This window comes from Weissella cibaria KACC 11862 (genome assembly GCF_000193635.1).
Lineage (GTDB): Bacteria > Bacillota > Bacilli > Lactobacillales > Lactobacillaceae > Weissella > Weissella cibaria.
The window spans coordinates 1-57,671 of the sequence record NZ_AEKT01000033.1 but is presented as its reverse complement, the minus strand read 5'-3'; the positions used below and the strand labels follow the sequence as shown (position 1 = coordinate 57,671).

The following is a 57,671-nucleotide window of genomic DNA, read 5'->3' as shown; positions in this document are numbered from 1 at the left end:
TGTCGCCGCTGACAAAGCCGCTGCAACGGATGAATTAAAACCATTCACAATGTCATCTTGATACATCGCTTGGCTGTCGATGTTGCCACTGGCAGCACTGGCAAAGTTACTTGCTTGTGTCGCCATTGAATTCATTGCTGAGAAATTCTGCTTAACAATGTCACCTTGCGTATCACCCATCTTATCAATACGACTCGATGTAGCTGCCAATGCTGACGATGCTACGTTATATGCTGATCCAGCTGCCTTGGCATAGCTAGCGATACTATCCACGTGCGTCACTGGCTCAGCTGATGCCTTGGCGTTCATATCTGACGCCACACTTAGTGCACTCGATACCGCCATATAGCTGTTCACAATGACCAAGGCGTTACTTGTTGCTGCTGCCAACGAGGTCGTTTGTGTGGTCTGTGAAGCAATGTTCTTCAAAGCCGTTTCCACAGCCGCTCCCTTATCACCTTCAATTAGCGATGCAACCGAATCAGCACCCTGACTCGCTGACTTTGCAGCTGACAAGGCAGCTTGTGCAATTGCATCATATGAGGTCAGGTCTGTTTGGTTTGATCCAAAGGCCTTAACCGCATTCGATTCTGCATCAGCAGCCGACTTATAAGCCGTCGCTACGGCGTCAGAATAAGTTGTCTTGATAATACCCGTCTTGGCTGAATCAGAATTAGAAGACGGATTCGTGCTAGGCGCTGTTGCGTTAGACGAACTCGAAGCACTGCCATTTGATGGTGTGCTACTACTTGATGACCCATTAGATGGTGCACCAGAATCAGTTGAACTATTTTCAGCCCCAATGGTGATATTATCCTTTGCCTTCTGTGAAACAGCTTGCTTAGCGTCATTCAATTGTGTCGTCAAACTATCCAATTCTTTTTGAATCGTATCAATTTGCGTATTGATAGTCGTTAAACTAGCCGTCGCATCAGCCCAGTTTGCATTGGCTGAAATTGTCTTCTGTGCAGTAATCGCATCTTGATAATTCTTTTGAATCGTTTCATAGGCATCGGACAAGTTCTTAACAACGGTTGCCGCGGCGCCCAATTCCGTATCAGACGCGGTCAGCATATCTGACTTGCTAGCATATAAACTCGTAAATGAATTCTTCGCCGCTGTTAATTGGTTCAAGGCAACCGTGGCGTTCGCAACTGCAGCATCAATGGCCGTTTGCGCATCTTTTGTCTTCGTCGTAATAGCCGCATTCGCTGCCGTTAAGCTTTCATTAGCGGCATTGATTGCCGCTACAACTTGGGCCTTCGCAGCACTAGCCGCTGTATTCGATGTTGCATCAGCCTTTGTTGCATCAATATAGGCATCAATTGCTTTTAAGGTGTCATTCGCATCATCCAAGGCTGACTTGGCTGACTGAACAGCTGCATTGGCGTCAGCGTAATTGGTCGCTGAACCAGCTGTTGTCAAATTTTTAGACGCAGCATCGACCTTCGCTTGCGCTGCGGCTGCTGTATCTTGTGCATTCTTCAACGCTTCATTCACCGCTGTCATATCAACAGTTGGTCCAGTTGAAACTTGAAGCTTACCACTATCTGAATCAAACTTGATATTGTTTGATGGAATCGTAATCGTCTTTGATCCCGTCGTGGTTCCAGCACTTGAATCATCAGTTGCCGCGTTCGTAATTGCTTCATTTTTAGACGTTGCCAGTGTCTTTTCATCGGCTGTGATGTTAACGACCGCATCACCGGTCTTTTCATCCGTCACGACGGTCACGACCGGTGTATCTGTTTTAACCGACGTGTCGACTCCCAAGATATCCTTCTTAACTGATAGCAACGTATCGTCATTATCGTTATAGGCAATTGATGGTGGCACAGACGTATCGTTCTCAGTTTCCGCCTTTGCCATTAGCCCCGTCACATAACTGGGCAACCAGTCTGCTTCAATACCACCAACATAAACGGCTGACAACTTTGAGGCGAAAGACATATTCTGGCCCCACATGTTAAAGTCACCATTCGACGTAAACGGATTGAACGAAATATCCAAACTGGTCAGTGACTTCCAAATTGCCGTGACATCTCCATTAGCCCCGCTAGCAGCAAAAAAGTAGGTTCCCAAATATTGTCCCAATGAGCTTGGTCCATTATTTCCCTTTGTATCAAAGGTTGAAAACATGCCCGCGATATTCAGCGACTTAATGCTTGTCGCTGCAACCATAACTTTTTGCAATTTAGCCGCACCAGATCCAAGGCTCCAGCCATTTTTCCAGAAGTTTGTTTGACTTGTAATCGCAGCCAAACCAGGGTTTGCGGCGGCTGACAAATCCAGCGCCGTCAAATCAGCTAAGTTATCGTATGTGACCGTGTTGACGTTAACACCATCTTTAACAGCCAATGACTTTCCACCACCAGCCGGACTCTTCAAAACCGCCTCAATAATTGCTTGTGGCACACCATCTGATTGCAAGGTGGTACCGGCCGCAAATGCTGTGGCTTGACGGGTTAAATTCCATTGTTGAATAACTGGAAACGTCTGCATCGCCGTCGACATCGTCAACGTACTTAGCAACGTAATTGATGCAAACCGAGTGACAACCCGGTTCATCGTTGTTTTACTCTCTCTTTTCATTTCGTGCTACCTCACAAAAATGATCCCTCTAGTTAAGTATTTAATATTTAAAAATAAATATGTATGCGGCCATTGCGACCGCTGTTTTATATATGTGTGTTGCTTACTTCAACTTATCCATGTTTTCTTCGCGTTCTTCCTTACGGCGCTTAGCCAAGATGAACCAAATCAAACCTACGATAACCAAGACAAGTAAGACAACAACGCCAATAATTACCCACATGATGACAGGCATTGAGTGCTTAGCCTTTACCAAAGTATCATCAGCATTAAACTTCTTTGCCTGTGAATCGCTCAAAGTAAATGTTTCTGTCCAATCCTTACGATAGTCAAAACGCGTCCCTGCTGCGTCTGCAAACTTTCCATTAACGTCTTCACTCCAAAAGGCGGTGTACTTAGCTGTATACTTACCAGCTTGCAACTCACCGCCCTTAGTTGGCAATGAGAAGTTAAACTTTGAGTTTGGAGCCATTTGCATCATCTTTTGCGTACCCTTAAAGGCAATGCGTCCGTCCGGATCTGTTACCTTACCCGTAATTTCCAATCGGTTCAAGAGAGCTTGCTTAGGGTTTGCAACTTCAGCCAAAATATTCGTTGCTGCATTAACCGTTTTTGGCTCAACCTTACCTGTATTCAACGTGTCAGCAATATCATTGTTTTCCGTCTTGTTACGTGCCAAAACTGCAATCGTGTATGAGACAATTGAGTTCAACTTCATACCAGAACCAGAACTTTGTTGATCATCTTGTCCTTCTTCAGTGAAACGAACCCCACCTGCTAAAACACCCGAAACTGGAATGGTTGGCATCGTAAACTTAACCACAACCGCTTGTGTTTGTTTTGGTGCAAGTGTCACCTTATTGGGCGTTTCCAAGTATTTCCCCAATTGATCTGGCATCGAACCATCAAACGGTCCATCTGATGCGTAGTCAATTGACCCACTATCAGCTGTTTTTGCAGTTCCCTTAGAGACGTCAACCGTAATCGTCTTGTCAGATGTATTTTGCAAGTTAAACGTCAACGTTTCCGATTGACCACCATTCAATTTCAAATCAAAATAACTTGCATTTGACTTATCAATTTGTGATGCCGGCACAACGGCTTGTACCGAATAATCATTTCCAGCAGCATGAGCTGAAACACCACCAAACAAAGTCGCTACTATTGCAGAACCCACTAAAGCAATCGTTTTAATCTTCATAATCCAATATCCCTATATATTTTTTGAATGCAACGCATATGTATCTGAAAAAAGTGACACTACCGAACTGGCACCGTCACCTTTTTCAAGCTCTATTAGTATGTTGTTGACTATTCTGCTGCAGGTGCAACGTTAGTTGTAGTAGCTGCAACACCGTTGTCAGGTCCGGCCGTCAACGTCCAGTTGATATCACCAGAGTACTTACCAACTTGAGTTGTCTTTGGTACGTTCATAACGATCTTTGAAGCGTCAGTCTTACCCGTCAACTTACCGTCAGTCGTCTTCTTAACATCAGCACCAGTAGCTGCGTAAACTTGCGTAGCACCAGTAGCTGCCAAAGGCGTACCATCGATTGACAACGTTGCTTGGCTGACGATCTTCTTGTCTGCATCACCGCGTGCGTACAAACCAGCAAAGTTAGCACCAAGTACCCAACCCTTATCTGAACCAGTCAAGTCTTGAACTTCTTCACTCAAACCAGTACCTGTAGCAGTCGTTGGCACACTTGAGTCAGCTCCAAGCAATTGTTGCACCGTAACGTCGCCAAATGACAAACTAGCTGTGTTCTTTGTCAACTTCAATGCACCACCAGTAACTTCAACGTCACCCGTAGTCGTTGCTTTGTCATCAGCAAATGCAGCCGTTGAAGCTCCCAACAATGAAACTGACAACAATGAAGCCAAAATAATCTTCTTCATAACTCTTTTCTCTTTTCTTCTCTATAAGTTCTCTATTTGTTCAAGTCTCTCCTCAAGAACAAAACTTATTATAGGACTACTTACTTTCCGTGTATACGAAATTCACCACTTGTGTTCAAACTGTTCACAATTTGTTCACATTTGCCGACAAATTTGAATTTTCCGTTAAAACAAACGTGTTTTCGACTCGATTTGCAGCTAATGCAACCACTGTTTTCGCAGTGGTTTGGGTCACAAACCCGCTCGGCACCACAACATTACGTTTTTCAAAGCGTCGCATCCGTACACTACCACGATCAATAATTTGACCGTCAGTTAATACAAATAGGTAGTTGACCGTTCGGCGACGTAATACGGCATACAGAATTCCACCAGTCAGGCCACCGAGTATAACTGCCAGTAGCAACCAACCCCACCACGGCATTACAAAACGGTGTTGTAACAACGCATCATCCGCCGTCAGTGTCTTGGCATGCTTAGCGGAAACATGGAGCTTTGTTTGCCCGCGCGTGTGATACGTGTAACGCTTGCCATTTGGTGCATCAAACCGCAAATTATCCTTTAACCCGTAATACGCATCAATCTGCACATCATAATCACCAGCAACTAACTGTTGGCCATTCGTCCAGACATTGAATTGCATTTGTGAATTTGGGGCCATTTGCATATTACTGGCATTGCGCTGTATGTAGACACCCTGTGGGCCCGTGACTGTCGCCATCACATAAAGGCCATTCAAGAATGTTTGCGTGTTATTTAGCATCTGGATGCCAACTGTGGCCTGATTATTAACTAGTGTGGCGTTGACATCCCCAATACTGAGATTCGGCACCAGAATCGCATTCGTGGTCCGGTTCAAAACCGCCACGGTATAACCAACTTCCGATTGAAACATGGTTTTTGAATCAGTTGCATTTGTTTGTTGTTGCTGCACGAAAGAAACCCCACCGGCAAGCACACCCGAGATACCACTATCCGGCGTTTTAACTGATACCGAGGTCGTTGCTGATCCCATGGCCGGTACGGTTACCGTTTTGGCTTCCGGTGTAATCAGTTGTTCCATCCGCGCTGGCAAATTCACAAAATGATTCTCACCCCAATTTTGTGTGCCGTAGACCACGGCACCATTATCAGACGTACCTGCTGTACCTGGCGTGACATCAACATTAATCGGTGCGTCAGACGAATTTTGCAAGGTAAAGGTCAGCTTGTTGGTAGCGCCTTTTTCCGTCAGCAAATCTGCGTATCCTTTGTTGGCCGATTCTTGTCTTTGCGCAGTCGGTGTTGTCAGCTTGACTGTCAGCGCGTTATCAGCATGAGCCGTAGCTGTGACCGTGCCCAACATCAGTAAACCAACGACAATTCCTAACAGACGTCGCATCATTATTCACCCTGTCCAACGCCTTGCTGTAATTGGTAACGGATTGTCGCTTGATAATGGCCTAATCCAGCCGTTGCGGGTACCGTTAAGTACGCATCCATCGCCTTAGATTGCCACACATGGCCAGTTGGTGTCGTCGGCGTCGTTTGTGTCGTAATCGCCTTCATCCCTGATAAGTCCGGCGTCGCCACTAATTTATTTTGCGCATCGCCCAACGCTAAACTACCATCGAACTGATTTGTGCCATCTGAGAACGTTGTCACCCCAGCCGCCAATGACCAGGTTTGATCCGCTCCCGTTAAATTATTCACCACAAAACTGCCAGCTGGCAACGTCACAGTTCGTGTCACTGGTCCCTGTGATAAGTCATTCAATGTCACTGTCTTAAATGCTAACGTCTGAGCCCATTTTTCAAGGGTTAAATCGCCACCTTGAATATTGACGCTTGAAGTCGTTTCGCCAACGGTTTCAGCGCTAGCTACCGTACCGACGCTACTCATTAGCGCAATTGATGCCACAAGCAACGTTTTTTTCTTGTTCATAAACATCCCCGTTAACTCCCTTCTAAACAGACACCACTGTGTACGCGTTCTGATCACGGCGGAGGTAAACCTCAACTTCGCTGACTAGCACAGGTTGCCCCTGTGCATCGTGCAAATCTTCACCGTTACTATTTTGATCAATTGCCAAATACCCCTCGGGAACCACAACACCTTGACGAGCCAATAAACGACTGAGGTACACATCGTGTTGGGCCACCAACGTATAGTCGGCTGTATAAAAAGCAACCGTTCGCTTCTGACGCTTAAACATCACAAACCAGACCCCAAAGCCACCCAATGCTGTTCCAGCCAACAAGGCGAGCTTAGCAAAGGTTGGATTAATCGCAGCACCCGCGACATTGCGATCAGCCGCATTTAACTTGCGCGCTTCAGCCGTAGAAATTGGCACCGTCATATCAACGGATAAACGCTTCGTTGCGGCATTATTTGCAGGCTTGGCTTTGGTCGCCGTTGACTGACTGGTTGCCGATTGCGCTGTGTCAGCCGGCACCGTTAACTCATTATCCGGTGCAACTGAACTACTATCTTGTTGTTGGCTAAGACTGGCGGCCTCGTGATCACCACTGGTAACCAGTCGCTGCTCATGCGACGCCGAATCACTAGCATCAGTACTAGATGAATTTGTCACAGCCCCCGGTGTCAACGTGGTCGAACCAGCCGCTGAACCGGTCATTTCAACCTTGTAAGCACCCGCTTCAACCTTGTCACCATTCAACCAAACCATCCAATTCAATTGCGAATTCGGCGCAAACTGCATCATATTTTGGGCACGACGGTACGTTTTTCCGCTAGGCGCAGTCACTTTCACGTCCATCTTGACCCGGTTAATAAAGGCTGGGTACGGATTTTGAAAATGGAAGACAAACGCGCTTTTACCAGCCACTGTTTTGGCACCTTCAGACGTCACAGTCGGTTGCTTGGCGTATTGCTTCGGTTCAGCATTCTGGGCCAAAACTGCAATATCGTACTTAACAGTTGCGTTCAATCGGAACCCTGCACCAGAAGTGCGCTGCTGATTCTCTTCTTTAAACCCAACCCCACCAGCAATTGTGCCATCAATTGGCGACGCCGGCATTGTTAAGGTTGCGGTAACTTGCTTGGACTCCTTAGGCGCCAACGTAACAACCGGGTCAGAAACCGTTAAATGGTTCTCCATGCGAGTTGGCAAATTAATGAAGTCCGTATTGGGCCAATTTTCACTCGTGTAAACAACATTTCCGTTCTCACTCGTACCGGCCGTCCCCTTCGTCACATCAACCTTAATTGTCTTATCACTTAAGTTAGCAATTTTAAACGTCAACGTTTGTGTTGACCCAGGCGCTGCGATGACATCAGCATAACCCGTATCGCGCGCTGCTGGTCGTTGCGTGCCTGACTCTTGGTAGGTCACACTGTAATCATCATGCTCAACCGTCGCCGCCTGACCGTCCACTTGTAATAAGGTGATACTTGCTACCGTTGCTATAAACAAGGTCATTCGTTGTTTCATAACAACACTCCCTTTCCACTTTCTTGATATATGTATCCCCGCACCTTGGCGGGGGAATAACTATTGGGCAACCCCGTTATTAAGGGTATATAAGACATTTGCCGCATAGTCATCATTTGAGTTAACTGGCACCGTAATCATCGCCGTCACTGCTGGTGACCGCCAGTACCCACTGGTCTTACTGCGAAACAATGTGGCTGAGCCGTGTTGTGTTGGATCAGCGCGCATTGTCACATCATTAATCGTTAACGAACCGTCGAACGACTGGCTACCATTCGTAAATGGTTCCACCGCCATCGACAATGTCCAACCCGCAGTTGCACCAGAATAGTCGTTAATCACAAAAGCCCCAGCAGGCAAAGTGGCTGACAAAGTGACTGGTAGGGTGACTTGGTGCCAAGGTACCTTGCCAAAATTAATTGACGTGACACCCCGATCCAGCGTCCGTGTCCCTGGTTCAACCGTCACACCTGCTTTACCAGTCGTTGCTGATGCCGTCACGGGCACTGCCAATGCTAGCAAGCCTATTAAAATTGTTACGCCAATTCTTTTCATTTGCCTAACCTTCTTGCGTTAGTGTGGTCACTTCGATTTCAATGTACGTTTGCTTAGCTGCAACTTGGAGATGTGTCTCATCGATAACCGTCACGGCCGTATTCGGAATTACCCGTACAGCCTGTGGCAGTGTCACCGCAATCTTACTCATACGTCCGGCACGAGCCCGTTCTTTGAACATGACCGTGTTCGTCGTCATATCGATTACTTGAATTGTGACTTGGCGCTTCTTCAACAATACGAACCAAAGAATTGCCGCGGCAATCACAATCAAAATCCCAATAAAGACCTTGTAGGCCACCGGCATTTTCGACTTCATTTGCAGGTCATAGTCAGACTTGTTTAGCTTATCTGCCTGATCTGCCGTGACATGGACGGTCTTCACACTGTGGTTGTGGTAAGTATACTTGTCGCCACTAAAACTATATTGACGTTTGCCATCCTTTGACCAATACGTATCGGTTTCAACGCGATAATCACCGGTACGTAACCGAGCACCATTCGTGTAAATTCCCCAATTAAACTGGGTATTTGGCGCCATCTGCATGTTGGCCTGCGTACGGGTAAACTTCAACCCATCAGGGCCTGTCACTGTTGTCTTCATCCCCAACGCATTAATAAAGCTAGGGGTTTGATTTTTAACATTAACCGCAAACACCGTGTGCTTATTAACTTGGGTTGCCTTCACACCACCCAGCGTCAGCATCCCCTCCGGAATTTCCTGGTTATTAGACAACAACACCGCGACTGAGTATTTGAAAGTGGCGTTAACTTTCAAGCCATCGCCAGTTTGTTTTGATCGGTTCTGGTTGTCTTCAATGAAACTAACACCACCCGCCATGCGGCCAGTAAATGCTTGCGCTGGTACTTGCAATGTCGCCGTAGCCACCACTGTTTGACCAGCTTTGAGTTGCCATTCTGTCTGATCTGGCTTTAAATAGCGTTGCATTTGATTCGTCATGCCCACAAAGCGTTGGGCTGACCAATCCGTTGTGGTGTAATCAACCGCACCATTGTCAGTTGTACCAGCGGTTCCAGCAACCATGCGAACCGTAATATTCTTTTGTGATGTATTCCACAACTTAAATTGCAAGGTTTGGTGGCTACCCGGTGTCGCCTTTACATCAATATAACCAGCGTCCACTGATTCAGTGCGCTGATTATCTGGTTGCACTGGTTGTACCGAATAGTCATCAGCCGCAAACGCTGACGTTGTTACGAACAACGGTGCCGCGACCGCCGCTGCGAAAGCCCATTTTGCCCACTTCGTCATTACTCAATCTCTTCTCTTATTTACTACTTTTTTAAACACAAAAAGTCTGGCGAAAACCAGACCGTTTGCGAGTATGTTGCGTGTGATAGATTACTTGCCCGCTGGCGTCGCTGAAGCTGCGTCCGCTGGTACACCTGACGTCAAGTTGTACGTAATCGTTGCTTCATATTGACCGACCTTGGCGTTTTGTGGCACAAGGATTGATGCACCCGTATCCTTGTTGTTCCAAGTTGTGTGTGAAGGATCCCACGTACCATCAGACTCTGCGTCAAACAACTTGGCTCCTTGTGTTGCTGAAGTATCCGTTGACAATGGCACGCTGTTGATTGTTAACGTACCGTCAAACTTCTTGTTCGTTCCTGCTACCGTAAAATCAGTCACCGCACCTGTCAATTGCCACTTAGCAGAATCTTGCGTGTCCGTCACTTGGAACGTCTTAGCCGCAAGCGTTGCTGGCATTGGTTGTGCCTTTTCTGCCAATTGCGTCAACGTTACCGTTCCAAAGTTAATTGAAGTACCGTTAGCTTTCGTGTTACCAGCTGCATCCTTTTCATCCGCACCAGGTGCCTTATCGATTTGCAAAACACCGCCTTGTCCAGACACTTCAACACTGGCCTTACCAGTTGATGTATCCGCTGATGCAACACCAGCCGTTGCCAATACAGACCCTGCTACCAATAGGGCTGCCGTCAATGTCATTACTTTCATCATTCCGTCCCTCTTCGTGGACCTCTCAAATCCACTTCACTCTTTCTTCTTAGGTTTGACCCTTGTTAAAAATAATAAGTTAAAGTAAGTAATTATTTTCGCGCAAATTGTGAAGAAATTGTGAACACGTCCGAAAAAAAGCCCTGGCACACCATAATGGCATGTCAGGGCATAAATTTTAAAGACAATGATAGCTAAATGAAATCGCTTCAAACAGCCAAAGCACGATAAGCACCACAATCAGATAATGGCGTCGTGTGGCCAAACGAATCGACCGGCAGTGTACATACTCAGCCATCCAATCAACGGCATCAAGGGCGACCGCAACGGAAATCAGTGCGACTAATAAGCCATCCACTACAATACTGTGTTGCAATGAAACACTCTGCAAAAGGCTCAAAATTGCAATGGCCAGTAAACTCATTAATAACAATGAATTAACAATATCAATCCGTCGCATCCCGTCGCTCCTTTCTCAAATACCATCATCCTATCATACTAAAAAAATCACCATTACAACGGTAATTCCCAGATAGTGACTTTTTGTCGTGCCACGTGCCAAATTTATCAGAAAAACGCATCAAAAAAGGCCATCGATTCCTCGACAGCCTTAACTAACTTGTGATTACTTTGCGCGAACAATCAATGTGTCGACATTTGCCGTACGCGTCACATACTCAGTTACTGACCCAATCAACAAACGCTCAATTGCGTTCAAACCAGTTGCCCCGATCATAATCAAATCAGCGTTCAACTTTTCAGGTGCTTGATGAGCAATGATGTCCTTAGGTGAGCCGTACTCAATTGTGTAGTCCACGTTTTGAACACCGGCATCCTTAGCTTGTTGCAAGTATGCATCCAACGTCTTCTTTGCCGTTTCAGCAACTTGCTCAACCATTGTCGTCTTAAAGTCAGTCACATTTTGGAAAGCACGTGTATCGATAACGTGCAAAATGTGCAAGTTGGCATCCTCCCCATTACGGATTGCCACTTGAATTGCCTTGCCCAAAGCGGCTTCCGCTTCCTTTGAGCCATCGACTGGTACCAAAATGTTCTTGTAGTTTACGTTTACATCTGCCATGATAAGTCCTCCTCTAATAGGCTCTTTCCCTATATGTTTATTATACGCTATTTGAAAACGATTTCATTAATAAACGTCAAACAAACCATGCGAGAGGTATGAAGATTTCATTATTGGGTAAATTACTTAAACAAACGGCGCACGACAGTTAGCGCTAACGCCGTTGTCATAATTGTCGCGAGTATAACAAAAATGCCGGCTGGTAGTGGTGCGTCCCGATAAATAACCACACTAATGAGTAGCAAAGCCGCATCAACCGTGAAAAACCAGCCGAAAATCGTCGCTGGCATTTTGGCTTGGGCGGCAGCGATGCCCATGAAGCCAGTTCTGTGTCGCAATAAGTAAATCCCCATCGCCCCAACTAGCAAGGCAAAGACAACAAAGGTGATCATAATCATCATGGTAAAAATTTCTCTCTTTTTCGTTTCAAATAAAAAGCACTACCAGGGCAAACCGTAGTAGTGCACGAACACTTGATTGGCGCCGTTAATGATTCACAATGAGTTGGCTCCAGATTATAGGTAAGTGGGTGAATAAGTCAGCGTTCGCGGCTACTGAGTGAAACAGCTTGCCTCGCCGGCTTCCCGACATCCCCGAGCAATATGGTTGTAAAGCAACTACATATAGTAGGAATCACGCGTACGTCCAAGGAATTCGCATAACCATATTATACGCCTGCCACATAAAATAAACAGTCTTGACAGGCTACTTTTTTAATCCCTTACGTTGGGCGTCAGACAATTTTTGATATTGATCTTTATACGCCACTTCGACCTTTGAGTTGCCCGCTGGATCAAAGTAGTGTTTGCCAACTAATTTATCAGGTAAGTATTGTTGCGGTACCCAATCGCCAGGATACCCGTGTGGATAAACGTAATCCACCCCGTGACCCAACTTTTCAGCGCCTTTATAATGTGCATCTTTTAAGTGATCTGGCACATCGCCCGTACCACCCTTGCGCACATCCGCCAATGCTGCATCAACTGCTGTATACGCCGAATTCGACTTTGGCGATAAGGCCAATTCAATCACTGCATTCGCGAGCGGTATTCGTGCTTCCGGAAAGCCCAACTTCTCAGCGGTATCAATTGCCGTAATCGCCCGCGCTGCTACTGCTGGATTTGCCAAGCCAATATCTTCATACGCGATTACCCGCAGGCGCCGTGAAATAATTGGCAAATCACCTGCTTCAATTAAACGTGCCAAATAATGCAACGCTGCATCGGTATCGCTACCACGAATCGACTTTTGGAGCGCCGAGATGACATCATAGTGGCCATCCCCATCCTTGTCCGCCGTTAACGCCTTGCGTTGCACGGTTTCCTCAATAATAGGCAAAGTAATATGAATCTGACCATCTTCACTTGGCAAGGTTGACTTCACCGCTAGTTCGAGCCCATTCAATGCCGACCGTAAATCACCATTCGTCGCATAAACCAATTGTCGTTCCGCATCTTCTTCAAGTACCGCATCGAAATTACCCAGCCCGCGGTCCTTATCGGTTAACGCACGTTGAATGGCAATCTTCATGTCATCCTCTGACAGAGGTTGCACTTCAAAAATTTGTGACCGTGATCGAATGGCTGGCAAAATTGAAAGGTACGGATTTTCCGTCGTGGCCCCAATCAAAACGATACGACCACTCTCCAAATGAGGCAACAAAAAATCTTGTTTGGTTTTGTCTAACCGATGAATCTCATCAAGCAACAAAACAACCGTACCTGACATTTTGGCTTCTTCGGCCACAATTTGTAAATCTTTTTTACTATCTGTCGCGGCGTTTAAAATACGGAACGCATATTTCGTAGAACCGGCAATGGCACTCGCAATACTTGTCTTACCGGTACCCGGCGGTCCATACAAAATCATCGACGACAACATTTTTGCCGTGACCATGCGATGAATAATTTTTCCTTCACCGACTAAGTGCTGCTGACCAACAACTTCCTCAATCGTCCGAGGGCGCATTCTAAATGCTAAGGGTTGTTGCATGTCAACCGCCTTCTTTCTTACTTTATTTTTGGCTGCTTACCAAGTGCTTGTAAAATTGAGCGATAACGCATCATCATCGCAAAATTGCCTGTTAGCGTTTGATAGTCGACGACAAAATTACTCAACATTGAGACCAATGCTGTCGGATCATCAAAGAACCATTCATAGTAATCTAACATTGCCCAGCGCCACTGCAACCACAAACTGCCATCACGAACTTGCTCCCGGCCTAAGTCACGTGCCAGAAGTGTGTAATAAGCAACCAACTCACGATTGCCTAGCAAGGCTGCTCTAAATGTTGCCAAGTCAAGCGCCTCTAAAATGTTTTCAATCAAACGATAAGGTTCATAGGATTTTGCATAGACCCGTCGCATCTGTTTGGTCCAAACATCAATCATATCCAGTGAATCGATGGCCAACAAACCAAACTTCACCAAACGCACCTCATGATCATGCCACACATCAATGCTCATCAACTCATCCATAATCTCGCGACCTAGCTGATTGGCCACCGGACTTGATAACCAGCCAGGATAACGGGCCATACCGTCTAGCGCGCGATATTCAAAGGAAACTTCTAAATCACGCCGACTACCTAGTCGTTCATAATTCTTCAAGGCAACCTCGGCCATCACATGGTACATGGCGGGATCGGTCAATTCTGGCACATACTGCACCCAAGTTGTATGCGTGGTATCAATGTATTGACTGTAAACCACTGCATCTAAATCAGCCGGCAATAAGCGCAAGACCCGCATCAAAACCGTCATATCATCAGACCGCAATAAGTCCGGATCCTTGTAGGCACGGTACAACTTATACGTCGACACGCCAGCGCGATCAATCGTGGCCGTCGTAATATGTTTGCCTTGCACTACCCATTGAAACAGCTTTCCAAAGTGTTCAAAGTATGGCACTTCGGTTCCGGCTGCATAAATCGGAAAATGATTTGTCGTTTCAGCCGGTTGCCAGAAACTCTCACGTTCAGCGCGATAGGTTTGCCAGATTAATGGCAAGTTTAAATCACTTGGTGCAATACCAATTACACTGGTCTGTTCGCGTTCAGCTGCGTCTAAAAACGCTTTAACCAAGTCGTCCAACGCTGGATTTTCCAACATCTCATCATCGCGTACAAACATTGCTAACCGACGTAAAATTTTCAATTCAACCGTATCATCCGTGGCTGGTTGATTAATAATCGCTTCTAAAATAAACCGTGTATTTTCACGATTACGATTCTTTGGATCAATCAAAAACTTCTTAATGGCTTGCACGTGCATCTGCATGGCAATTCCCCAGACGTCAATTGGCAAGAACGTATTAAACATCGTGATGGAACGGGCAAAGCGTTGGTACACAATCATAAACTCTTCGGGCGTCAAGCCATACGCCAATAAACCGGCGACGTTCAGCTCGAAGATGGTGTAACTATCAGTAACCATCAATAACTCTTTTAACGACTCAAATAACGTTGCATTATACTCACCGTTTTCACGAATGTACAAAACCATTTGGGCGACCTGAGAGCCATAATCGTCAGGTCCTGCCTCTGCCACAGTCTTTTCCGTCTCAATCACATCGGTCTTCAACTGGTCCAGCGACATCGCAAACATCGAGACCGTACTAAACGGCCGAAATAACGGCACTTTAACTGCCATTGCCAATTCTGAAAAGGTCATGGTTAACAAGGTCAACACATCAATTAATTCTTTTAACGATAACTCTGCCTCACCGGCAACAAAGCGATACCAGCGCGACTTACTAATGCCAAACTGTTCAATCGCACTGATACTCACGTTTTTATCAGCTCGAATATCATTCAGCACTTCACCATATGGTCTCATTTTCTCTCTCCCTTTAAGCGACTACTTAACCAAATAATCGCTTATACCAAGGCTTTTTTGCCGCCGGTTGGCTCTCTCCTTCCACCGTTGGCGCCTTGGTTAATTTAACAATATCAATTTGATCGATATTGACAGCCTCTTTTGCTGCGAAGACTGCAACGATATCTGAACGATCAAACACGTCGTCTGACTTCAGCGTAAACCCAATACTATACTTCGAGGCTAACTGCATGTATGGGGACAAATCATCTAATTCTAAATGGCCATTTAAGAACAACGTGCCATCGGGATGCGCCTTAAATTGGGCCTCCCAAGTTGGCATGTAGGCCGCCTGACCAAATGTGTCACGTGTTTGCGCCGCATAAACTCGTTCTCTGAACGTGCCCAAATAGTGGTTACGCTCATCCGGGTTAATTTGTGGTGTGCCGTAAACGGCTGCTTGCATATGTGGATCCATATCTGACATAGGCGGGTCCTCAACTTTCATTTTCATAGTAGTTTCACCCCTAAGTTTACCATAATGACGGCACAAAAAAAGAGACGGAAATTCCGTCTCACTCAATCTTCTATCTAAAGAAGAATCATTTTGAAGCCTACCTGATACGACTCAGGCTTGGTGTGAAATTTGGGAAAAACACCAAACGACTTCATATAGGGGTTCAACTAGTTTTGACACTAGTAGCCGTGGGAAATTGGGTAAAAGCCACGGGCTTTAAGAACAAAAATTATTATACCCCCGAACCTTACAAAACACATGCATTTTACACATGTTCTATATCCCGTTTTCGGTACACTAAAACGCAAAAAAACGGTCATCACTGACCGTTTTTTCTTTAACTGAACATCAACGTTGAAATCCCCGCAACGAAGACGTATGTCATATATGCACCGAATACCCAGTGAAGCGCATTAAACAGTACTGGAAATGCCCGCAAGATGCGGTGCCCAACGAAGTACAAAACTGTTGGCGCCACCATAATCAAGGCAAAAATTTCCAACCCCATCAGCCATGTATTTGGTGCCATTGGCATCAAAAGAATCATAGCTTTTCCTCCAAATCAACATCTGGATACTTATCTTTAAACCAGCGTTCTGCGAATTGGTTTTCAAACAAGAAGACTGGTTGCTCAGCCCGATCACGTACCAACAAGTTACGTGATGAGGCCATGCGTGGATCCAATTGTTCTGGGTGAATCCAACGGGCAATCTTTGAACCCATTGGCTCCAAAGAGACTTCCGTGTTGTATTCATTTTCCATACGGAATTGGAATACTTCAAACTGCAACGCACCCACGGCACCCAAAATGTAATCGCCTGAGTCCCAGGCCGTGTACATTTGAATCGTTCCTTCTTGCACCAATTGGGTCACACCCTTGTGGAATGACTTTTGCTTCAAGACATTCTTCGCATGTACCCGCATGAACAATTCTGGTGTAAATGTTGGTAACTCTTCAAATTCAACTGCCTTCTTACCGGCGTAAATCGTGTCACCAATTTGGAAATTACCCGTATCATAAACACCGATAATATCACCTGGATAGGCGTTCTCAACATTTTCACGCGTGTCTGCCATGAATTGGGTCACGTTTGACAATCGCAACTTCTTGTTGGTCCGGGCCAAAGTGACATCCATACCACGTTCAAATTCACCGGATACGATACGCACAAAGGCGATACGGTCACGGTGATTTGGGTTCATGTTGGCTTGAATCTTAAAGACAAAGCCAGAGAATTGGGCTGTCGCTGGTTCAACTTCATCCCCACTCACCGTCTTCTTAGCAGAAGGCGCTGGCGCAAATTGCATGTACGTTTGCAAGAATGTCTCAATACCAAAGCCTTGCAAGGCTGAACCGAAGAAGACTGGTGTCAATTCTCCGTTCATGACGGCTTGCTCATCGAACTGGTTACCGGCATCCTTCAACATTTCGATTTCATCGCGTGTTTCCGCCCACAATGAATTCTCTTGCAACTTGTTTGGTTCAGCTAAGTCCGTGCCTGCAGCGTTCAAGGGCAAGAAACGCTCTGCTTCAGACTCTGGACGGAAGACCTCGACATTGTTGTGGTACAAGTCAAACAAGCCCGCCAAAATTTGACCTGATCCAATTGGCCAGTTCATTGGGTAAGCGTTGATTCCCAACGTTGATTCCAATTCATCCACCAGGTCCAACGCATCACGACCATCACGGTCTAACTTGTTGAAGAATGTGAAAATTGGGATGTGTCGTTCACTAACGATTTCGAACAACTTCTTCGTTTGTGGCTCGATACCCTTGGCTGAGTCAACCACCATGATAACTGAGTCAACCGCCATCAACGTGCGGTACGTGTCTTCAGAAAAGTCTTCGTGTCCTGGCGTATCCAAAATGTTGATACGCTTACCGTCAAAATCAAACTGCAAAACTGATGAGGTAACTGAGATACCACGCTTTTGCTCAATTTCCATCCAGTCAGATTTTGCGAAATTTCCCTTACGGCCCTTAACAGTTCCAGCTTCACGCACAACACCACCGAGCTTCAACAATTGCTCCGTGATGGTCGTTTTACCGGCGTCAGGGTGGGAAATGATGGCAAACGTGCGGCGCGTTTGCAATTCCTCTTGTAATGATGCCATTTTTATCGCCCTTAATTTCTTTACTTTATTTACCGATTTTTTGAAAAATCTTAACAATTCAGTATACCGAAAAAACGGCCGTGATTCAACACCACGACCGTTTCGTTTTTGACGTATTTAGTTGTCCGAAAAGCGCTTACCACTTGTGTTGCTTGGCAATATCTTCAAGCGTCATACCACCATGCGAATCAATCACTTGGTTCATCGCCGCTTGCAATTCTGAGGCTGGCAAGTCCTGCACATTGTATCCCTTAGCAATTAACTCTGCCCGCGCCGCTGCAACATCAGCTGAATCCATTTGACGTTCTGATGATGAGCTGGTCGGAATTGAACTAGCATCTGAAGACGACGTGTCTGACGAATCACTAACGGAGCTGTCAGTTGTACTATCGCTAGCAGACTTACTTGACTTGAATGCCTCACTAATTGATTGTGCAGCCGATGAACGACTAACAGATGCTGCAACGGATGATGATAATTCCGCTGCCTTTCGTGATGAGGCTGCTGCTTCACTCGCTGCCTTGCTCTGTGAGGCAGCAATACTTGCAGAAGCCGCCTTAGAAGACGCAACTGATGCCGCCTTGCTTGATGACACCTTGGCTTCAGAAGACGCCCGGCTCGTCTTGACCTTGCGAACGGCCACATCAATGTTCTCGTTCACTAGGTCCACCGCACCGTCAACGACTTTCGCTGTGTGGTACCAATCCAAAGCGTCTTGCCAATCGCCCTTATTGGCACTTTTATCAGCTCGAATGGCATACACCAGCTGATCCAACGCCGTTCGCGCTTCAACTGACTTCTTTTCCTTTTGTGCTTCTTGGTAGTAGAACTTGGCATCTGACCAATTCTGCTTGTTTAATGCATTGTGCGCATTTGTCATCGTCGCCTCATACCCTTGATTGCTGGTGACATGACGGTAACCGATAATCCCACCAACAAACGCGATAATCAGCAATAAGACTAACCCAAACTTTTTCATATTGTTTATCCCCTTAAAACATTTCCGTTTTTGATTATAAAGTAAAAGCAGCCAAAATGCGCTAACATTCTGGTTGCCTTTACAAAATCATATTGCGACTAACGATTATTACGACGCTTGATTTCCAAGTAGCGTCGGTACCACAAGTCGATGTACTCATCAGAGAATGGGCCCTGGTGCTTATTGATCCAATCCACGAGAATTTTCACGTGCTCCTTTACGATAAAATCAATATCCGCCGGGTATTGCCACTGCGCTTTGTGTAGCTCGTACTCATCCGTATCCAACAAACGCTTCTCGCCGTCTGGGAAAACCTTTACGTCTAAGTCGTAGTCTACGTATTTTAGGGCTTCTTTATCCAAAACAAATGGTGAAGCGAGGTTGCAGTAATATGACACCCCATTATCTCGTATCATCGCGACGATGTTAAACCAATACTTACGGTGAAAATACACAATAGCAGGCTCACGTGTCACCCATCGACGACCGTCATCTTCGGTCACCAATGTGTGATCATTCAACCCAATAATTGCATTTTCACTGGTTTTAAGGACCATCGTATCACGCCAAGTTCGGTGTAAACTGCCGTCGTGCTTGTAGCTCTTAATCGTAATAAAGTCGCCTTCCCGAGGTAGTCGACTATCTTTCATCTCTGAGCCCTTTTACGGCCTTTCACCAAATTTATTCTTTTTTATTGTATCACGTGACACGCCCCGACGCACTGTTGTCTTGGGATTCATCTCTTAATAACGCTTGTGGAGTCCCCGAATTTTAATAATCACAGTGACGATGGCCACAACCAACACGAACAATATCAGCACCATCACAGTATCTAACCACGACCAAGTATTAACGTGGCGCGTTGTGAATTCATCAGCCGTGACGTTGACCGTGGTTTCCCAATGCTTCACGAATTCTTTTTTATCACTAATATTGTCCACGTAATCGCCGGTCACACTATCGCGCACCCAACGAGCCGCTAAACGAACGGTATAGTCACCCGATGATAAGCCTGTCTTTTTTAAATTAATCGGCCAGGTCATTTTTGAATAGGGCGCCATTGTCATGCCTGCCTGTTCTCGTTGCAAGACAATCTTGCCATGCTTATCCACCACCTGCGCGGTAACCCGGAATTTATTTACGAAATTACCGTGCGGGTTGCGGACTAAAATGCCCAGTGCTGGTTTCCCTTTAATGCGCTTAATCGCTGCCGAATCAAATGCCGGTTTCGCCACGGGCAGGCCGTCTTTGTTACGGACAAAGACGCCAATCGTTTTTGGAATCGTCGTGATGCCTTGATCGTCACTACTCTCCGTTTTTTTATTGGCCACCTCACCGCGCGGGGTAATTTTAATACCGCCAGCTAGCAACCCTCGCCAAGCGGTTTTAGGTGTTTTGAGTGTGACATTAAACCCTGTATTCGTAGCTGCCTTAGCAGTCACAGTTGCCGGAATCTGCATATCTTCCCCGATTGGTTCGGGCATCGACGTATCAAACGTCGTGTCGTCGGCTGTATAGTTGACGTTTCCATTAACGGTTGTTTTAGCTGTTCCTTTGGCAATATCAAACACGATATCTTTGTCCGTGTGATTTGTAATCACAAATGACATGTTCTGGGTTTGATTTGGCGCCAGCACCATATCAAACGCTTCCGTATGATTTCCTTTAATCTGCGTTGCCGGAATTAATGCATGGACTTCATAGTCCGCGACATCCGCGTGCACCTGACTTTGTACGCCAAGCAGCGCCACAACGAATGCTAATGCTAACCCAATTTTTTTCATAACCATTCCTCTTCTTAAAACGAAAAACCCCTTCACCCCCTTAAGCCACTAACGCAATGCGTCAGTGGCTCTTGGGAGCGAAGAGGTTTCTTCGTTATTTTTTAATTCTGGTCACCATCATCTCGGCGTGCAGCTAGCTTACGCTCAGTCACTTCGCGTCGACGATAGAAGGCCATGAGAACGCCGAACATACCGGCGGCAACTAATGTTGCAAACAATAGCGCCACAAAGTATGGGTCGTTCGTCATAACGTTGGTATCATGGAGGTTTTGCAAATCACTGACATCGCCATCCTTATCGTCTGGGATTTCGTGAATCCACAAGCCTTCATCACCATCAACAACCGTATCGTGAATAACCGCAACATCTGGTTCTGTAATCGGTTCTAGTGGTGCTGCTGACGTTGTTGGTGTCACATTCACCGCGCTCGCCGACGTGATAACCGCCTGACTCGCAGGTGCCTGACTAACCAGCGCCGGTGCAGCCGATGTTACCACCGGTACACTTGGCGTTGGCTGCAAAACAGTCACGACAGTTGGTGTTTGTTCAGTCGTCATTGGTGCTTTCACAGACTCATGTGGTATTACTGGGACCGTGGCCGTCGCAACAAAGGTTACCACCTGATCACCGTTTGGTTCGTTCGTCCGAACTAACTTGTAACCTGGCATATTGGCAACCTGCACATCACCAAAGTCCGTCTCACCCGTTTGCCCATTAATCTTGATCTCACTAACAACCGTACGTGCCGTCCGATCGTGCGTTTCAAGCCAAGGCATTTCAGCATGAGCATACTTGGTCTTGTCTGTTACCGCAGCATCCGGCACGCGTTCACCTGTCACCCGATCAACGCTAAAGTGCGGTGTCACCGTGACAACTTGTTCAACCGTTACAACCTTACCATCCGGCGTTTTAATCGTCGTATGGCGGACAATTGTGCGCGTCTTACCCGTGCTATCAACTGTATCGTGCTGCAAGTGAATCTCAAAGATTTGTGAATCACGTGTTGCATCAGCAATCGCATCATAATGGGTACCAGCAATAAAGCCGTCTGATACCAGCACATAACCCATCGCTTCGTAACGCTTAATGGTTGCTGGACTGTTGTAAACAACCTCACCGTCCGTCACGCCTTGCACATCATCAACACGCAAAGTCGCACCAGTCGTGTCATCAATTACCACAATTTGAGCCTTCGCAGCATTTGCGACAAATGTTACTTGGTGTCCTTGAGGCGCATTATCAACAGTCGCCAAACCATTTGGTGTGGTATCCGTTGCTTCCGGTGCAATGCTTGTCGCTGGTCGGCCGTCGACTAACATCGTGTAACCAGGCACCGCATACTTCGTCAAATCAACCGTTGCAAAATCAACACTTGTTGTTGACGTTTGGGTCACCTGACCAACAATATTTGGTCGGCCAGCTGCCTTAGGGAACGTGACCGTCACCGTTTGTTGTTGCACGGCTGGCGTGTAAGTCACTGTATAGTCCTGTGAATCAGCTTCCTTTGCGGTGTAAACAAACTCGTCAATCGACGTGTATGTTTTACCAGCAGCGTCAGTAATCACATGACTATAGCCTGGCACAGCCAAATCCGCAGTCTTCATACCAAAGCTGATTGTTGTATCTGACGTTCCTGTCGTCTCAACAACTGGTTGACGATGCTTAGGATCGTTCACAAATGTTAGCGTCGCCTTCTGATCCGTGTTAGCCACAAATGTCACGTTGTGAACTTGTGGTACATCATCAGTTGCTGACGTGCCATTGGCCGTGGTATCCGTTGCCTCAGGATTAATCATCGTTGTCTTCACACCATCAACCAACATTGTGTAACCGTCAACGTTGTAATTCGATAAGTCAGTCGCCGTGAAATCTTGACCAGTAACAGTCGTGTTCACCACTGTGCCAGTCTTGTTAGCTCGGTTTGCTGACGTAGGGAACGTCACGTTAACCGTTTGTTGTTGTACTTCAGGCGTGTAAACCACTGTGTAACTTGGGTTCTGCAGCGTACCGTCAGGGTTAACCGCGAATTGGCCAGGGACAGTCGTCAAATCAAAGTTTGCCTCTGAATGTTCAACCATCTTATGACCCGCCGCATCCGTCACCGTGAACGTGTAACCTGGTACTGCCTTCACTGTCGTCGCACCTGTAGCAGTTGTATTTAACGCATCCGTCTTACCCGTGATTGTCGCCGTTGCTGGTACATTCACTTGTGCCTTTTGCGTCGCATTCAACCCTGTCGTGTCGGTGTTAACCGTCACAACCTGTTCAACTGGTGTGTAAACAACCGTGAAGTGGTCATTCTTTGGTGTGCCATCTGGGTTGACCGTAAATGCGCCTGACACTGTCGTCAAATCAAAGTCTGACGTTGCATCTTGCGCCACAACCTTCCCAGCTGCATTCGTCACCGTGAACGTATAGCCCGGTACAGCTGGCACCGTCGTTTGGCCTTGCGCCGTCGTGTAATCTGCATCCGTCTTACCACTAATTTCACCATCCGTGGCATTAACCGTTGCTTGTTGTTCCTTCGTCAACATTGTCGTATCAAAGTGAACCGCAACCGTCACTGGCTCAGCAGTATACGTGACGGTGTAATCTTGCAAATCAGCTTCCTTCGCTGTGTAAACAAAGTCATCAATTGACTTGTACGTGTTACCAGCCGCGTCCGTAATGACGTAGCTGTAACCTGGTACTGCCAAATCAGCCGTCGTCGTCCCAAAGTTAATCGTCGTATCTGACTCACCATCATTCTTGGTAATTTGATCGCGCTGCTTAGGATCATTAACAAACGTCAGACGTGCCTTCTGATCAGTGTTCGCGACAAACGTCACCGTGTGCAATTGTGGCTTGCTATCAGTCTTATTCAAACCGTTAGCAGTTGTGTCAGTCGCTTCTACTGCAATGCTAGTTGCTGGCGTACCATCAACTAACATCGTGTATCCATCGACGTTGTAACTTGATAGGTCAGTGACCGTGAAGTCCTGTCCCGTCACAGACTTATTAACAACAGTGCCCGTCTCGTTGTCGCGGTTTGCTGACGCAGGGAACGTCACGTTTACCGTTTGTTGTTGCAATTCAGGCGTGTAAACCACGTTGTAACCTGGGTTCTTTAACGATCCATTTGCATTAACCGCAAATTGACCTGGCACCTTAGTCAAATCAAAGTTCTTCTCTGAATTTTCAACAACCGGCTTGCCTAACGCGTCCGTTACCGTAAATGTGTAGCCCGGCACAGCCTTAACCGTTGTATCGCCGGCAGCCGTTGCATTCAACGCATCCGTCTTACCCGTGATTGTCGCCGTGGTTGGTGCCTTCACTTGTGACGTTTGTGTCTCGTTCAAATTCGACGTGTTGTAATCCACCGCTACCGTTTGCTTAACTGGCGTGTAAACCACCGTAAAGCGATCGTTAACCAGCTTGCCGGTAGGATTCAATGCAAAGGCCCCGTCTACTGTCGTCAAATCAAATGACTTCGTCGCATCACTGACAACTGACTTACCTGACGCATCCTTAATGGTAAATGTGTACCCTGGCACAGCTTTAACAATCTTGTCGCCGGTTGCCGTGTCGTAGGTCGCATCCGTTACGCCATCAAGTTGGCCATCCTGCACATCAACCGTTGCCTGTTGTGCAGGGGTTAGGTTAGCCGTGTCGTAATCCACCGCTACCTTTTGGGCAACTGGTGTGTAAACGACTGTGAAGTGATCATTAATTGGCTGACCAGCTTCATTAACTGCAAACGTACCTGTCACTGTTGTCAAATCAAACGGCTTCGTCGCATCACTGACAACTGACTTGCCTGACGCATTGGTCACCGTAAACGTGTAACCTGACACAGCTGGTACCGTTGTCGCACCATTCGCCGTTGCATACTTTGCGTCCGTTACACCAGTAATCTTGCCATCAGTTGTCTTAACGGTCGCCTTTTGACCGTCAGTTAAGTTGTTTGTGTCATAGTGCACAGCAACTTCCACTGGCAATGCCGTGTACGTAACTGTGTAGTCCTGTGAATCAGCCTCCTTGGCCGTGTATACAAAGTCGTCAATTGACTCATATGTCTTGCCGTCCACATCGGTAATCACATAACTGTAACCTGGCACGTGTAACTTAGCCGTCGTCGTCCCAAAGTCAATCGTTGTATCTGACACACCATTATCCTTAGAAATCATATCGCGGTGCTTTGGATCGTTCTTAAACGTCAACGTCGCCTTTTGATCCGCCTTCGCCTCGAATGTGACTTCGTGAAGCTGTGGCTCACTATCAGTCTTGTTCAAACCGTTAGCCGTTGTGTCAGTCGCTTCTGCCGCAATGCTGGTTGCTGGCTTACCATCAACTAACATCGTGTAACCATCAACGTTATAACTTGATAGGTCAGTGACCGTAAAGTTATCGCCAGTCACAGACTTGTTCACGACCTCGCCAGTTACGTTTGGCTTACCCGCTGATGCAGGGAATGTCACATTAACTGTCTGCTGTTGCAATTCAGGCGTGTAAACAACCGTGTAACTTGGGTTCTTTAACGTACCATCTGAGTTAACCGCAAATTGACCAGGAACCTTCTTTAAGTCAAAGTCCTTTTCAGAATCCTTTACAAGGTCACCAGCATTATTCGTCACTGTAAACGTGTAGCCCGGTACGGACTTAACAGTTGTCGCACCATCAGCCGTCCCATTCAACGCATCTGTCTTACCCGTGATTGCTGCCGTGGTTGGTGCCTTCACTTGTGACTTCTGTGTGTCATTCAGATCGGTTGTGTTGTAGTTTACAGCCACCGTTTGTCCAACTGGCGTGTAAACAACCTTAAATTGGTCGTTGACCAACTTACCATCAGTATTCAAGGCAAACGCACCGGCCACCGTCGTCAAATCAAACGGCTTCGTTGCATCACTCACAACTGGCTTGTCTGATGCATCAGTGATTGTAAATGTGTAGCCTGGCACTGCCTTGACAATCTTATCGCCAGTCGCTGTACTGTACTTCGCATCCGTTACGCCATCAAGCTTGCCATCCGTCGCCGCAACAGTTTTCTGTTGCTCTGGCGTTAGGTTAGCCGTGTCGTAATCTACAGCCACTGATTGGGCAACCGGTGTATAAACGACTGTGAACTCGCTGTTAATTGGCTTACCAGCCGCATTAACAGCAAACGTCCCTGTTGCTTCCTTCAAGTCATAATCCGAAGTACTGTTTGCAACAACTGTATTTTTAGCCACATCGGTCACGGTGAATGTGTAGCCTGGCACTGCCTTTACAGTTGTCGCACCATCGGCTGTCGCATAACCAGCATCCGTCTTACCCGTGATGACACCATCAGTTGCATTGACTGTCGTCTTTTGACCAGCAGTCAAATTCTCAGTGTCATAATGTACGGCAACTTCCACTGGCTTAGCTGTATAGGTGACAGTGTAGTCTTGTGAATCAGCTTCCTTCGCCGTGTAAACAAAGTCGTCAATTGACGTGTACTTGTTACCGGCAGCATCCTCAATGACATAATCGTAACCTGGCACCGTCAAATCAGCCGTCGTCGTACCGAAGTTAATCGTCTCGTCTGACGTTCCTTCTGATTCAACGATTGTCGTCCGGTGCTTTGGATCGTTCTTAAACGTCAACGTCGCCTTTTGATCCGTGTTAGCCACATACGTCACCTTGTGGTTCTGTGGTGTCCCATCAGTTTCACTCAAGCCGTTAGCCGTTGTGTCGGTTGGCTCCGACGCAATCGTGGTCGTTTTCACACCGTCAACATACATCGTATAACCGTCGACACTGTACTTCGCTGCTAGATCAGTATCCGTAAAGTCGACACCAGTTACTGATTCCTTCACGACATCGCCAGTTACGTTTGGCTTTCCCGCTGATACAGGGAACGTCACGTTGACTGTTTGCTGTTGCAATTCAGGCGTGTAAACAACCGTGTAACTTGGGTTCTTTAGTTCGCCTGATTCATCAACCGCAAATTGGCCCGGAACCTTCTTCAAGTCAAAGTCCTTTTCAGCATCCTTAACAAGGACATCGCCAGCCTTATTCGTTACTGTAAACGTGTAACCTGGCACAGCCTTAACTGTCGTGTCACCCTCGGCCGTCTCGTTCAACGCATCAGTCTTACCTGTGATTGTTGCCGTGGCTGGCGCCTTCACTTGTGACTTCTGCGTGTCATTCAACTCGGTCGTGTTGTAGTTCACCGTAACCGTTTGATCAACTGGCGTGTAAACAACCGTAAATTCGTTGTTTATTGGCTGACCATCGCCATCAACCGCAAACGTACCCGTTGCGTTCGTCAAGTCGTACGCGTCCTTGCTATCTGAAACAACCTTATTTCCGGTCGCGTCAGTTACCGTAAACGTATAACCTGGCACGGCTGGTACCGTTGTCGCCCCATTAGCCGTTGCATACTTGGCGTCAGTTACACCAGTAATCTTGCCATCCTTTACGTTAACTGTTGTCTTCTGCTCAGCTGTTAACTCAGTTGTGTCGTAGTGCACCGCAACTTCGACTGGCAATGCCGTGTACGTTACCGTGTAGTCCTGTGAATCAGTTTCCGTGGCCGTGTAAACAAAGTCGTCAATTGACTCGTATGTCTTGCCGTCCGCATCCGTAATCACATAACTATAACCTGGCACATGCAAATCAGCCGTCGTCGTACCAAAGTCAATCGTTTCATATGCCTTACCGTCCGAAATCACCTTGTCAGCACGATTACTTGGATCATTTACAAAATGCAATGATGCTTTTTGCACAGCATCAATTGTGTAAACAACCTTCGTTGAAACTGGTCCGTAGCTGTACTCACCCGTCTCAGTATTCAATACTGCTTCCGCTTCATTTGACACTGACGTCTTATCCGGTGTGTAACCAGCGACGGTTGGCGTCTTTACCGTCGTGTACGTCAATGCACCCGTCGTTTCATTCACCGTTACCTTTGCCGCATCAGATGTCGCAACCGTGTACGTATCTGGCTGGTAATCCGTAACATACGCATCCTTCGCCGTTGCTTGAATTCGCGTGTTAGTTACCTTATCCATCTGATACGTGTGGTTCACTGTTACCGTAACCACGTTCGTTGCGGGCGCTGGGTTAGCCCCTTCGTACGTCACTGTTGACGTTGACGTCAACGGCTCAGTCTCGTTTGTAACTTGGTGACGCAACGTTACCGTAAATGACTGATCTTCCTTATCCTTATTGTCAAACAACACTGGATCAGTTGGTAGTCCAGCGACTACGTAGTAGCCGGCCTTAACCAACTTATCAACGACGTCTTGCGCCGTCTTAAAGTCAATCGTGCCATCAGTCACACCATCGATTGTCACATCCGTTTGCTTGGCGACCGGTTGTCCAGTCGTCAAATCACTAAACTTCACGACAACCTTCTGTGCATCTGCGGTATACGTCACCGTTGACTTAGCGGGTGCGTAGCTGTACTCACCAGTCTCAGTATTCAATACTGCTTCCGCTGTATTCGATACTGTCGTCTTATCTGGTGTGTAACCAGCTACAGCTGGTGTCTTAATCGTCGTGTACGTCAACGCACCCGTCGTTTCATCCACCGTTGCCTTTGCCGCATCAGCTGCCGCAACCGTGTACGTATCTGGCTGGTAATCCGTAACGTACGCATCCTTCGCTGTTGCTTGAATTCGCGTGTTAGTTACCTTATCCATCTGATACGTGTGGTTCACTGTTACCGTAACCACGTTCGTTGCGGGCGCTGGGTTAGCCCCTTCGTACGTCACTGTTGACGTTGCCGTCAACGGCTCAGTCTCGTTTGTAACTTGGTGACGCAACGTTACCGTAAATGACTGATCTTCCTTATCCTTGTTGTCAAACAACACTGGGTCAGTTGGTAGTCCAGCGACTACGTAGTAGCCGGCCTTAACCAACTTATCAACGACGTCTTGCGCCGTCTTAAAGTCAATCGTGCCATCCGTTACACCTTCGATTGTCACATCTGTTTGCTTGGCGACCGGTTGTCCTGTCGTCAAATCGTTAAACTTCACGACAACCTTCTGGGCGTCTGCGGTATACGTTACCGTTGTCTCGGCTGGTTCGTAACTATACTCACCAGTCTCAGCATTCAATACCGCATTGGCTGTATTTGATACTGACGTCTTGTCTGGTGTGTAACCAGCTACAACTGGTGTTTCAATCGTCGTGTACGTCAAAGCACCCGTCGTTTCATCCACCGTTACCTTTGCCGCATCAGCTACCGCAACCGTGTACGTATCTGGCTGGTAATCCGTAACGTACGCATCCTTCGCTGTTGCTTGAATACGTGCGCCAGTCACCTTATCCATCTGATACGTGTGGTTCACTGTTACCGTAACCACGTTCGTTGCGGGCGCTGGGTTAGCCCCTTCATACGTCACCGTTGACGTCGCCGTCAATGGCTCAGTCTCGTTTGTAACTTGGTGACGCAACGTTACCGTAAATGACTGGTCTTCCTTATCCTTATTGTCAAATAACACCGGATCAGTTGGTAGTCCAGCGACTACGTAGTAGCCGGCCTTAACCAACGCATCAACAGTCGCTTGCGCGGTCGTAAAGTCAACCTTACCATCAGTTACACCTTCGATTGTCACATCTGTTTGCTTGGCGACCGGTTGTCCAGTCGTCAAATCGCTAAACTTCACGACTACCTTCTGAGCGTCTGCTGTGTACGTTACCGTTGACTTGGCTGGTCCATAGCTGTACTCGCCAGTCTCAGTATTCAATACTGCTTCCGCCGTGTTTGATACTGACGTCTTATCCGGTGTGTAACCAGCGACGGCTGGCGTCTCAACTGCAGTGTACGTCAATGCACCCGTCGTCTTGTCAACAGTGACGGTCGCCTTGTCCACATCCGCTACCGTATACGTATCTGCCACATAATCAGCCCCGTACGAATCCTTCGCAATTGCTTGAATGCGTTGCTTTGTGACATTGTCTGTTTGATACGTGTGCGTAATCGTTACAGTTGCCTTATTTGACTTAGGTTCTGGGTTGGCACCTTCGTATGTCACCGTTGACGTTGCCGTCAAATCTTCACTTTGTGGGGTAACACTGTGACGCAGTGTTACTTCATAAGTTTGATTCTTTGCATCATCGTTGTCATATGGCACATCAGTCTTTGGCAATCCAGTCACAACATAATAACCAGCTTCTTCCAAAGCCTTCACAACATCTTGCGCTGTCGTAAAGTCAATCGTGCCATCAGTCACACCGGTAATCATCACCGGTTCTTGACCTGAAACTGCTTTACCAGTCGTCAAATCCTTAAATGTCACAACAACCTTTTGCACATCTGCGGTATACGTCACCGTTGACGCAACTGGTGCATAACTTACTGCACCAGTCTCTGCATCGACAATCGCAGCGCTGACATTTTGCTTCGTTTCCGCATCTGGCGTGTATCCGGCCACAGCTGGGGTATCTACCGTTTTGAACGTGATATCTCCCGTCGTGCCATCAACCGTTGCCTTAGAAGCATCAGCTTCAGCAATTACATACGTATCTGCCTTATAGTACGTACCATAATTAGCCTTATCGCCAGCTTGGATACGATTGCCAGTCACGTCATCCGTTTGGTATGTGTGCGTCACAGTCACAGAAACAACGTTCGCTTCTGGCGCTGGGTTGGCACCCTCATACGCCACTGTTGATGTTGCTGCAAGTGTTTCGTGTTCATCTGACACACCATGACGAACTGTCACCGTAAATGTTTGGTCATTTGCATCGTCGTTGTCGTACAAAGTTGCATCCGTTGGCAATCCAGTCACAACTTGGTATCCCTTAGCAATAAGGGCATCAACGACCGTTTGGGCAGAAGTAAAGTCAATCGTACCGTCTGACAATCCAGAAATTGTCACCGTATCTTGGTCAGCAACTGCCATCTTCGTCGTTGCGTCTTCAAAGTTGACATGAACCGTCTGCTTGTCCGCCGTATAAACGACATCATAACCTGGCATGACCAAGTTACCGTCAGCATCAACTGCAAATAATTGATCCTTCGTCAACGCATTCTTTGTCAAGTCGAAGTCCGTTGTCTGTGGGTCGGTTGTCACCAAATCGCCACGAGAACCGTCAGCCTTCTTCTTGTAAATCATGAATGTGTAGCCATCAACTGAATGAATAATCATTGTTGTGGCAGCTGTCGCAACTGACAATAATGCATCAGTTGTTGCCGTGACCGTCGTTGGATTATCCTTCGCCCCCGCATCTACGCGGGCTTGTTGGGCCGTCGTTGGTGTACCGGTAACTGCGTACGTCACCTGCATGTGTTGTGGCAACGCCGTGTAAGCAACATCGATTTCAGGCGTCTTTAATTGTTCTGACCCAGCAACGGCAAGTCCTGATTCATTACCAGTGCCGCTTACTGCGAAAGTATAACCGTTTGCTACGTCAGCCAAATCGAATGTCGCCTGACTACCCAAGTTAGTTGCTGCCGAAATAGCTGATGATGTTGCATCTGATCCTTGACCGTGCACTTCGCTGACCGTGAATGTGTAACCAGGTCGACCTGAAATCACAGCATTTGATGCACCACTCATTGTAGCTGATGCATAGTTCGTATCCGTATTACCAGTCAACGTAAAGTCAGCAGCCGAACCAGGCACATTGGCTTGTTGGTCCGTCGTCAAACCATCTGTCTTGTAGTTAACGTTCACCGTTTGTGAAATTGGCGTGTACGTCACTTCGTATGCTTGGTCATCTGTTTCATCACGCGTAAAGCGCAAATCATCAATATTAATCGGCGTCTTCGTGGCATCCCCAACCAAAGTCACGACAAATGTATAACCTGGTACATAAAGTTGACTTTGCGTAATACCAAAATCAACCTTGGCATCGGTCGTGCCATCTGTAATCGGTGCAACGATTGGCAAATCACCAGCAGAAACCGGCTTATTCACAATCGTCAAACTTGCCTTTTGATCGGTGTTCGCAACATAAGTCACAACGTGCTTTTGCACAGTGCCATCAGTTGCAGCCACAGATTGTGCAAGTGCCTCATCCGTTGCATCATTATCAAACGTGTAAGCGACATCCGTGTTGTCCGCCTTTTGTGACGCCAACACTGTGCCAGCCTCACCGTCGATGTGCATCGTATAACCCGGAATGTTGTAATCCTTACCCAAATCAACTTCGGCAAACGTTTGATTTGAATCAGCCGTTTGCGTAATTGGATCCGTCACTGGTGCTTTACCAGTTGCTGGATCAGTTGGGTTTTCAAAGGTAATTTGTTGTTGCTTATCTGCTTGATACGTAATTGTGTATTGATTTTGAATCAACGCACCAGTCGTTGCATCAACTGCAAACGTACCTGGCAATGTGCTCAAATCAAAGTCCGCTTCACGCATGAACAACAACTTACCCGTTGCATCCTTAACCACATGGCCGGCTGCATCTGTGATGGTATACGTATAACCTGGCACGGCCTTCACGAGCTTGTAGTTAAAATCGCCTGACGTTTCATCCGTGTACGCCATGTCGGTCTGACCTTCGAGTGAACCAGTTACAATGCCTGAGTCATCCGTTGGCAAACCTGTGACTGCCAACACATCTGTCATACCAGTATCAGCGACATGGTAAACCACATCTATGTGTTGCTTATTCGCTGAGTAAACAACCTTGTAACTCGTGTTAACCGCGTGCATGTTGGCTGTGACGTTACCCTTACCATCATCGTCGAAGGCACCGGCTAAATCACTGTCCGTCTTATCATCCACGTGCGCAACACCAGATACAGTCGCCGTGTAGCCTGGTACCACAACATAGCTAAAGCCGTACTTGTGGTCCGTGTAAATGCCAGTCTTAGCAACTGGTGCTGCAACTTGCGCGTCGATCTTAGCCTTAGCCGTCGCATTCGCTGCATCCTGAGTGGCTGCATCAGCCCATTCGTACGTCACATCAAAGTCTTGCTTCGTTGGCAACAACGTAATGTCGTAATGTGATGTTTGCAATTCACCAGTCGCGTCAACCGCAGCTGTATTAGTAAATGTCACATTCAACTTGTCTGAACTAATCAACGTGTGATCATCCAGCTTGTAATACGTGATAATCGTGCCATCTTCTGCCGTCTCAGTGACCTTAGCCAACTTGTCCCAGTCGATCAGCTTGCCATCGATCTTCTCAATCGCATAACCAGGGGTTGCGACAGATGTAATCTGGTAACCCTTATCGGTCTTGATTGAAATCTTCGTATCAGCTGGCAACGTAAACGTTCCTGATGGTTCAGTCGCATCGGTTGGTTCATCAACTTCATAATGCACCTTGATGTCGTGATCCGTCGGCACATACGTCACGACGTAAACTGAATTATCACCTGACATATCATCTGCCGTGAACGTCCCGTTAATTTGGTTCGTCGCAGCATCATATTGACCAGTTACCTGAGCGCTTTGGGCAACTACCACCGTCGTATAACCTGGCAACGTTTGGATAGTCGTCGCTGGGTACGCACCGTCAGTCACACCTGAAATAACTGTTGTTTCTGGCAACGTTGGTGCATTCGCCAAGGTAGCACTTGAATCGTATTGGTAAATGACCTTAGCAGATGTTGGTTCAGCGGTATACGTCACCGTATAGTCTGTCACCGCCAACTGTTCACCGTTCATTTGGAACGTGGCCGTCTTCAATTGATCAAGCGTTACGGCCTTGTCGTTCGAATCCGTAATGACATAGGCATAACCTGGCACCTTAAGTTGGGCATCCGTTGGCACGTTGTTATACGTACTGTCCGTAACACCCGTCAAGTTGGCCAAATTAGGCACCTTGGCAGCTGGCAAACCAACTACCCTAACCGGAATTGATTGGTTGTTAGCTGTGTAAACAACATTAAATAGCTGTGGCGTACCATCGACGGTCGCGTCCGCAGCATTATCCGTGTTGTCATACGTTGCCATTGCTGCCACCGCATCCGTCAATGAACTAAAGCCATTAACCGTGTAGGTGTAACCGGCCTTTGCCAAAGCAGCATCCGTCATCTGCAACACAATCTTCGCTCCCGTTTGACCAGTCGCCGTCTCAAAGTTATGTGTGGCATCCTGCACAATGGCTTGTTGCAGCGTTGGCGTGTAATCCACTTCAACCTGCGTCACAGCCAAACCGTTATCGTCAATCGTACCTGGCAACAAGTTAAAGACTTGATCACCAAGTGCCGTCAAATCGACCGCCGTCTTCGTGCCATCGGCATGTACCAGATAAGCTTGGAACGCATATCCAGGTACGTGCAATTGCGCAGCCGTTGGCAGTGTGTTGTTTGACGTACCATCCAACTCTTGACCATAGTGACCATTCGTATAACCGGCAATCTTAGCTAAGTTATTCGCCGTCATTAAGCCCGTTGGCAAACCGCTTTGCACAATGCCGATTTGTTGCTTCTTAGCCGTGTATGTCACGTCATAAGTTTGTGTGTCATCATCAGCATCCGTGTACTTTGGCAAGTTAACCAGTGACGCATAGGCGTTGCTGGTACCGGCCAAAACATACGTATAACCAGTGCGCACCAAATCTTGATCAGTCAACGTTTGCTTGGTTGTTGGGTTTACAAACGTAATTTGTGTGTTCGTTGTACCGTTTGTCGTATCGATATCAGCTTGTTGCTTTGGATCATTCACAAAGACCAACTTAGCCTTTTGATCAGACTTGGCTGTGTAGATAATGTAGACCGTTTGATCTTGATTATCATCACTGTCAAACGTTGCGACGGTGTTTTGCCATTGGTAGGCATAACCTGGCACGTCCAAGTCAGTAATCTTATCGTAGCTAACTGTACCATTAGAAATACCATCGATACGCTCTGCCACACGACCATTCATTTCCACACCGTCCGTCGTATTCAATTTGAATACCACGTTGACACGTTGTGCATTTGGCGTGTACGTGACCGTGTAACTTTCACCACCAGCAGGCATACCTGGCAAATTAGCCAATTGCGCCAGCGTGTAGGTATTACCATTTGCATCAACCACTGATGCGGTATAACCTGCAACGTCTGGCACTGCAACGGCATACTTGGCATCTGTCAAAACGGCCTCGTCTGCAATGTTAGTTGGCAATCCCGTCATTGGTGCCGTCCAGCCTTTAATCGTGTCATATTGGTAGTTCACGTTCAAAGGATTATCAGTTGCAACCAACGTATAAACGATTGTGTCGCCACCAACTGATGTCACAAAGTCACCGGCCTGGACATCCTTGTCGTTCAAGGTAACCTTTTCAACCTTATATCCCGCTGGAATATCCGTTGCCGGACCATTCGCACTGACCGTGAAGCTAGCATCCGTCGCCGTTTGGTTGACGAATGTTGTCTTGCTCATGCGATCAAGGGCAACTTCTGGACCTTGGTACAACGTCGTTTGCGTCTGTGCTTCAGGCGTGTAAACCACGTTGTAGGTTGCCCCGCCAGCCACCATTTGAATAGGTGCCGTGGGGTCAATCGTTGATTGATTATCCTTATCGCCCGTTGTCACCGTGGCAACATAACCCGCAATCTTAGGGACAACCACTGTGTAGTTGTCACCCGTTGCGTAAGATACCTTATCGATATCTTGCGTCGCGTTCGTACCTGTTGACTTACCTGGCAATAACGCAACTGCCTTCGCATTTGGCGTCTTATTAGCGAAACCGTAGTTAACCGTCAATGGTTGGATGGATGCCTTCAAGTTGTAGACCACTGTGTTATCACCAGCGATGACTTGCAAGTTTTGGGCATCAGCATCATCAACTGATAGTTCCTGACCATTGATTGTGATTGTTGCCACTTGGTATCCACGTGGAATCAACGCCTTCAATGGGCCATCAGCCGTCACATCATACGTTGAATCCGTGGCAGCTTGCACAGTATCGGCTGTCATTTGGGTCATTTGCACCTTGGCATTCTTAGGCAAGGTGTATGACGTCTTGATATTTTGCACTGCTGGCGTGTAAATCACGTCGTAGTATGCACCATCAGCCGTCATGGCCAAACCGGCGGCTGCAATCGCCTTAAATTGGGTTGCTGTGTACGTGTTCAAAACAGTTCCGTCAGCAGCCTTCGCAACAATTTGGGCAGTGTAACCAGCAACTGTTGGTACCGCTACATTGTAGGCGTCGTCAGTCGCAACCGTGTCGTTAACATTGGCCGCAATCGTTGTCTTTGGGGTCGTCCAGTTTGCCACCTTTGCTGTGGTGTAACTGTACGTTACCTGCAAAGGCTCTGGCGCTGCCGTCAATGTGTATTCGATTTGGTTCGCAGTCGTGCCAAGCTCTGAGACAGCCTTCACCACTTCATCAACTGATGTAAAGGCTGCATCCCCCTGGTGCAACCCACTCGTGGCTGAGTCGGCCGTCGCAACAACAGCCTTGTTATACGTGATTTGGCTGACGTAGTAACCAGCGGGGATGGTAGCCCCACCAGTTGTATCAACCGTGTACGTCGCATTCGTATCACGAACCGTCGTCGTCGTTGCAGGCATCTTATCAGTTGCTGCAGCGGCATTCTTCGTATCAGATACGTAACTCGTCGTAATCTTTTGTGGCACTGCCGTGAAGACCACATCATAGTTCGTGCTTGGTAGCACCCCACTGGCCACGTAGGCATTTCCGTTAAACGTCAATGCACCCGCGTCTGAACGTGAGAATCCTGCAATATCAGCTGCGGTATCCGTCACAGTATAGGCACCGCCACCATCAGCTGGCATATCAGCCGTTACGTGAATAACCGCTGGCGTACGGTCACTGTAGTATGAGTTGCCATCGGCATCCACTACTGGTTCACCCTTATTAATCACCTTACCGGCTGAATCCTTGTAAGTGTATGTGATAGTTGGGTCAACCTTGTATTGGTACGTGACAAAGTTATTAGCCGCTTGATATTTATGATCGACGTTATTGGTATCAACACTCAAGTTAACCCACGTCTTCTGAATATCAGTCAATTCAATCGGGTTCAAAATCGTCTGCTTCGTTAACGTTCCAGCAGCAATTTCAGAAGCGTGTTCCGTATTGTATGCTTCTGCCTCTTTATTTTGAGCCGTCATAAATTTGTTATAAACATTCGTCACATAATCAATATATTCATCTGAAGTTTGTGGAACAGGGTCGTCTTTACCATCACCATCCGCATCAAAATCAAATGTCAAAGGCGTTGAAGACCAAACACCTTCTTTATCGACCAGCTTATACCCATCGAAGTTTTTAACAGCTGAAGCCTGTGACGTAGCGCTGATAGTTCCATCAAGACCAACTGAACGCCAGTCACCAACAACTTCGGCGCCCATGTCACCAGTTGTCACCATATTCGTCGATAGATACGTATCAACCATTCCGTTTGACGTCTTTGACTGAACAACTTGGCCCTTGTCATTTACCAAAACATAGTTTGCAGTCACTGTCATACGATTTGGCGTATAACGCACGACCAAGTGAGGCGCCTGTTGGGTACCATTGCTTCCACCAAGCAACTCGTTAAATTGTGGATCAGGATCATAGCTATTATTAGCGTCGTTTTCAATCAAACCAAATCCATTTACCTTTGGTCCATATGGACCATTCAAATTTCCTTGGTCAGCTCCGGCCGTTGTATAGGCTGGAATTGGCAACGTAGGCACCTTAAATGAGTAGAACCCGCCGGCAAATCCGACTTCGTGTGTCAAAATTCCGGTAGGTGGCTCATTTGGCTTATCAGGGTCCTGAACCAGGTAAACGATGTCAAACTGGTACATTTCTGGACGGTACGTCACGTACAAAGTACGACCATTGTCAGGGTCATCGTCATCTGAGAAAGTGTAACGTTTGGCCACGACACCTTGGTCGTCAGTCTTACCCTTTGGACCTGTACCATCTGGGTAAGTTGTTACAGAGCCAAGCTCATCTGTTTCAGTATCAGGTGTATTTCCTTCACCGAAATCAGCAGAGTAGAAGTAATAACCTTGCTCCAACATTCCCTTATTAGAAACATTTACCACATAATCATTGCCATACACCCCGGTAGCAACCGCGCTATCACCTTGGGGATTTACCGTCATGTAAATTGGATTACCATCTTTATCCAAAACTGAATTAACCGTCTTACCGTCGGTTGACGTCATTTGCTGTACACGATAAACAATTTTAACTTTGGCCGCATTAGCCGTGTACACCAAGTTAACCTCTTGTGGTGTCCCATCGACTGTTGCCGTGCCGTTGTTCGTCTTATCAAACGCCGTTGTGTTCGTCGTTTCGTCGGTTACGAGGGTATAACCCTTGACCACCTTGTCGACAGATTTGTAATCAACTGTATCACCCGTCAATCCATTGATTGCAATGACATCCTTGCCCGGCATCTTTGTCAATGACCCATCTGTGTTTTGCACCATGTAGTTCACATGAACCGTTTGGGCATCCTTAGCATAGACAATTGTAAACACTTGCGGCTCTGCATCAGCACCATTCACGTTATCAGAATCATCGAATGTGGCAGTTGCTGGTAAGTCAGTCACAATGTGATAGCCAGGTATTGCCTTCAAGGCTGCCGTAATCGCTGAAAAGTCTACAGCGCCAGCCGTCACACCATCTGGCAAATTAACATTGTTCTTCAATGCCTTGCCATCTGGTCCAACAAACGCAACTGATGCTGATTGCATATTTGCCTTGTAGACCAAGTTAACTGTTTGAGGCTTTGTATCATCATTAACTAATGCTTTTCCTGTCGTAGCATCAATTTTCACTCGGTTGTAATTATCCGTTTGAGCCGTTACACCAACCGTGTCATATGTCGTTGTTGTTTCACGTCCATCAGAAATCAATTGATATCCCTTGATATTTGCCAGCGACGCAATTGGCTGGTAATCAATCGTTGTGTTTGAATATCCTTTAACCGCCGTAGCAGTTCGGATAGCCTCCCCATTCTGATTAAGGAAATTAACATTAACTGTCTGAACACCATCTTTTAGATAGTAGTAGACTGCATAAACTGGTTGTGTACTTGTTTTTGCAGTTGCCGTATTTTTTGCCACAGTATTATCATCTGTCGCAGAAACCATCGTTGGCATCGTCGAATAGGCATAAACCCAAGGACTACCATCACTAGCGTATGCTCCTGTCGCTGGATATGAAACGTCTGTTTGATCACGTGCACCAGACATATAACCGTTAGAGTATAACTCCCAACCCGTCATTGGTTCAGGCAAACTCCAAGTCATGCCCTTCGTTACTGTTTTACCAGTATCTAAATCTTTAGAATCATTTGTCAGTGTGACGTAGAAATATGTCATAGATGACGAATCGGGAGTCGTCAAAATTTGTTTGATTGAACCATCAGCATTTTTAATAACACCTGTTCCATAATTTTGAGTAACTGACTTTCCGTCGCCCAATGGAATCGTAACGACCGGATTTGAGATTTGAGCAACCTTTACCGAACGACCATCTGCCGTTGTTTGCGTAAAAATCGTTGCGACAGTTCCACTAACCATCATCTTCGTGTTCCATGGGTTGATACCACCCGCTAATGTTTGAACGAAAACAACGTTATTAGTCCCTTGCGTAAAGTCAGATGCCGTCTTCACCGTCGAAGACGCGTATCCCATCCCCTTCGCAAACGTTTCGCCATTATAAGTGTATCCATTCTGAATACCCACAAACTTTCCATTCGCATCAAATGCATTCGTATCATCAGTTGACAGAAGAACGAAACTATAATTAATCGACTTACCAGTATACGCTAATGTAACGGTCTGATTTGTTTCAGTATCGTCGTCGTACGTCAATTGCTGTTTATCTGGTGCCACACCATTTTGGGCATCATAGGCATACTTAGACATTGCGGCTGGTAGTGTGTCTGTTTTGAGGTACTTTGCAATCTGTGTATAGTCAATCGTCTGACCAGTCGTACCCGTTAATGTAATCGACATTTGGTCAGAATCTGGCATGGCATACTGACTCACCAGTTTTGCAGGATTAGTGATGTCATATTGGTTAACCACAAAGTTCACCACAACCTTCTGCAAATTAGCCTTATAATTCATCACAATCGCATTATCTGCACTAACCGCACTCAACTTATCCAGTGCTGCTAAGGCTGCTGCTGAAGAAGTATACGTTTGACCATTAACAACAACGCTTTGTAGCGTATATCCCTTAGGCACATAACTCACAACAGTCTTGTAATCATCAATCGTCTTGTAACTTTCGTCAGTCACCCCGTCGACTTCAGTGATTGCCGTACCATCCGCACGAGAAGCCGCTTTAACGGTTGTCCCGTTATCAGTCTTATACGTTACCTTAGCTGACTGCGCATCGGCTGTAAACCAGTACGTAATCGTGTTGTCACCCATCAAAGCCGTGTATGACCCATCCGCTAACTTGTTAACGCCTGCCAAATCTGAATCAGCCGTTACTAACGTATAACCCGCTGGCGCCGTTGGATCCGTAATCGTCACCGCAGCGTCAGTCGTCAAATTCGTGTTCACGACCGTCTTAAGACCTGGTACTGCCGCAGTACCAGTCTTTTGACCAGCTTCACCTTCAAGGTAGTAATGCGTCGTCAAAGTCGCTGGGTTTGCCTTATACGTGATGATGTGAACTTGTTGATCACCATCGACGTCAGATGCATATGTCTTACCATCTGGGCTACTCAACGGTGCAATTGGCGTCCCACCAACTGGGTTGTTCGTGGCGTCGGCTGTTTCCGCTGCAATTTCAGTGGCTGCCTTACCATCAACCAGCATGGTGTACCCCGGAATCTCATAGCCCGTCAACTTAAAGACCGGGAAAGTTTCACCCGTCTTACCAGTTTGCGTGACAACCGGCTTTGTAATATCAGCCTTGCCCACTGCCTTTGGGTACGTCACCAAAATTGCTTGCTCTTGTGCGTCTTGGGCATAACGAATGTTAATCACCTGATCAACCGTATCGTCATCATCAAAGTAGTTCGCATCGGTATCAATCTTCGTCCAACCAGGAATCTCATTTTCAACCTGAATTGGTGAGTTAGATGGTCCCGTCACTTGACGTGAGGCTTGGCCTGGAATCTGCTTGCCATCTTCATCCACAAAATTAACCGTGGCTTTTTGCGTGGTTGCTAAGAAGTAGTATGAAATCGAATTCGTACCGGCCTTCACCGTGTACTGTCCGTTCGCACCACCTGCTAGACCTGACAAATCTGTATCAGCCTTTTGCAACACATATCCCTTAAACATTGGATCCGTCAACGTAATCACATCGTCCGTGTGCAAATTAGCCAACTTATCAGCAGTTAATGCTGGCACATCGGGCGTCATCAACGCACCATTACGCGTTGACATTTGATATGAATTATCCTTGTTATCCGTATCCAAAAGGTAGTAAATCACTTGCAAAGTGGCTTCATCAGCAACGTAGCCAACCGTAATTGTGTTCGTACCATCAACAAACTTACCAGTGCCCAAGTCAATTCCCAAACGGGTATAACCTGGAATTGCCTTGTTCGTGACTGCGCTCGTATACAAACCATTTGAGGCATAGTCCGCCCCTGTTGTTCCCGACAAGCTAACTGGTGTTGTCCCTGGGACAGCGGTCTTCGTGTAAGTCACCTTGCCGTCCGCATCAACCGTTGCCAAAACATAACGCACTGTTGCTGATTGGTTCGCCGCAATGAAGTGCACCGTAACCGTCTGATCCAATGTCGTATCCGCATCAAACGTTGTGGCAGCATCTGTGCTGTCATACGTATAGCCGGCTGGCGCCGTCTTCATTGCCGCCGTTACCAAGTTTGCCAATGGTGAATTTGACGTACCAGTCAACGTGGTTGGCAAATCTGCCGACATCCCCACAACTGGGTTACCATTCTGGTCAACGTAGCGTACATTCGCTACTTGTGGTGCGGCTTGGTAAGTCACCGTAATCACCGTACTGTTGTTTGAACCAAATACGCCACTGTTGGCAACCGTTACTGCTTGTGGCGTCCAGATTGTTTGACCAGCTTCGTCAGTCTTACCACTATCAACCTTACCAGCGACCTGAGCCGTATCAGTGATAACTGGCTTGCTATAACCTGGCACATCTGGCGTTAATTTCGTTGTGTCGTACGCTTCGCCCGTAACACCTGTCAAAGATGTTGGGGTACCAGCTGGCACAGCCACTGGTGCACCCGTTTGGTCAACGTACTTAATGACTGCTTTTTGGGCCTGGGCAACGTAAATAACAAAGACGTTGTTCTTGCGTGAGTCTGCTGACAGAATTTTTGTTGAAACCGTATTTGCTTCCAACGTATAGTCTGTACCAGCATCATCCAAAGGCGTATCCGTCGCAACGTTCATTGGGTTATCGGACGTGACGTTTCCTGCAGTCACCCACACAAAATCATACCCGGATACTTCTGGGTATAACTGTGCCGATGTCGCTGGATCGGTTGGCATCTTTGTGTTGGCATATCCCTTATAAATAAAGGTATTCGCCGTGCCACTTCCCAATGGGGCAAATTGCGTGTACTTACCATCGCGCAAAGCGAAGTAGTAGATTGTGGCGATAACTGGTTGTTGGGTAAAGTTAATCGTCACCACATCATCGACGTCTGCATTCATCACAGCCGTGGTTGATGTCGCAGCCTTACCGTTCACTACTGGCGCCTTACCATCCCAAGAAAAGCCACCTGTAACGTTTTCAAGTTTCGTTAAATCAACCTTATCGTCAGTAACGCCCGTCATCAAAATGTACGGTGCACCATTAGCATCGTAGTTAATATCGTGACCGTTAATTTGACGCAAACCAATTAACTTCGTATCAATTGGTTTTACCAACCCGGTATTCGGATCCGTGTATGTGTAATAAACCTTGATACTATCTGGCAATGCTGTGTAGGCATACGTGTAATTAATCATGTCACCCGCATTACCAGCCGGCGTCTTAATAGCCGTATAATTCTTGACTTCATTACCCGCTGCATCTGTGACTACCAACTTATAACCAGGTACTTCGATTGCAGCTGGCAAATCGTACGTACTATCAGTTGCCGTCGCAATTGTCTTCGTCTCTGACGCAATTTGCGTCGCATATGTCGCTGGCAATCCCGTTACGGTCGTCTTAACGGTTTGTGCATTCGACGTGATATAAATCCAGATAGGTTGGTCAGTTGTATCGTCTGAATCAAATGCACCATTCAAATAACCAGCGTTAATTGAGTAACCCGGCTTTGCCCAAATCAAGTCACTGTACCCATCGGCAGTTGAATAAGCTTCCGTGGCCCAACCCGAAATCTTCTGTGTTGGCAAGGCGTCAGCAACACCATTCACCATGTAATGCACCGTCGCAGTCTGACGTGTCGCATAGACCAACGTCATGACATTAGCCTTCGACCCTGAAACCGTCACGTCGTTCGCTGAAATCAACTTGTACTTCGTGCTGTCAATTGCACTGCTTGACGGTGCCTGGTAGGCATAATCATCAATTTGGTAGTTTGGTGAGACGTAAGCAATACCAATCTTGTCACCAACGTTTGCCTTCATACTCGTATCAGGCAACAGCGTCTTCCCTGACGCGTCTTGGTACTTAACCGTCACTGAGTTTGGCACCAAGGTTCCTGAGAAGTGCATATCTTTACCAGTAAGCGGGTTCCGTTGCGTAACATCAATCGACGCTTCCATCACGGCTCCGTTACCACCTGTAACACCCAACAAACCAAGTGACAAAACGCCCTTTTTCAACAATTCTTGTAGCAATGTATAAGTCCAAGTCAGATATTGGCTCTTATCATTCACATTGGTTGAACCTGGCTTTGGCATCGATGCCGTCAAAACATGCGTAGTCGCATCATAGCTCAAGAAATAAGGCATTCCAGTCGTTAGAATACCAGCGGGTACAGAATTTTGCGTCGTTGATGAGTAACTAGTTCCCTTACTCGTGTTTTGCGTGTACTGTACCCCACCCGTTCCGTTTGTCAAATTACCATCGGCGTCAGTTGTACGGAAACCAGCAACTGGGTAACCGTTCTTTTGGTACGTTTCGTTTGTGTTCGTTCCGAAGGTTTGGTCACCCTTGTTTGAGTTATAGAAAAAATCGATACCAAAGGCGATGGCATCCGGTAAACCACCGATTCCCAAGTCACCGTTCGTCCCACCAATCGTACCCGGGTCGGTTGGTGACAAGAAGAGTCCCAAAAAGTCTCCCGATGGATAAGTTGATCCACCTTGGAAGGCATTTTGCTTGCCATCCACAGTTGGTAATTTAGCCACACGTGAGTCTGAGTGATTTGACATAAAGAACTTACCAGTAATGGTAAAGTTTCCTGACAAATCCAATTGGTACTTATACGTCACGTTTCCGGCAACCGGCTTAACGGCTGCTTGCTTCGTACCATCGGCACTCGTCACACCAGTCAAGTTGTAGTATTGCGTGTCGCCATCGACCGTCGTTGTTGACGTCAAAGAACTCGCATCGCCGCTTGGTACCGCCGCTGTGTTTTTAGGCGTATCAGTTGGATCAGAGTCAGCGCTCGCCGTCCAGCTGGTCAACCCAGTTCCTTCTTTAATCGTTGAAGTCGTCGTCTTCGAAACGGTTCCACCAGTCACGAAAGCGTTGTAAATTTGGTCATCGTTGTGCGCCAAAATGAGGGCATCACGAACCTTACCTGCGTCAACTTCCGCGTCAGTAACGGTGTTAACCGCACTGGTCATAATTGGGTCCACAACAAAACGGAAGTCGTCGTATAACCCCGTTTGGTGAAGGGCAGCGACCACTTTAGCAAATTGATTTGTTGGTGCACTCACAATCAAATCGCCATACGCTGATAACTTAGCCGTGGCGTTAAATCGTGAAACATCAAGATTGACATACGCGGATTGTGCCCGCGCTAAAACATCGTCCTGCACACCACGCTTGTCGGCTGCAGCCATTTGAATGGCTTGTTGCAGTTCAAAAGTCATGTTGTTCACAACGTTATACACCGTCATCATCAAGACATCGGCATTTTTAACTTGCATGTGCGTGGCTTGGTATTGCGCTGATGTCAAAGATTGTGCGACCCCATTCGCTTCTTCGACAATGTGATCGACCAATGCTTCCATCGCTGTGTTACGAACGACTTTATCAGTTTTTGAAGCCGCAATCGCTGCTGAGTCTGCGGCAGCGACGCTATGCATTGCAGCCACAATTGACGTCACGGCTGTTGCAGCTGACTTGGCTGAATCAACTGAATAAGAAACGCCTGACGTTGTGTGACTTGCTGATGACGAAACAGCTGCTGCCGTTGACTTCTTACTAGTAGCAGAGGCACTACTCGTCGTGACTTTGGCAGGTTGCTTAGCGCTAGAAGAGGCGACATTCTTTTTCACACTTGTTGATGCACTTGAAGAAGCGTTACTTGAAACCATCACACTAGCTGAGGTTGTAACACTTGATGCTGATGAAGAAATTGACGCAGACGTCGACTTAACGACTGTACTTGATTGCAAACTAGCGCTGACTGAAGAAGCGCTTGAAGCTGATGAAGCAACCGCACTAACAGACGCACTTAAAACAGTTGCTGCTACATCACTAGCATCAACTTGTGCAGAATTTGATAGTTGATCACTAACTGTTGACACCTCAGTTGCTGTTGACAAGACAACCGTGCTGTCCGAGTTAGGTGCGTTGGCTTGTTCTGCCGAATCAGTCGTTTGTGACTGATCAGTATCTTTGTCATCGGCATGGGCGCTACCACCGCCCAAAAAAGCCCCAATCAAAGACAAAGTCGCCATGCTGGCAAACACCCACTTTTTACCATCTTTGTACATCTTGTATCGCAATTTGCGATCAAACATGTCCTTTTGCAGGTTCATTTTCATATTAAGTTCCCCAATTCTCTTATGACTCTCTTTTTCATAATCGATAGTGGCCTATATTCCACCTAGTTAGAAATAATTATAAATGACATGTCGGACGAACGGTTACTTTTGGTTAGCTTTTTTGTTGCACAATTGGGACATTTGTACAGAATTTCACATTTTTCACAAAGTCCACCAAAAAACGCCCTGACGACAAATCAGAGCGTTAGTTTCATATTCATTATTTTGTATATTATTGCATTTCCGACTCGTTTTGCTTTATCCACTTATCCACAAGGGATAAGTCGTAGCCTTTTCGAAACATCGCGGCTTTTACTCGTTTCTTAAATTCCCAGCCCTCATACTGGCGGTAGCGATTGGCAGCTGACGAGGCATCCCGGTCTAAGTTCTCCCACTCCTGGTCCACGTCGGTTTCATTCTCAGCTTCATAACGCTTCAGTGCCGCCACAACCAGTTTACTATCATAACCCAGCTGGGCCAGTTTTTGTTTTGTTTTCTGTTCCGCCATAAAGTGCGCCTGTCGAGCATACTTCTGCATGAGCTTTTCGACCTTTTCATCAAGTTGGGCAACTTGGTCTTCTTCATCATATTCAACCAAAGCATCTTCAATTAGATACTTATCGACCCCAAGTTGTTGTAGCTTTGTCCGGACACCACGTGGTCCCAACTTGCCCGAGTGAATCGCACTGCGAACGTACTCTTCAGCAAAGCGCGCATCATCAATCACGTTCGCTGCCTCCAGCCGGTCAATCACATGCGCAATCACGATGCCTGGAAACTCGTTTTCCTTTAGCTTGATAATGACTTGCATTTTTGAACGCATTCGACCGGTCGCATAGACCAGCGCCTTCGTATAGGCTTTTTGCTCAAACTCCGCATCTTCAATTTTCTTGAGGTCTTCATCAGACAGTTCAGTATCTTTAAACAAGTTATATTTGATCAGGATTTTTTCATCAACCGCCAACGCAAATTCATCATCCAAATAGACGTTATAGCGGCCTGGTTTCCGTTGCCGGGTGACCTTCGTGACTTTTTTCATGCCGTCCTCCTGTTAAACTAAGTTTGCCAACATTAAGTTTAACCTAAAATCACAAAAAGAGCCAATGCACAAAGCATCGGCTCTTTTGATTTATCACTTAAATAAATGATGACATTCCTGGGTTCAATTCAACAATCTTACCCGTGCGCTTGTAGATAATCCACTCCGCAATGTCAGTCACATAGTCTGATGTACGCTTCAAGTAACCAGCAACAACCAAGTAATCCGTTGAAGCAGTCACCAATTCTGGGTCTGACTTCATGGCTTCAATCGCCATTTCACGAATCTCACCAGTGACATCTGATACCGACGTTGCCACTTCAGCAATCGCTTCAGCAGATACCGCATCGTCATTCACGTAGTAATCCAACACATCTGACACCATCTTGGCAACTGTTGAACCGGTCATACCGACCTTTTCTTCAATTGCCGCCACACGCTTGTTACCCTTCACGTGAATTGTTGAAAGGGCAATGTTACGTGCGTTGTCACCAATTCGCTCCAAAACTGAAACAGCCTTCAAGACCGTCACGATTTCACGCAAATCAGTCGTCACTGGTTGGTACAAGGCGATCATTTCAAAAGTCTTCTTTTCCAGTGCGATTTCGCGTTGGTTGATTGCCTTGTCACCATCGATAATTTCTTGCGCCGTGGCACGGTCGTGGTCCAAGAAAGCTTGTACCGCGCGACCCAACGTCTCAGAAACCAGCAGCCCCATTTCCTTAAAAGACGTATCCAAATCAGCTAGTTCTTCATCAAAATATTGACGCATCTGATAATTCCCCGTTTCTGTTAATTGTTTGTTTAGTATAGCACAGACTATCCGAAGCGACCTGAGATGTAATCTTGGGTCTCCTTCTTGTCTGGATCCAAGAACATTTTCTTCGTATCATTCGCTTCAATCAAGTCACCGTTCATAAAGAAGGCCGTTCGATCAGAAATACGTGATGCTTGCGCCATTGAGTGCGTTACGATAATCATCGTTAACTTATCACGCAATTGCATCAACGTGTTTTCAACCGCGTGGGCTGACACTGGGTCCAGCGCGGCCGTTGGTTCATCTAGCAGCAAGATTTCTGGTGATGTGGCCAAAGCACGTGCGATTGACACACGTTGTTGTTGTCCACCTGACAACGACAAAGCTGACTTGTGTAAGTCATCCTTCACTTCGTTCCAGATAGCTGCTTGCTTCAATGACGTCTCCACCATCTCATCCAAAACCGCCTTATTTTTCTCACCTGAAATGCGCATCCCAAAAGCCACGTTGTCATAGATTGAGAATGGGAATGGGTTCGGTTGCTGGAACACCATACCAATATCCTTACGTAGCTCAACCGTGTCGGTAGATGGTGCATAGATATCTTGCCCCTTGAACAGGAACGTGCCGTTAACTGTCACGTTATCTGTCAAATCGTGCATACGGTTCAAAGCACGTAGGTACGTTGACTTACCTGAACCAGATGGTCCAATCAACGCCGTAATGCCGAACTTATCATAATCCAAATTGATGCCGTGCAACGCTTCTTTTTCACCGTAGTAGAGACGCACGTTTTCAGTTGTCAAAATTTTTTCTGCCATTTGATAATGCCTCTCTTAACCAAAGTTTCCGTTCACGTAATCAATCGTCAATTGCACCTTTGGACGTGTGAAAATCTTACGTGTCAAATCGTATTCGACCAACTTACCGCTATTAAAGAACGCTGTGTAGTCAGAAATACGTGCTGCTTGTTGCATGTTGTGCGTCACAATAATAATCGTGTACTTTTCCTTCAATTGCATCAATGTATCTTCAATTTTCGCTGAAGAAATTGGATCCAACGCTGATGATGGTTCATCCATCAACAAAATATCAGGGTTCATGGCAATTGCTCGAGCGATGACCAAACGCTGTTGTTGTCCACCTGACAATGACAAGGCCGACTTACCCAAGTCGTCCTTCACTTCATCCCACAAAGCAGCTTGGCGCAATGACGTTTCAACAATTTCATCCAATTGTTGCTTGTCACGCATGCCGTGTTGCTTCAACGCGAAAGTGATGTTATCTGAGATTGACTTTGCGAATGGATTAGGTCGTTGGAAAACCATGCCGATGTGCTTACGCATCTCGTAAACATCGATATCCTGTGAGTTGATATCCAAGCCACGGTACATGATGTTTCCCTTAACCGTCGCCACTGAGTCGTTCATGCGGTTCAACGACCGTAGGAACGTTGACTTACCTGAACCAGATGCCCCAATCAATGAGGTAATCTTGTAGCGTTCAAACTTCAAATCGGCATCTTGCAAGGCCAACTTGTCGCCGTAGAACACTTGCAAGTCCTTTGTTGACAAGGCAACCTCGTGCTTCGTTTCGTCCATATCATAGACGTAGCGCTCTGGTTGTTCTTCGTCAAAAATTAAATGTTGCTCTTCAGCCATGACAAATGTCCTCTTTCTTACTTCGTTGCCGTCAAACGCTTGAACAAAACTCCACTCAAGTAACGAGCAAAGAAGTTGAACAACAAGACAGCGATGATCAAAACAGCAGATGATCCAGCGGATACGGCAGCCGCATCAGGCATGATACCTTCTGAGTTAACCTTCCAAATGTGCACCGCCAACGTTTCGGCAGGACGCATAATGTTCAATGGAGATGAAACGTTAAATGGGTTCCAGTCCGTAAAGTCCAAAGCTGGCGCTGATTGTCCAGCTGTATAAATCAATGCGGCAGCTTCACCGAACACACGACCTGCTGACAAAACCACACCAGTCACGATTGATGGTAAAGCGGCTGGCAAAATAATGTGCCCAACCGTCTCCCAACGAGACAAGCCGAGGGCTGCACCAGCTTCACGTTGCAAGTCAGGAATCGTTCGCAATGACTCTTCAACAGAACGCGTTAGCAGTGGTAGGTTAAAGAACGTTAGTGAAATCGCACCGGACAAAATTGAGAAGCCAAGTTTGAATTGGACAACGAACAACAAGAACCCAAACAACCCAACTACCACAGAAGGTAGTGATGACAAAATTTCAATGGCCGTGCGAATCAAAGCAGTTGCACGACTCTTCTTGTTAGCATACTCATTCAAGTAAATTCCAGCGCCCAACGCGATTGGGAATGAAATCAACATCGTGATAACCAACAAGTATAGCGAATTAAATAGTTGGATACCGATACCACCACCGGCAGTAAAGGCTGTCGCAGGCGCCGTCAAAAAGTGCCATGACAAATGTGGTACACCTTGGTACAAAATATAACCAAGTAGTGCTGCCAAAATCAAAATTACAAAGCCTGCAATCGCATAAAGAATGGCGCTTGCAATCTTATCGGCTTGCTTTGGATTCAACATCTTACATGGCTCCCTTCTTAGCAATTGCACGGATAACTGAATTGAAGACCAATGACATCAACAACAAGATCAATGCCAAGCTCCACAACGCATTATTTTCGAGTGATCCCATAACCGTGTTTCCAATACCCTGTGTCAAAACCGACGTCAATGTGGCGGCTGGTGATGTCAAGTTCTGTGGCATCAACGCCGCATTACCAACAACCATTTGAACCGCCAAGGCTTCACCAAAGGCGCGGGCCATACCAAAGACCACGGCCGTCAAAATTCCAGGCGTTGCTGCGCGCAAGATGACCTTGTAAATCATTTGCCAGCGGGTTGCACCCAAGGCCAATGATGACTCGCGGTAGTGACGCGGTACTGACTTCAATGTATCAACCGTCATTGATGTAACCGTTGGCAAAATCATGACGAACAATACCATGGCACCAGCCAAAATTCCGAACCCAGAACCGCCAAACAAATGACGCATCACGGGTACGATGACTGACAAACCAATAAATCCATAAACAACGGATGGAATACCAACTAACAATTCTGTTACGGGTCCCAAAATCTTTGCACCACGCTTAGGCGAGATTTCAGTCATAAAGACAGCTGTTCCGATGGCAAATGGTGTGGCAATCAAAGCCGAAATCAAAGTTACCAAAAATGAACCCACAATCATTGGTGCAGCACCAACGAATGGGTGTCCATTCGCATCCTTTTGACCAGGTGCCCACTTAGTGCCTGTTAGAAAATCCCATAGGTTAACTTTATTTGCAAAGAACGTTGCCAAACCTTTTGATGCAACGAACCAGAAAATTGATAACACAACCACAACAATCAATAGCAAAGCTGCTAGTGAAATATAACGTCCAAAGCGATCCTTTCGGGTAGCGGCTGATTGTTTCAATAGTGATTCACGGATGTTATCCATGTGCCCACACTCCTTAATTTTCAGATGTAATCTTTCCGTTCACGTCACGTGAAATTTCCATATCGTGAATGGCAATGTAGCCCAATTGTGGGACTAGTGTCGTTTGAATGTGCTTTGAATCGATGAAATCCAAGAACGCTTGGACATCCTTAGTTGGCTTGCCCTTTGTGTAGACGTGCTCATATGACCAGATTGGCCACTTGCCGTCCTTCACGTTGTCGTCATCGGCCTTGACACCATTCAAGGTTGGCACTGAGACTGTCTTGTCCAAGTAGGCAAATGCTGCGTATGAAACGGCACCTGGCGTCGTCGAAACAATCGAACGCACCATTCCTGATGAATCTTGTTCTTGCGCGTCCGCTGACTCGGCACCCTTCAAGCCCCACTTTTCAAATGTTGCACGGGTTCCTGAACCTGAGACACGATTTACCAACACGATTGGCAAATCAGCCCCACCAACTTGTTTCCAATTTGTGACCTTCTTCGTGAAAATCGCAATTAATTGGTCTTGCGTTAAGTTTTTGATATTGGCTTGTTTGTTAAGCATCGGCGCGATTCCAACGATCGCCACCTTGTGGTCAACCAACTGATTGGCTTTAATACCGTCTTTTTCTTCGGCAAACATATCTGAGTTACCCAAGTCGACGGCACCTTGCTGAACCTGCGCCAAACCGGTACCTGTTCCACCACCTTGCACGTTAACAAACACGCCCATGTTCTTCGCAGCGTAATCTTCTCCAGCTGCTTCAACTAGCGGTTGCAACGCGGTTGAACCAACGGCGGTGATATTCACGCTACCGTTTTTCTCTCGCGTTGTGTATCCCAAAGCTAATAGGCCGCCTACAACCACGACGATTGCGGCACTTATCAACCAACTGCGCTTCATAATGAACGCCTCCTAATATTCTTCTGCTACTGTAGACTATTATCTCTAACTTTTGTAAATGTCACACTGCAGTTTTGTAAAGGTTTTTGTTACATATCGTATATAGTTATTATTCTACTCTACTGTTAACTGGATTTCGCGGTTTCGACTACTATTTTTGGTATTTTTGTCGTGCTTGCGCACGAGGCGTGGTGGGTGGGGTGTGCCTCCGACAAAGATTAGCCTGGGTGAACTCCGCCGGCGCGAGCACCGGCTAGTGCCCAAATAATTGGGCGAAGGGTCAAGGTCCGTTCGCCTTAGCTAACCGGCGGTCGGCCGAACTTATGAGTTCACCCCGTCCAATCACTACGTCACACCCCACCCACCACGCCGGCAGCCGAGATATTCTCTGTTGGTTTGGTAAGCATAGATACACCAAAAGCCAGGCGCGTTCTTTGCACCTGGCTTTTATTTATCGCGTGACGATTGTTGTTAGGCGTTGTCTTGGACACTTGATACATTCACTGCCGGTTTGGACGCAGAGTGGTGCGTCTGGGCGGATGCGGAGTCGCGTGCTATCAGCCAAACACCGGATGTTTAAATGCTCGTTTTGCAGGGTCCAGGCAATTGTACCGACTGCTGGTAGTTTCGGTTGGCACGTTAAGCAGAGTTCATTATTAATGACGCAGCCACCCGTTAACCAACTTAAGAAGCCAGTTAGACGTTCTTCTAAATCTGTTTCGTTAGTTAAATTATGCAAACTTCCTGTTAAGTCGGTTGCTGGTTGTAACAACAACTCATAAAGTTTTTGTTCCCCTAATTGCAACCGGGTGCGGTACAGCGCCCAGCGAATGTTTCGTTGCCAATTATGATCCGCACTAATTTGCACATCTGTGCGTGCCCAAAAGGTTTGCCAGCGAGCGCGCTTTTGAAGCGCAACTTGTTCAAACGATAGCCCTGTTCGCCCATCTAGGTAGTAACTAATTTTCAGTGGGCGTTCTGGCGTTACTTGTTGCGAAACGACCAATCGTCCATGCGCTCGTGACAAGCGTCCCGTCGTCACAATGTCGTCGATTAACGCCAATGGTAGCGTCACAACAACGTGATGATTACCAGCAATCGTCAGACGTTTCGCGACATCGCTGTTATCTTCAAACTCGCGGACTGTGCTAATTTGTACATCCAAATAATCCCGATGCCGCATTTCGTAGGCAAAATTTGTTAGCTGACATCCCCACCGCATATCCTCGACCGTCAACCACGGATTATTATCCTGTGGCACAATCGGCAACCGTTCCCCATCAATCATCAACGACCAATCTGGTAAAACGTTCGGCGCAACGGCTGGGGCAATTGCATTACTTGTCCGCCGGGTCCACAGCACGGTCTCATGGAGTTGTCCATTATCTAGACCGCGCACCGCGATATTTAAATTACAACGGACAATCCAAGCGTGTACCCAAATCTCCGTGACGATTTTCCACCGCATTGGACACGTTTGTTGCAGGCCATCGTTTACCAAATTAATCCGATCGACACCTGTGATTTCTTGCAGCGTCGCCGTCACCGCATGGTACATCCCCAACACGCTTTGATTGTCCCAGCCCAATTTTTCGTGGCGCCCAATCAGCACTTCATCGGCCGTGAACCGAACTGTCATACTTTTCATTACTCAATCACCCAAATTTACGCTTCCCAATTAAAATTCCCATACAAAAAATCCCCCACAACCGCAAATTATACGGAAGTGGGGGATTTTGTCTAGGCAAGGTGTTAACTGTTAACACCTGCAATAGTTAACTACTTATCACCATTAATACGGGCTTGGAATTCCTTTTCGCTTTCCTTTTGACGACGCCAGAACGCTGCCAAAAGTCCAAACATACCAGCAACCATCAAGCTAGCAATGATAATACCAATGTAGTTCTCTGATGCATTTTCAGTCATGTTGATTGACGCCTTGTTAACCTTAGCATCATCTAACATATCGTGAATACGATCAGCATCAGTCTTTGGTGTGTTGGTAGTTGTTGCAACAACTTGCTTGTCAGCCTTTGCAACACTTGCACCGTTATTCAACGTAGAAGCCGTCTTATTACCACGCGTTGCTGCTTGCTTAGCAGTCGTTGTTGTCGCAACAGCTTGTACCGGCTTTGCCATAACAGCTCCCTTAGCGACCGATGTCTTGTTTGCCTTCACAACAGTAGCAGCCGCACGAGACTCGTGACGTTCAGCCATTGCTACCCCAGGTTCCTTAGGAGTAGCGACGTTCGTGTTCACAATTGACTCACCTTGGCGACCGTCAATGACACCACCTTGGTTCATTGCATTCAACTCTGCCAAACGGTTTTGCACCGCCGTCAAAGCCGTACGCAACGCTGAAACAGTTGTATCAGCTCGGTTAGCCATGCCCTGCAAGTCCGTTACCATTTGGATCAAATCACCCGCATTGTTTTGCAAGTTCGCAGGTACCTTAATGGCGTTGGCTTGGTCAATTACCGTACGCAACGTTGCTTGCGCATCCGCGACTGCTTGGTCATAAGCTTGCTTAGCCTTAGCGACATCACCAGGCACATACGTCTTAGCATTCAATGCGTCATCAACCGCACGCTTAGCTGCAATCACCGCCGCATCATCTGACACATTCGTTGGTACAACGGTTGCATCTGCTGTTTGCAACTTAGCAACTGCTTCATCAATCACTGACTTCGTACCAGTTTCCTCAGCTGCCTTAACGGCTGCAATGCGGTTCTTAACATCATCATTTGTGCCATTCTTTACTGTTGCAACGGCGCCATCGGCCGTCTTAACTGAAGCTTGGCGCACATCATCAACCTTCTTGATATCATCTTGCAATTGCTTACGCGCTTGCTCAATATCAGTCTTGGTTGCTGTCGTGTTGTCAGCTGACGTCAAGTCATGCAACTTCTTCAAATCATTTTGAATAGCTGACGTATTTTGATCAGCATACTTCGGTGAAACCGTTTGCCAATTCTTGCCATCAGCATCGGCACTTGCCTTCGTATCGGCCAAAGCTTGCTTTGCTTGTGCAACCGCCGTTGCCAAGTTGCTAATCGCTTGCTTTAGCTTTCCCGTATCAACATTATCGCCATTCAAAATATCATTAATTACTTGCTTGGCCTTTTGCACATCGCCTGAATCAGCAACGTTAATGGCAACTGATTGATTTACAGCCGTCTTAACCTTGTTAATCGCGTTGGCCACACCAGACTTTGCACCGTTCTCCAACATGTTGTGCAAGTTATTAACCGTGTTATCAACGTCGTTATCTGACATTTCCTTGTTCGACGTGTTGTTGTAGTAGTGGTTACCATCAACTGAAACAGCCGTATCGTCGATTGCTGGCGTATATGACACCACAAAGTCCTGGATGTTCATATCGTTCAATGACGCTGCTTCGGCAAGTACTGCTTGGTAACCAATAACGTTACCCGCTTCATCAAAGACTGGCGTTGGCGCTACACCACTACCATCCAAGTCAAAGCTTGAGGCTCCATTTTGCAAACCAATGTGGTCGAAGTAACCAGTTGCTGCCAACGCAGCTGACAAAGAATCATACGTCGTACCATCTGGGGCCGTCACCGTAATCTTCAAGTTATCCTTCTTAGCGGTTTGCTTTAGCACGGCATCGATTGGCGCAAAGTCATTTACGTTAATTTCAGCGTCAGACTTACCAGTTACCGTACCAAGTACCTTACCGGATACGTCCTTAACTTGAATCTTTTGACCATCCAATGGGGCATAAATGACCTTCATTTGCGTCGTACCAGCTGCAAAGGTTGGGTTCGCCTTCACGGCATCTTCAAGTGAGGCATATTCCTTACCATCTGGAGCAACAACTCGGTGCGCGTATCCATCAATGTCCAGATTTTCATCAACCTTGTTCATTTCAGCCAATGCATTCGAAACGTTAACCTTCGTATCCGTGTAACCTGTTGATACGATTGCCGCTTCAACCTTTTCATCTTGTTGCAACTTAGCCAAAGCATCCGCAACCGTGGTCAACTTTTGGGCATTCTTGTTGCCAGTTGCTGGGGCTTCACCTTGCTTAAAGCCTGATTCCGTTCCCAGCTTCACCACAACCTTGGCAGGATCTGGCGTGTACGTTACCAAGTAATTCGTACCAGCTGGCACACCTTCAACATTAATTGTTGACCCGTCCGTCATCTCGATAACGTTACCATTCGCATCCGTTACTGTTGCTGTGTAACCGGTCTTAACTGGCACATCAATGTTCTTAGCACCTGCTTGAACTGAAATATCAGCCGTTGGCAAGTAGATGACTGAAACGTCACTGCCTGCTGGCACATCAATCGTTGACCCCGTAGACGTTTCCGTCTTCGATCCATCTGGCGTAATCGTCGTCTTGGCACCATCTGGCGTCAATTCAGTGTATTGGGCCGTTCCAGAACCATCCGTCACAAAGATAAATGGCTTATCACCGTGCTTAGGCACCGTCACAACTTGGGCGTTCTTAGCACCTGAAACATTGGCTGATGCCTTGCCATCGGCCGTGTCCAATTGCACAACCTTTTGCTTACCATTCGCATCCGTCACAATCACAAAGGCACCATCACCATTTGCAACCGGTACAGACACTTGACCATTCGTCACAGGTACTTCTTGCTTCTCAACTGGCTTGTTGTTAGCTGGGGCTGACGTGGCCTTCAAAACGTTCATCGCATTTTGAATATCCGTCATCGTGGCATCGTCGCTTGCCAACAATGTCGACAACTGCTTACGAGCCTTAACAACGTTATCGTCAGTGGCATTTGCAAATTGGTCAACCAGCTTGGCACCATCAGCTTGCATATCATGCAACTTCTTCGTCATGTCAGCCAAGCGGTTTTGCACGTCAGTCAAGTTTGGCTGAAGTGCAGATGCCGTCGTATCAGCTTGCGTTGCCAAGTTTTGCAAGTCGGTCACTTGTTGTGTCAAATCACCTAACTTGTTCTTCTTGTCCATGGCAACTTGATCTTGCAAGTTGGCTGGCACCTTGATAGCTGCCACAGCGTCGGTCACCTGCTTTAAGGCATCCTTCGCCGTTGCAACAGCCTTCTTGTAATCTGCGACCTTTTGCGCTGCCGTCGTTGGGTCGTATGACGTTGCATTCAAAGCATCGTCAACCGCTTGCTTTGCCGTCGTCACACCGTCAACGTCAGCAACGTTAGCTGGTACAACGGTGTCATTGGCGTTTTGCAACTTTGAAACAGCTTCATCGATAGCAGCTGTCCCCTTAGCCGACTCAGCATCCTTCACCGCTTGGATACGATTCTTAACGTCTTGGTTAGCAGCGTTATCACCGTTATTCACAGTCGTAATGACCTTATCGGCCGCATCAACAACCGTTTGGCGCGCTTGCGTAACCGTCTTGATATCTGATTCCAATTGCTTGCGTGCATCATCAATGGCCGTCTGTGTTGCCTCATCAGATGACGTCAACTCTTGCAAGTGCTTGATATCAGCATCGACCGTTGTCGTATCTTGATCAACATACTTGGCAACATTCGCGTCGTCAGACCAAGTCGTTACTACCTTGTTACCAGCATTCTTAGCATCCGTGACATTCTTTGTCATCGCCGTAATGTCATCAGTAACCTTCTGTTGGGCCTTCTTGATATCAGCCAACGTCTTAGAATCGTCAGCGGCTGCCGTCTGCAATGCCGCCTTATCATCCTTCAACGTTGCACCAGCTGCATCTGCTTGGTCAGTGATGTTCGTTTGCACATCCGCCGTTGCAATACCATTTGCCTCAGTAACCGCTTCTTCACGGTTCTTCTGCAATGGCTTCAAGATACCATCAACGATATCTTGTTGTGCCTTGATGTCTGAGGCCTTCGTTGTGCCGTCATTCTTAGGGTCAGTCAAGTTCTTCAAGTTAGCAACAGCTGTTGCCAACTTGTCTTGGTCGGCTGGTGACAACTTCTTGATTTGATCATCTAAGTTTGCTGGCTCAGCAACAGTTGCCTTACCCTTGGCCGTTGCCAACGCATCCTTAGCACCAGACACAGCCTTGTCCAAATCACCAAGC

General features: G+C 46.9%; 30 protein-coding genes (1 of these 30 running past the window's edge). All 30 read right to left on the bottom strand.

What is annotated here, in order from left to right; all coding sequences use genetic code 11:
* A protein-coding gene (locus ESE_RS0107445) for a hypothetical protein (RefSeq protein WP_137636361.1) crosses the window boundary here: on the bottom strand, positions 1-2,592 show its beginning. 5,292 nt of this gene lie to the left of the window's left edge; only the first 2,592 of its 7,884 coding nucleotides appear in the window; the start codon lies at positions 2,590-2,592; the stop codon falls past the left edge of the window.
* A 103-nt stretch (positions 2,593-2,695) separates the two neighbouring features.
* Positions 2,696-3,793 (bottom strand): DUF916 domain-containing protein, encoded by a 1,098-nt coding sequence (locus tag ESE_RS0107440; RefSeq protein ID WP_010373471.1) that lies wholly within the window; start codon positions 3,791-3,793, stop codon positions 2,696-2,698.
* A gap of 110 nt (positions 3,794-3,903) precedes the next feature.
* On the bottom strand, positions 3,904-4,491 hold the full coding sequence (locus ESE_RS0107435; RefSeq protein ID WP_010373468.1) for a hypothetical protein: 588 nt from the start codon (positions 4,489-4,491) through the stop codon (positions 3,904-3,906).
* Between the two features lie 124 nt (positions 4,492-4,615).
* Positions 4,616-5,875 (bottom strand): DUF916 domain-containing protein, encoded by a 1,260-nt coding sequence (locus ESE_RS0107430; protein ID WP_010373465.1) that lies wholly within the window; start codon positions 5,873-5,875, stop codon positions 4,616-4,618.
* On the bottom strand, positions 5,875-6,414 hold the full coding sequence (locus ESE_RS0107425) for a hypothetical protein (RefSeq protein WP_038229274.1): 540 nt from the start codon (positions 6,412-6,414) through the stop codon (positions 5,875-5,877). Before ESE_RS0107425 ends, ESE_RS0107430 begins: the two co-directional genes overlap by 1 nt.
* A gap of 22 nt (positions 6,415-6,436) precedes the next feature.
* Positions 6,437-7,924, bottom strand: a complete 1,488-nt coding sequence (locus ESE_RS0107420) for a DUF916 domain-containing protein (protein ID WP_010373462.1) — start codon at positions 7,922-7,924, stop codon at positions 6,437-6,439.
* 60 nt (positions 7,925-7,984) lie between these two features.
* Entirely contained in the window at positions 7,985-8,479 is a 495-nt protein-coding gene (locus ESE_RS0107415; protein WP_010373459.1) for a hypothetical protein, read from the bottom strand.
* A 4-nt stretch (positions 8,480-8,483) separates the two neighbouring features.
* Entirely contained in the window at positions 8,484-9,752 is a 1,269-nt protein-coding gene (locus tag ESE_RS0107410) for a DUF3324 domain-containing protein (protein ID WP_010373458.1), read from the bottom strand.
* Positions 9,753-9,842: 90 nt separating this feature from the next.
* A complete protein-coding gene (locus ESE_RS0107405) occupies positions 9,843-10,463 on the bottom strand; it encodes a hypothetical protein (protein WP_137636362.1) in 621 nt (206 codons plus the stop codon).
* Positions 10,464-10,638: 175 nt separating this feature from the next.
* Positions 10,639-10,920: a hypothetical protein gene (locus ESE_RS0107400; RefSeq protein WP_010373454.1), complete on the bottom strand. Its 282-nt coding sequence runs from the start codon at positions 10,918-10,920 to the stop codon at positions 10,639-10,641.
* A 165-nt stretch (positions 10,921-11,085) separates the two neighbouring features.
* Complete coding sequence (locus tag ESE_RS0107395) at positions 11,086-11,541, bottom strand: universal stress protein (RefSeq protein ID WP_010373452.1); 456 nt, start codon at positions 11,539-11,541, stop codon at positions 11,086-11,088.
* Between the two features lie 122 nt (positions 11,542-11,663).
* Positions 11,664-11,942, bottom strand: coding sequence for a hypothetical protein (locus ESE_RS0107390; protein WP_010373451.1), 279 nt, complete (start codon positions 11,940-11,942; stop codon positions 11,664-11,666).
* Between the two features lie 304 nt (positions 11,943-12,246).
* On the bottom strand, positions 12,247-13,533 hold the full coding sequence (locus ESE_RS0107385) for a replication-associated recombination protein A (RefSeq protein WP_010373449.1): 1,287 nt from the start codon (positions 13,531-13,533) through the stop codon (positions 12,247-12,249).
* 17 nt (positions 13,534-13,550) lie between these two features.
* Positions 13,551-15,377, bottom strand: coding sequence for a helix-turn-helix transcriptional regulator (locus tag ESE_RS0107380; RefSeq protein ID WP_010373447.1), 1,827 nt, complete (start codon positions 15,375-15,377; stop codon positions 13,551-13,553).
* 25 nt (positions 15,378-15,402) lie between these two features.
* Positions 15,403-15,870 carry a YueI family protein gene (locus tag ESE_RS0107375; RefSeq protein ID WP_223823006.1) on the bottom strand — a complete coding sequence of 156 codons (468 nt, stop codon included), beginning with the start codon at positions 15,868-15,870 and terminating at the stop codon, positions 15,403-15,405.
* A gap of 340 nt (positions 15,871-16,210) precedes the next feature.
* Positions 16,211-16,420, bottom strand: a complete 210-nt coding sequence (locus ESE_RS0107370) for a hypothetical protein (protein ID WP_010373442.1) — start codon at positions 16,418-16,420, stop codon at positions 16,211-16,213.
* Entirely contained in the window at positions 16,417-17,994 is a 1,578-nt protein-coding gene (locus ESE_RS0107365) for a peptide chain release factor 3 (RefSeq protein WP_371319397.1), read from the bottom strand. Before ESE_RS0107365 ends, ESE_RS0107370 begins: the two co-directional genes overlap by 4 nt.
* A gap of 130 nt (positions 17,995-18,124) precedes the next feature.
* The gene (locus tag ESE_RS0107360; RefSeq protein WP_010373439.1) at positions 18,125-18,967 is read right to left on the bottom strand and encodes a hypothetical protein; all 843 of its coding nucleotides are present in this window, start codon (positions 18,965-18,967) and stop codon (positions 18,125-18,127) included.
* 98 nt (positions 18,968-19,065) lie between these two features.
* Positions 19,066-19,617 (bottom strand): nucleoside tri-diphosphate phosphatase, encoded by a 552-nt coding sequence (gene ntdP / locus ESE_RS0107355; RefSeq protein ID WP_010373437.1) that lies wholly within the window; start codon positions 19,615-19,617, stop codon positions 19,066-19,068.
* A gap of 93 nt (positions 19,618-19,710) precedes the next feature.
* Entirely contained in the window at positions 19,711-20,751 is a 1,041-nt protein-coding gene (locus ESE_RS0107350) for a WxL protein peptidoglycan domain-containing protein (RefSeq protein ID WP_010373434.1), read from the bottom strand.
* Between the two features lie 101 nt (positions 20,752-20,852).
* Positions 20,853-45,467 (bottom strand): mucin-binding protein, encoded by a 24,615-nt coding sequence (locus ESE_RS0107345; RefSeq protein ID WP_010373432.1) that lies wholly within the window; start codon positions 45,465-45,467, stop codon positions 20,853-20,855.
* Positions 45,468-45,699: 232 nt separating this feature from the next.
* Complete coding sequence (locus ESE_RS0107340; protein ID WP_010373430.1) at positions 45,700-46,506, bottom strand: RecX family transcriptional regulator; 807 nt, start codon at positions 46,504-46,506, stop codon at positions 45,700-45,702.
* Positions 46,507-46,603: 97 nt separating this feature from the next.
* The gene (gene phoU, locus ESE_RS0107335; protein ID WP_010373428.1) at positions 46,604-47,278 is read right to left on the bottom strand and encodes a phosphate signaling complex protein PhoU; all 675 of its coding nucleotides are present in this window, start codon (positions 47,276-47,278) and stop codon (positions 46,604-46,606) included.
* 47 nt (positions 47,279-47,325) lie between these two features.
* On the bottom strand, positions 47,326-48,084 hold the full coding sequence (gene pstB, locus ESE_RS0107330; RefSeq protein ID WP_010373426.1) for a phosphate ABC transporter ATP-binding protein PstB: 759 nt from the start codon (positions 48,082-48,084) through the stop codon (positions 47,326-47,328).
* A gap of 15 nt (positions 48,085-48,099) precedes the next feature.
* Positions 48,100-48,924: a phosphate ABC transporter ATP-binding protein PstB gene (gene pstB, locus ESE_RS0107325; RefSeq protein WP_010373424.1), complete on the bottom strand. Its 825-nt coding sequence runs from the start codon at positions 48,922-48,924 to the stop codon at positions 48,100-48,102.
* A gap of 17 nt (positions 48,925-48,941) precedes the next feature.
* A complete protein-coding gene (gene pstA / locus ESE_RS0107320; protein ID WP_029237483.1) occupies positions 48,942-49,832 on the bottom strand; it encodes a phosphate ABC transporter permease PstA in 891 nt (296 codons plus the stop codon).
* A gap of 4 nt (positions 49,833-49,836) precedes the next feature.
* Positions 49,837-50,754, bottom strand: a complete 918-nt coding sequence (gene pstC, locus ESE_RS0107315) for a phosphate ABC transporter permease subunit PstC (protein WP_010373421.1) — start codon at positions 50,752-50,754, stop codon at positions 49,837-49,839.
* Positions 50,755-50,767: 13 nt separating this feature from the next.
* A complete protein-coding gene (locus tag ESE_RS0107310; protein WP_010373419.1) occupies positions 50,768-51,640 on the bottom strand; it encodes a phosphate ABC transporter substrate-binding protein PstS family protein in 873 nt (290 codons plus the stop codon).
* Between the two features lie 451 nt (positions 51,641-52,091).
* Positions 52,092-53,288: a hypothetical protein gene (locus ESE_RS0107305; RefSeq protein WP_010373417.1), complete on the bottom strand. Its 1,197-nt coding sequence runs from the start codon at positions 53,286-53,288 to the stop codon at positions 52,092-52,094.
* A gap of 131 nt (positions 53,289-53,419) precedes the next feature.
* Positions 53,420-57,671: coiled-coil domain-containing protein (locus ESE_RS12275; protein ID WP_010373415.1), on the bottom strand; the 4,252-nt coding region annotated here is incomplete at its 5' end.

Coding starts and splice junctions, on each gene's coding strand:
- ESE_RS0107440 (WP_010373471.1), bottom strand. CDS start 3,793: ATGAAGATTAAAACGATTGCTTTAGTGGGTTCTGCAATAGTAGCGACT.
- ESE_RS0107435 (WP_010373468.1), bottom strand. CDS start 4,491: ATGAAGAAGATTATTTTGGCTTCATTGTTGTCAGTTTCATTGTTGGGA.
- ESE_RS0107430 (WP_010373465.1), bottom strand. CDS start 5,875: ATGATGCGACGTCTGTTAGGAATTGTCGTTGGTTTACTGATGTTGGGC.
- ESE_RS0107425 (WP_038229274.1), bottom strand. CDS start 6,414: ATGAACAAGAAAAAAACGTTGCTTGTGGCATCAATTGCGCTAATGAGT.
- ESE_RS0107420 (WP_010373462.1), bottom strand. CDS start 7,924: ATGAAACAACGAATGACCTTGTTTATAGCAACGGTAGCAAGTATCACC.
- ESE_RS0107415 (WP_010373459.1), bottom strand. CDS start 8,479: ATGAAAAGAATTGGCGTAACAATTTTAATAGGCTTGCTAGCATTGGCA.
- ESE_RS0107410 (WP_010373458.1), bottom strand. CDS start 9,752: ATGACGAAGTGGGCAAAATGGGCTTTCGCAGCGGCGGTCGCGGCACCG.
- ESE_RS0107405 (WP_137636362.1), bottom strand. CDS start 10,463: ATGATGAAAGTAATGACATTGACGGCAGCCCTATTGGTAGCAGGGTCT.
- ESE_RS0107400 (WP_010373454.1), bottom strand. CDS start 10,920: ATGCGACGGATTGATATTGTTAATTCATTGTTATTAATGAGTTTACTG.
- ESE_RS0107395 (WP_010373452.1), bottom strand. CDS start 11,541: ATGGCAGATGTAAACGTAAACTACAAGAACATTTTGGTACCAGTCGAT.
- ESE_RS0107390 (WP_010373451.1), bottom strand. CDS start 11,942: ATGATGATTATGATCACCTTTGTTGTCTTTGCCTTGCTAGTTGGGGCG.
- ESE_RS0107385 (WP_010373449.1), bottom strand. CDS start 13,533: ATGCAACAACCCTTAGCATTTAGAATGCGCCCTCGGACGATTGAGGAA.
- ESE_RS0107380 (WP_010373447.1), bottom strand. CDS start 15,377: ATGAGACCATATGGTGAAGTGCTGAATGATATTCGAGCTGATAAAAAC.
- ESE_RS0107375 (WP_223823006.1), bottom strand. CDS start 15,870: ATGAAAATGAAAGTTGAGGACCCGCCTATGTCAGATATGGATCCACAT.
- ESE_RS0107370 (WP_010373442.1), bottom strand. CDS start 16,420: ATGATTCTTTTGATGCCAATGGCACCAAATACATGGCTGATGGGGTTG.
- ESE_RS0107360 (WP_010373439.1), bottom strand. CDS start 18,967: ATGAAAAAGTTTGGGTTAGTCTTATTGCTGATTATCGCGTTTGTTGGT.
- ntdP (WP_010373437.1), bottom strand. CDS start 19,617: ATGAAAGATAGTCGACTACCTCGGGAAGGCGACTTTATTACGATTAAG.
- ESE_RS0107350 (WP_010373434.1), bottom strand. CDS start 20,751: ATGAAAAAAATTGGGTTAGCATTAGCATTCGTTGTGGCGCTGCTTGGC.
- ESE_RS0107345 (WP_010373432.1), bottom strand. CDS start 45,467: ATGAAAATGAACCTGCAAAAGGACATGTTTGATCGCAAATTGCGATAC.
- ESE_RS0107340 (WP_010373430.1), bottom strand. CDS start 46,506: ATGAAAAAAGTCACGAAGGTCACCCGGCAACGGAAACCAGGCCGCTAT.
- phoU (WP_010373428.1), bottom strand. CDS start 47,278: ATGCGTCAATATTTTGATGAAGAACTAGCTGATTTGGATACGTCTTTT.
- pstB (WP_010373426.1), bottom strand. CDS start 48,084: ATGGCAGAAAAAATTTTGACAACTGAAAACGTGCGTCTCTACTACGGT.
- pstB (WP_010373424.1), bottom strand. CDS start 48,924: ATGGCTGAAGAGCAACATTTAATTTTTGACGAAGAACAACCAGAGCGC.
- pstC (WP_010373421.1), bottom strand. CDS start 50,754: ATGGATAACATCCGTGAATCACTATTGAAACAATCAGCCGCTACCCGA.
- ESE_RS0107310 (WP_010373419.1), bottom strand. CDS start 51,640: ATGAAGCGCAGTTGGTTGATAAGTGCCGCAATCGTCGTGGTTGTAGGC.
- ESE_RS0107305 (WP_010373417.1), bottom strand. CDS start 53,288: ATGAAAAGTATGACAGTTCGGTTCACGGCCGATGAAGTGCTGATTGGG.